We start from the raw sequence: 54,749 nt of genomic DNA on the forward strand, positions 1-54,749 counted from the left end.
CCGCGCACAGCGAGATCGTCGACAACCCGGCCCGCCTCGACGCCGCCCTGGCCCGCTTCGGCCCGACCTGGGTGGTCAAGGACGACGGCCTCGCCGCGGGCAAGGGCGTCGTCGTCACCACCGACCTCGCCGCGGCCCGCGCCCACGCCATGACCCTGCTCGACGACGGCCACCCGGTGCTGCTCGAGTCCTTCCTGGACGGCCCCGAGGTGTCCCTGTTCTGCCTGGTCGACGCCGAGGGCACCGTCGTCCCGCTGCTGCCTGCCCAGGACTTCAAGCGCGTCGGCGACGGGGACCACGGTCCGAACACCGGCGGCATGGGCGCCTACAGCCCCCTGCCGTGGGCCCCGGAGGGCCTCGTCGACGAGATCGTCCGCGACATCGTCAAACCGGTCGTGGACGAGATGGCCGCCCGCGGCGCGGCGTTCACCGGCCTGCTGTACGCGGGCCTGGCGCTGACCTCGACCGGCCCCCAGGTCATCGAGTTCAACTGCCGCTTCGGCGACCCGGAGACGCAGGCCGTGCTGGCCCTGCTGCGCACCCCGATGGCGGGCCTGCTGATGGCCGCCGCCACCGGAACCCTCGCCGCCCACCCACCCCTGGACTGGGCCGACGGCGCCGCCGTCACCGTCGTGATCGCCGCCGACGGCTACCCGGGCCGCCCCCGCACGGGCGACGTCATCGCGGGCGCGGAGACCCACGGCGTCCTCCACGCGGGCACCCGCCGCCGCGACGACGGCGCCATCGTCTCCGCGGGCGGCCGCGTCCTGTCCGTGGTCGGCATCGGCGACACCCTCACCACCGCCCGAGCCGAGGCGTACCGCCTGGTCGGCGCCGTCCACCTCGCAGGCTCCCACCACCGCACCGACATAGCCCTCCGCGCCGAACGCGGCGAGATCACCACCCCGGCCGTCAGCTAGCCGCCGCCCCGACCCCGGCTAGGACACCGCCCCGGTCGTCGGATCGATCACCCCACGGCCATCGGGTAGATCACCGGAACCCCCGCCCGCGATACTTCGTCAAAGTTCAGGTAGGCCCCACAACGCCATTGGTAGCCTGCGAACCGAGACGACACCGTCACGATGCGTACGGGGGTGCGTGGCATGAACATCGGTGATGTCGGCAAGATCGCGGGCGCGGTCGTCGCCGACCTCCAGAACCTGGCCACCGCCAAATCCGGCCAGTTCGTCGTCAACAGAGACAACGTCCTCGCGGCCACCAAGGTGATCCAGAACCAGGTGGACAGTCTGCGGGACCGCACGGTCGACGCGGCGGAGCTGCTCCGCGTCGTGCCACCCGGCCAGGACCAGGTGAGCGGCCTCGTCGCGGAGGAGTGGAACCGACGGCTCGTCTACGACGAGGGCAGCTACGTCGAGCGGGTCAAGGCCTACATCAAGGGCTTGGACAACCTGGTGGTCCAGCTTCGCGAGTCGGCCATCGCGTACGGCTTCAACGAGGACGAGATCGAGGCGGCGCTGGGGAAGTCTGGTGACTAAGCGCCTCATGGCCGCGATCGTCCTGCTCACCGTTGTCGCGGCCGGATGCAGCACCAACGAGCCGGGCACGCCTGCCCCGGGTCCGGGCGATGGCTCCAGTGCGGCGCCCCCGGCGACGACGACCTCGGCGAGCCGGCCGGGTGTCGACCTTCCGCCTCGTCCGCAGGACCTGCCGATCGACGGCATCGCCAAGCCCTGCGACCTGTTCACCGACGCCCAGCGCGAACAGCTCCGAGTGGACCGCGCGCGGGACACGGTCTCGCGCGGGGAGGTCTACGAGGGGCAGCAGCGCTGTGCGCTGACCCTTGAGGGCGGAGACCCGTACCTGGACGTCTCCGTCCTTCTCGTGACGAGTGAAGGCGCAGAGGCGTGGCTCGCGGGCGACCGGAACGTCACCGCCGAGCAGACGTCCATCGAGGGATTCGGGGCCGCGCACTACTGGCTGGCCGGTGGTGAAGGGGCCGAGTGCAACACCGCCGTGGATGTGGCGGACGGCCAGCACCTTCAGGTCGGCCTGCTCATGCCCGGCGAGGGCTGGGCGCAGGAGAAGCTTTGTGAGACCACCGATCAGGTCGCCGCGGCGGCGCTGAAGACGCTGCAGGCCGGGTGAGGGGCGGGAGATGACCAGCAGTCTGAGCGACATCCGGTTCGAGGGGTTCAGCAACGAGCAGCTGGCTGCCGAGATCGATGGTCTGCGCGGTGGGCAAGGGGCGGAGTCCCTGCACCGGGCCGTCGACGCGCTCGTCGATATCGCCAAGGCGTTGGCGGAGACCGACATGACGTTGCGGCGGGAGCTGGCGAAGATCGGGGTCGAGTGGCAGGGGGCCGCGTCCGACCAGGGGCATGAGGAGACGCAGAAGGCGAGCATCTACGCCGAGGACGCCGTGCCCAAGGTGGCGAAGTCGGCGGGTGGGGTGAACCAGCAGGGCGACACCTTCTCCCACACTCGCAACTCCGCGCCCGGGTCGGATCAGTTGCGGGGGCCCACACAGCTCAACGGGTGGGATCGGTTCGCGGGGGCGTTCGGGCATACGACGGACAACGCGCAGAAGGTGCAGGAGACGCAGGCCGCGCGCAATCAGGCCATCGGGTCCCTCAACGACTACCAGCGGGGCAGTCAGTCCGCGCTGGACAACCACGTGTCGCTGCCGGTGCCGCCCGGGATGGGGCTGGTGACGCAGCCGGTCGACCGGCACGGCATGACCTCCGCGCAGGGCTTCGACGGCGTGCAGAGCAGCTACACCCCGATCGGCGGGTCCGGGCCCGTGCAGGGCGGCACGTCGACCCCATTCGGCCCCGGTCCCGGCGAGCCCGGGTACAACGGCGCCAACCCGCCCGGCGGCGGAGGCGGCAACTCGCAGAACCCGCTGCCCGGCCGCAGCGCGGGCATCGGGCCCATCCCGCCGACGCCGAACGGCCTGCCCGCCAACCCGGGTCCCGGCCTGGCCCGGCCGGTGTTCCCGGTGGGCCTGATCGCCGACGCGAGCATGGTCACCGGGATCACGGGCGCGACGGCGGGCGGGGCGCTCGCGGGCGCGTCGCTGCCGAAGGACCGGGTGGTCCGCGGCGCCACCCCGGGCGGTCCGGGCGGCCGGGCGATGGGCGTCGCCGCGGACGTGCCCGACGAGCAGGCCAGGGCCGCGCGGGCGGCCGAGCGGCTCGGCGGCGGCGGGGCCAAGTCGGGGTCGTCGCTGATGTCGCCCGCCGCGGCGACCGCGCCCGGCGAGGACGACGAGGAGCACGTGCGCAAGTACGGCATCGACTCCGACGACGTGTTCGGCGACGACCGGCTGGTCATCGACAAGGTGCTCGGCGGCGAGGACGACGATTGAGCGGGACGCTGGTCCTCTCGGCGCTGGAGTTCGACGTGCTCTGGGAGGCCGAGCGCCTGCCCGCCAAGCACGTCGCGCTCGACGTGCCCAGCCCGGGCACGACGCACAGCGAGCGCGCGCGGCTGGTGGAGCAGGCCTTCGACGGCCTCGCGGCGCGCGGGCTGGCCAAGGGCGGCCGGGCCGTGCCCGAGCTGGCCGACCGGCTCGCGCTGCTGGCCTACCCGCAGGTCTGCGTCGACTCCTGGGTGTGGACCGACCGGGAGATCGCGGCGCTGGCCGCGGCCAACGGCAACCAGGCAATCCTGGGCGCGATCGACCGGGGCGAGGTCTGGCTGATCCCGGCCAGGGCCACCGCCCTGGCCGACGCGGCGGTGTCCATCGCGGGCGAGACGCCTGCCGGACCCGGTCGCTCGGTCAGCCTGCCGACGGACGTGCTGACGGACGCCGACGCGCGCAGCGGCGGTGACGCGCAGAAGCTGGTGACCATCCTGGCCGAGCGCGACCTGTCGTTCAGCGACGCGCAGTCGCTCGCCGCGATGGTGGGCGGCATGGGCGTGCGCGGCCAGTTCGGCGCCGAACGCGCGCAGCGGGACCAGCGCCGCGCCCGCGCCAAGCGGGTCGTCGCGTTCCATGACACTGTGGACGGTCGCTACCTGTACCTGGCGCGCCCGGCGAACGACGGTCGCATGTGGAGCACGATCACGCCAGCCGACAACGCGCGGATCATCGCCAGCGTCTGGGAACTGCTCGACGAGGTGTGATCACCGCTCGACCAGCACGACGGCGCGGTCCCCGGCCCGCCCGCCGAACACCGCCTGCGCCGATCCGCCGTTGACCGCCACAGCGACCCGCCCCGCGGAGTCCAGCAGCACTACGGCAGCGCCCGCGGCGACGTCGCCGAAGGTGCGCCCGACGACGGCCTCCACCGACCGCCCGCCGATCTCCACGTGCACGCCGGACCCCGGCGCCGCCCCGGCGGTGGCCAGGTCCGGCCCGACGGCCGCCAGCTGCACGTTGCCGAACCCGTCCGCGCCCAGCACCTCCGTGGTCAGCCGCCCCGGCACGGCGGAGGTCACCGGCGCGGGCAGCCGGACCAGCGCGCCCGGGTCGACCTCCGGCCCCAGCTCGCCCAGCGGCCGCCCGAGCGCCAGGTGCGCGGCCGCGGGCGCGAACACGTCCCGGCCGTGGAACGTCGGTGACACCGGCTCCAGCCGGTGCTCGGTCAGCTCGACGGCGGCCACCATCCCGCCCAGCGCCTCCGCCGCGGGCACCAGCAGACCGTTGTCCGGCCCGACCAGCACCCCGCCCAGCGTCGCCACCGCGACCGCCCGCCGCGCGGTCCCCACCCCGGGATCCACCACGGCCAGGTGCACCCCCGGCGGCAGGTAGGGCACCGCCTGCGCCAGCACCTCGGCCCCCCGCCGCACATCCTGCGCGGGCACATGGTGCGTCACGTGCAGCACGCGCGCGTTCGGCGCTATCCGGGCGATCACACCCTCGCAGATGGCCGGGAAGCCGTCCGCCAGGCCGTAGTCGGTGGTGAAGGAGATCCAGTCGTAGGCCATGCCGAGCAGTGTCCCGAAATGCGGACACCGGGAACAGCACCCCGAACCGGTGGTGTTCACTCCCCACGTGACGAAGCTGGTCAAGGTGCGGGCTCCGGAGCTCGTCGGACGCGGATGGCTGAACACCGGGGGCACGGACCTGCGCCTGGCCGATTTCCGCGGCAAGGTCCTGCTGCTCGACTTCTGGACGTTCTGCTGCATCAACTGCCTGCACGTCCTCGACGAGCTGCGGCCCGTCGAGGAGGAGTTCGGCGATGTCCTGGTGACGGTCGGGGTGCACTCGCCGAAGTTCGTGCATGAGGCGGATGAGGCGGCTCTGCGGGCGGCGGTCGAGCGGTATGACGTGCGGCATCCCGTGCTGGACGATCCCGAGTTGACCACCTGGCAGGCGTACGCGGTCAAGGCGTGGCCGACGTTGGTCGTGGTCGATCCCGAGGGGTACGTCGTGCACGTCGCCGCCGGGGAGGGGCATGCGGAGGCGTTGCGGCGGGTCATCCGGGAGGTCGTCGCCGAGCACGACGCCAAGGGCACGCTCCATCGCGGGGACGGGCCGTATGTGCCGCCGCCGCCCGCCGAGTCGGAGTTGCGGTTCCCGGCGAAGGCCGTCGCCCACGACGGGAAGCTGCTGGTCGCCGACACCGCCCATCACCGGATCGTGGAGTTGGTCGACGGCGCGCTCACCCGCGCGTTCGGCACTGGCGAGCGGGGGCGTCGGGACGGCGTCGAGCCCACCTTCTCCGAGCCCTCCGGCCTGACGGTCCTGCCCGCGCGCATCGCCGAGCAGGTGGGGTACGACGTGGTCGTCGCCGACACCGTCAACCACCTCCTGCGCGGACTCGACACCCGCACGGGCGTGGTGACCACGGTCGCGGGCACCGGCGAGCAGTGGCGGGACGGCGCCACCGACGGCCCGGCCACCGACATCGACCTCACCAGCCCGTGGGACGTCGCCTGGTGGGAGCCAGCCGGCGGGGTCGTCATCGCCATGGCGGGCAATCACACGATCGGCCTCTTCGACCCGGTGAACGGCCAGGTCAGCCGGTTCGCGGGCACGACGGTGGAGGGTCTGCTCGACGGACCGGCCGACGAGGCGTTCTTCGCCCAGACCTCTGGGCTGGCCGCCACCGCCGACCGGCTCTGGCTGGTCGACTCCGAGACCTCGGCGCTGCGCTGGATCGAGCCCGACCGGACCGTGCACACCGCCGTCGGCGCGGGGCTGTTCGACTTCGGCCACCGGGACGGCCCGGCGGGGCAGGCGCTGTTGCAGCACCCGCTGGGCGTGACCGCGCTGCCGGACGGCTCGGTCGCTGTCGCCGACACCTACAACGGCGCCATCCGCCGCTACGACCCCGCGACGGACGAGGTCAGCACGCTGGCCACCGGGTTGGCCGAGCCGTCCGGGGCGGTGCTGGTCGACGGCGAGCTCGTCGTGGTGTCCTCCGCCGCCCACCGCCTGGAGCGGCCGGTGCCCGCCGCGCGGCTGGTCTCCGGCGACGCCCACCAGGTGCGCAGGCCGACGTCCGACATCGCCGACGGCGAGGTCGAGCTGGTCGTGGTCTTCACCCCGCCACCGGGCCAGAAGCTCGACGACCGCTACGGCCCCAGCACCCGCCTCGAGGTCACCTCGTCCCCGCCTGAGCTGCTGAAAGAGGGCGCGGGCGTGGGCACGGACCTCACCCGCAGGCTGGTCGTCAGCGGCACGGAGGGCGTGCTGCACGTCGTGGCGCAGGCCGCGGCCTGTGACTCCGACGACGCCGAGCACGGCGCGTGCCACCTCATCCGACAGGATTGGGGAGTGCCCGTTCGGGTCACCCGTGAGGGTGTGGCCCGCCTTCCGCTCGTCATGGGCGGGCTGGACGAGGCGTCCCTGGAAAAGCACGATTCAGCAGGCGGTTAGGATTCGCCGGTGCCGGAACTGAAGCTCGAGATCCAGCTGCTGCACGACCGCGTGCTCGTGCAGCTCACCCCCGAGGAAGGCGAACGGCGCAGCAGCGGCGGCATCGTCATCCCGGCGACGGCCCAGATGGCCAAGCGGCTGTCCTGGGGCGACGTGCTCGGGGTGGGCACGAGCGTCCGCCACGTCAAGGTGTCCGACCGGGTGCTGTTCAACCCGGAGGACCAGATGGAAGTCGAGATCCAGGGGCGCACCTACCTGGTGATCCGCGAGCGGGACGTGCACGCCATCGCGAGCGAGCGCACCGAGCACGGGACCGGGCTGTACCTGTGATGAGAACCGCGGCTTGTTGAGGGGGAAGGGGTAGTCGTGCAGGACCGCCACCGGCCGGGCCACCACCAGTGGCCGGTGTCCCACGCGGAGCAGACCGATCTGCTGCCCGTCGTGGGCGCCGACGCGGCTACTCAACGCATCACCCCTGTGGGTGAGCCCAAGAAGCGCAACCTCCGCAAACCCGCCCTGATCGCGGGCGCGGTCTTCGGCGCTCTCGTCCTGCTCTACGGCATCGACCTGCTGGTGAGCGGCGGTTCCGTCCCGCGCGGGGTCACCGTCGCAGGCGTGGACGTGGGCGGCATGTCGCGCGAGGACGCCGAGGCGGCCCTGCGGCAGGAGATCGAGCCCCGGCTGTCCGAGCCGATCGCCCTGCAGGCGGGCACGGTCGAGCACAAGCTCGACCCGGCCGCCGCGGGCCTCACGCTGGACTGGACGGCCACCCTCGAGCAGGCGGGCGACCAGCCGCTCAACCCGTTCACCCGCATCGGCTCGTTCTTCAGCACCCGCGAGGTCGGCGTGGTGACCGCGACCGACGACGCCAAGCTCGACGCGGCCATGGAGAAGCTGGTCGCCGACACGGCGAAGGACCCGGTCGAGGGCGCCATCACCTTCAGCGGCGCCCAGCCGGTCCCGGTCGACCCGATCCCCGGCCAGGAGCTCAAGGTCGACGGCGCGCGCGAGACCATCGTCGACGGCTGGGCCAGCGGGCGGAAGCTGGACCTGCCGGTCGAGCACACCCCGGTCAAGACGACGCCGGAGGGCGTGGCCGCGGCGCTGGAGCAGGTCGCCAAGCCCGCGGTGTCCGGGCCGGTCGTGGTCAAGGGCGAGGGCAAGAACGCCACCATCAAGCCCGAGGTCATCGCGGGCGCGCTGACGTTCGCCCCGGCCGACGGCGGCGGGCTCACCCCCAAGCTGGACCTGAAGAAGATCACCGACGCGGTCAAGCCCCAGCTCGCCGAGACCGAGCAGGAGGGCAAGGACGCCGAGATCGTGTTCGAGGGCGGCAAGCCCACGGTCACGCCGTCGGTGGAGGGGCGGGGCATCAAGTACGACGTGGCCTTCGCCAAGCTGCTCGACGTGCTCAAGAAGACCGAGGGCCGCGAGATCACGGTCGAGTACGCCAAGACCCCGGCCAAGGTGACCACCGAGGAGGCCAAGAACCTCGGCATCAAGGAGGTCATCGGCGAGTTCACCACGCGCAACTTCGCCGCCGACTCCGGCGTCAACATCCGGGTGGTCGCGGGCGAGGTGGACGGCGCGATCGTCAAGCCGGGCGAGACGTTCAGCCTCAACGGCCACACCGGCCCGCGCACCGAGGCCCAGGGCTACGTCGGGGCGGGCATCATCCAGGACGGCGCGCCCGGCCGCGCGGTCGGCGGCGGCATCTCCCAGTTCGCCACGACGCTCTACAACGCCGCGTACTTCGCGGGCATGGTGGACGCCGGGCACCAGGAGCACAGCTACTACATCAGCCGCTACCCCGCCGCGCGCGAGGCGACGGTGTTCCAGAACGCCGACGGCAGCAGCGTCATCGACCTGCGGTTCACCAACGACGCGGAGACCGGCGTCGCCATCCAGACGATCTGGACGCCGTCGTCGATCACCGTCCGGCTGTGGGGGACCAAGCGCTACATCGTCGAGTCGGTCACCGGGCCGCGCACGAACGAGACCCCGCCGTCGGAGAAGGAGGGGCCGAAGGAGAACTGCAAGGCCTCCAACGGCGCGCCCGGGTTCACCGTCACCGACACCCGGATCATCAAGAGCCTCTCCGGCGCCGAGATCCGCCGCGACACCCGCACGGTCCGCTACAACCCGCAGCCGAAGATCGTCTGCCCGCCGCAGAACTGAGGACGGCCCCCGGTCGGAACCGGGGGCCGTGCGCTAGGCGCGGGACCTCATCTTCGCCCAGAGGCTCGCGACCAGGGTCACCGCGATCACGGCGACGATGACCTGGAGCACGATCTCCAGGAAGTCGATGCCCTTGGTGTCGTCCCAGCCGAACGGCTTGGCCAGCAGCGTGCCGATGAACGCGGCCGCGATACCGGTGAGGATGGTCAGCCACCAGGGGATCTTCTGCTCACCCCTGGCGATGGCCCGGCCGAGGATGCCCAGGATCGCGCCCACGATGATCGCGCTGATGATGCCGCCGATTCCCATACCGCTCCTCCTGTCTGTTGCCGATCACCAGACTGGCACCGGACGTTTGGGTGTGCCCGGTGAGGGACACGTCCTCACCAGCGGTGTCACCTGATCGAGTGAGCGGAGGGCGGCGGTGGACGCGGAGCGGGCGCACCGGTCCAGACCGGTGCAGTGGCTGGGCCGGGCGGGCATGGTCTGCTACGGCGCGATCTACGTGGTGCTGGCCTACCTGGCCGTCCGGGTCGTGGCCGGGGCCCGCAGCGGCGAGACCGACACCAGCGGCGCGCTGGCCGAGATCGCCTCGACCGGCGCGGGGCTGGCGCTGATGTGGGTGCTGGCCGCCGGGCTGTTCGCGTTCGCGCTCTGGCAGGCGATGGAGGCGGCGATGGGCTTCCGGTGGGTCGGCAAGGAGCTCAAGCGCACGCGCAAGCGCCTCGGCGCCGCCGTCCGCGCGGGCACCGGCGTCTCGCTGGGCATCGTCGCGGTGAAGCTCGCGACCGGCGGCGGCGCGGGCAGCGGCGACCAGAAGCAGCGCGAGTGGACGGCGGTGGTGCTGGACCTGCCCGCGGGCCCGGTCATCGTGGGCGCCGTGGCCGCGATCGTCATCGCCGTGGGGGTGGCGGGCGTGGTGACCGGCGTCCGCGGCTCGTTCATGCGCGACCTCGACGCGACCGACCTGCCGACCGGCACCCAGCGCTGGGTGCGGCGGATCGGCAGGGTCGGCCACATCGCCAAGGGCGTGGCCATCGCCATCGTCGGCGGCCTCATCGGGGCCGCGGCGCTGACGGCGAACCCGGGCGAGGCGGGCGGCTTCGACACCGCCCTGCGCACCCTGGCCGCCCAGCCCTACGGGATGGTCCTGCTGTCGGTCATGGCCGTCGGCTTCGCCGCGTTCGGCGCCTACTGCTTCGCCGCCGCGCGGGCCCACCGGACCTGACGGGTCAGAACCGGGCGAACCAGCCCAGCCGCAGGAAGACCGACTCGCCGGGCGCGTCGTCGAGGCCGTCGTTGTCCACCGCGCCGACCAGCCTGCGGACCGGGCCGGTGCCGACGAGCGCCAGGCCCTCCGGCTTGTCGTGCGCGGCCGCGCCGCCCGCGGTGAGGGCGGGCAGCAGGTCGCGGACCAGGCGCTTGCCGACCACGGGCTTGGGCTCGCCCGCCCGCACCGGGGCCAGGCGGCCGATGTCGACCCGGTAGACCTTCTTGACCGCAGCCGTGTCGCCGCGCTGGTTGTCTCGTTCGAGGACCAGGAGCGTGCGGTCGTCGGCGGCGGTCAGCTCGGACAGGCCGACCCAGCCGGTCGCCGCGGTGTCGAGCGGGTAGGCGGCGAAGGCCCACTCGCCGGTGGCGGGGGTGTAGCGGGCCAGCGTGGCCTCGCCCGGCCGGTCGGCCTTCCACTCGCGCTGCACGGCCAGCCAGACGTGCTCCCCGGCCACGGCGACGCCCTCGAAGCCGCTGCCGGTCGCGGTCGCCGCGACGGCGGCGGGCAGCGCGACCTCGCGGACGACCGCGCCGTCGGCGGCGACCTCGACCAGCAGGTTCGGCCGCTTCTTGCCGTCGCCCTCGGCGGCGATCCAGTAGCCGCCGCCTGCCCTGGCGGCGATGCCCTCGGCGTCGTAGCCGACGGGAGCGCCGTCGCGGGTGACGGTCAGCTCGGCGCGGACCTTCGCCGGGACGGCCAGGGTGTCGACGGTCAGCACGCGGGTCGGGCTGTAGGCGGAGTCGGTGACGGCGACGACGTCGCGGTGGTTGCCGGGGACGGCCGACAGGCCGGACAGCGCGCCGAAGCCGATGCCGTCGGAGACGATTGACGGGGCCGCCCGGTTCTGGGCGACCGCCACGGACATCGGCGAGCGGGTCAGCCGGTAGGCGCTGAGCGAGGAGCGCACGCCGTCTTCGGCCGAGTCCTCCTCCGCGGAGACGACCAGCGTGCGCGTCGCCGGGATGGGCAGCAGGCCCTCGGGGCCGACGCCGGTCGGCAGCGCCTGCACGAACCGCGGGCGGCGCGGGTCGGCGATGTCGTAGACGGCGACCAGGTTGGCCCGCTCCATGCCGACGAAGGCGTAGCGGTCGCGGCCGAAGGCGGCCACGGCCAGGCCCTCCGGCTCGACGCCCTTGTTGTCCGAGCGGCCGTCGGGGTACTGGCCCTGGTTGACGGCGATCCGCTGCAGCTCGTTGCCCGAGGAGTGCACGACCGCGCCGTCGCGGGAGTCGAACACCGTCCACGTCCGGGAGCCGCCGACGTAGTCGCCCTCGTCGGCGGTGCCCAGGTAGCGCTCGTCCAGCCAGGCGATGGCGTCCGGCTCGCGCGCGGCGGTGATCGTCCCCAACGGGTCGATCACGCCGTCGTCCTCGGTGTCCACGCCCGCGACGGTCACGCTGCCCGCCGAGAAGTGCCGGACGATCCGCCCGGTCGGCAGGTCGACGATGACGATGTGGTTGTTCTCCTGCAGCGTCACCGCGGCCTGGTTGCGCGCGTTGACGCTCACGTACTCCGGCTCCGGGTCCGACGGCGCGACCTCGGCGATCCCGGTCAGCCCGACCCGCCGGACCGTCCACGCCCGGGGCGCGCCGACGAGGTCCACGACGGCCAGGAAGCCCGCTGGGGCCTGCGGGAGCGCGCCGTCAGCGACGTCCTCGTCCCGCTCGTTCTCGACGGCGATGGCGGCGCGGCGCCCGTCCGGGGCGATGTCGATGGAGTCCGGCTGCCCGCCGAGCTCGTGCCGGGCCACCTCGGCGCGGGTGCGCAGGTCCACGACCACCAACAGCCCGGACGGCTCGGTGTATGACGCGGAGGTGTTGACCGCGACGAGCGCGTGCCCGCCCACGATGTCGACCGACGTCGGCTCGCCGGGCATGTCCAGCACGCCGTCGGGGCTCAGCCGCCCGCCGCGCAGCGAGGCGAAGCCGATCCGCCCGGCCGGGGAGTCGGTGTAGACGACGGTGCTGCCGTCCGGCGTGGCCGCGGCGATCTCGGCGGCGGTGTGCTCATCGGGCGAGCTGTTGAGGTACACGGGCATGGTGCCCACCCGCTGGAACCACTCGGGAGCCGCGGCGGCCGCCGGGCTCACCAGGGAGAACGTCGCCGCGCACGCGAGCGCGCCAGCGCATAACCGGACCGCCACTGGGCCTCCTACCTCGGGGTATGTGCCGCGCTTTGTAGCCGACGAACACGTCCCCGAGGTGAACGCCTAGCGACGCGTGTCCACCCGGTGGAAGTTGCGGTACGCCCGCGACGGCGTCGGCCCGCGCTGGCCCTGGTACCGCGAGCCCGCCTCCTTCGAGCCGTACGGGAACTCGGCGGCGGAGGAGAGCTGGAACAGGCACAGCTGGCCGATCTTCATGCCCGGCCAGAGCGTGATCGGCAGGTTCGCCACGTTGGACAGCTCCAGCGTGATGTGGCCGGTGAAGCCGGGGTCGATGAACCCGGCGGTCGAGTGCGTCAGCAGCCCGAGCCGCCCGAGCGAGGACTTGCCCTCCAGCCGCCCGGCCAGGTCGTCGGGCAGCGTGACCGCCTCGAACGTCGACCCGAGCACGAACTCGCCGGGGTGCAGCACGAAGGGCTCGTCACCCTCGGCCTCGACCAGCGAGGTCAGGTCGTCCTGCTGCTGCTGCGGATCGATGTGGGTGTAGCGGGTGTTGTTGAAGACCCGGAAGAACCGGTCGAGGCGCACGTCGATGCTGGACGGCTGCACCATCGCCGGGTCCAGCGGCTCCACCCGGAGCCTGCCGGAGTCGAGTTCCTTGCGGAGGTCGCGGTCGCTGAGCAGCACGCAGACACACTAACCCGGTCGCGAGCGCGGCCTTCGGGACGGTGTATGCTCTCATCGAGCTTGATCATGCGGATGTAGTTCAATGGTAGAACATCAGCTTCCCAAGCTGAGAACGCGGGTTCGATTCCCGTCATCCGCTCCAGAACGGTTTATGCAGGTCAGCAGGGGTGCCACCCGATCAGGGAGGCGCCCCTTTCCCGTGTCCGCCTCGTGCGGCTCCTCGACCAGGGGCGGCCATCCCCGCAGAGCGCAGTTCGCCACTGTGGCCGCTGGAAACTGCGAGGGGCCGGATGAGGCGTGTCGGAACTTCGCGGCCCGCGGGTGGGCGACGAAAGGTCGCGCGCGTTGTCCGTCCACAGACCGAAGGTGAACGTCCGAGGGCCGGGTCGCTCGGGTCGGGCGTTGGTCAGCCGCCGGTTGTCCGCGCTCGGATCTGGGCCTGCATGGCTGGCAGGGCGAATTCCTTGACCAGGTTCAGGATCTCCTGGGAGATCGAGCCGAACGGGCGGCCTGCGCGGACCTGCCACCACAGGTCGCCGATGGGGACGCCGGAGCCGACCAGGACCACCTGGCCGATCGGGACGCGCCAGCCGGGTTGGGAGTGGGCGAGGTACGGGCGGATGCGGCGCTGGGCCGTCCACTCGTCGGTCGGGGTGACGCCGAGGGAGAGGGTAAACCTGGTGGTGTCGGGTCGCGCAGGGGCCTGGACAATGGAGATCTCGGCGCGGTGGGTGTCGGTGACCATGCGGTAGTGGCGGTCGCTGCCGGACAAGCCCAGCGCGCGCAGACCGGGGGCGAGGTCGGTCTCGACCATGAGGCGGAACCACCCGTCGGCGTTGCGTACGGCGCCTGGTTCCACCGGCAGCCCCTCTCCTCGAACACTCCGCGTACGCACCGCAGTCGGACGGTCACTCCAGAGCTACCGCGACCCTATCCCGGACGGGCGGTCCTTCCTACCCAATCCCGCACCTACTGCTCGGTATTCCTCGTGCGGGTGACACGTGCCACCGTCCGCCCACGATGACACAGGCAAAGGATGTAATCCAGATCACAATCTTTGGGCTGTTCGGGTGACTTGGACCTCATCCCCGCCGAGCACGTCACGGCTTGCCGCTTGTCACGTCGCTCTAACAGGACGCGTAATTGAACGAAGGGTCACGTATGCCGCGCACCTCCATCCCGCGACCCGTCGGGCAGGCGGGCCTGGGCATCGCGCTGGTCGACGGCGTGCCCGTGTTCCGCGAGGGCCTGTCGGCGCTGGTCATGCGCACGCCGGGACTGCGCTGGCTCGGCGCGACCGACACCCCGCAGGGCGCGGTGGCCATGGTCGAGCGGTTCCGGCCGAACATCGCGATGATCGACTCCGGCCTCGACCCCCGGCACCACCTCAGCCACATGCTGACGGCGGGCCATCCCGAGTTAACCGTGCTGATCATGGTCAGAGACGCCCACCGCACCACGCATTACGTCGCCACGGCCCTGGCCTCCGGCGTGCACGGGGTCATCCTGCGCTCGGCGGAGCCCCCGCAGATCGTCGAGGCCATGCTCGGGCTGCACCGCGACCGCCGCTACGTCGACCCCGCCCTGGCCCAGACGGTGGCCGCGCCGAGGGCCAAGCTGGCCTGGCTGTCCGACACCACCCAGCCGCTGTCCCGGCGCGAGTTCCAGGTCCTGCAGCTCATCGCCGACGGCCTGGAGAACCAGGCGATCGCCAAGATCCTCTACGTGTCCGTCGAGACGGTCCGCACCCACGTCAAGAGCATCCTGCGCAAGCTCTCGGCGCGGGACCGCACCCACGCCGTCGCCGTCGCGTTCCGCTCGGGGGTCCTCACCATCGGCACGAACAAGCAGCCGGTGCAGCCGCGCACGGGCACGTGACGGCAGGCACGAAAATGCTCACCACTTGCTCGGGTTACCGCCTAGTAATATCCTGTTGTTACCGGTGAGTAGCACGCCCGCTCGTGAGGACACGGAGCAACAGACATGGGTCACTACAAGAGCAACGTCCGCGACCTCGAGTTCAACCTGTTCGAGGTGCTGAAGGTTCAAGAGCGCCTGGGCAAGGGTGTGCTGGCCGACGCCGACGAGGAGACCGCGCGCGGCGTGCTGGCCGAGCTGAACAAGCTGGCCGTCGGCCCGCTGGCCGACTCCTTCGCCGACGCCGACCGCAACCCCCCGGTGTACGACCCGAAGACCTTCTCGGCGACGCTGCCAGAGTCGTTCAAGAAGTCCTACCAGGCGCTGTGGGACGGCGAGTGGTGGCGGCTCGGCCTGACCAACGACCTCGGCGGCCTGGGCATGCCCCCCACCGTGCAGTGGGCGGCGGCCGAGCTGATCCTGGGCGCGAACCCGGCGCTGTTCATGTACCTGGCCGGCCCGAACTTCGCCATGATCCTGCACAAGAACGGCACCGAGGAGCAGAAGCGCTGGGCGCAGATCATGATCGATCGCGCCTGGGGCGCGACGATGGTGCTCACCGAGCCCGACGCGGGCTCCGACGTCGGCGCGGGCCGCACCAAGGCGGTCAAGCAGGACGACGGCTCCTGGCACATCGAGGGCGTGAAGCGGTTCATCACCTCGGCCGACCAGGACATGACCGAGAACATCATGCACCTGGTGCTGGCCCGCCCCGAGGGCGCCGGGCCGGGCACCAAGGGCCTGAGCCTGTTCCTGGTCCCCAAGTACCACTTCGACACCAACACCGGTGAGCTGGGCGAGCGCAACGGCGCCTTCGTCACCAACGTCGAGCACAAGATGGGCCTGAAGGTCTCCACGACCTGCGAGCTGTCCTTCGGCGTGCACGGCACCCCGGCCAAGGGCTGGCTGCTCGGCGAGGTGCACGACGGCATCGCGCAGATGTTCCAGGTCATCGAGTACGCCCGGATGATGGTGGGCACCAAGGCCATCGGCACGCTGTCGACCGGCTACCTCAACGCGCTGGAGTACGCCAAGGAGCGCGTGCAGGGCGCGGACCTGACCCAGATGCTGGACAAGACCGCCCCCCGGGTCACCATCACCCACCACCCCGAGGTGCGCCGCAGCCTGATGCTGCAGAAGGCGTACGCCGAGGGCCTGCGCGCGGTGTACCTCTACACGGCGTCCTTCCAGGACCAGGTGTGGACCGGCGACGGCGACCTGAAGCTCGCCGAGCGGGTCAACGACCTGCTGCTGCCGATCGTCAAGGGCGTCGGCTCCGAGCGGGCCACCGAGCAGCTGGTGCAGTCGCTGCAGATCCTGGGCGGCTCCGGCTTCCTGCAGGACTACCCGATCGAGCAGTACATCCGCGACGCGAAGATCGACTCGCTGTACGAGGGCACCACGGCGATCCAGTCGATGGACTTCTTCTTCCGCAAGATCGTCCGCGACAAGGGCCAGGCGCTGACCTACATCGCCGGGGAGATCACCAAGTTCCTGGAGGCCGAGGGCGGCAACGGCCGCTTCAAGCAGGAGCGCGAGCTGCTGAAGCAGGCCCTTGAGGACGTCCAGGCCATGCTGGGCTCGCTGATCGGCGCGCTGACCTCGGCGCAGGAGGACGTGCGCAACCTCTACAAGGTCGGCCAGCACACCGTGCGCCTGCTGATGGCCACCGGCGACCTGCTGGTGGGCTGGCAGCTGCAGCGCCAGGCCGAGATCGCCCTGGCCGCGCTGGACGCGGGCGCGTCCGGCAAGGACAAGGCGTTCTACGAGGGCAAGGTCGCCGTGGCGTCGTTCTTCGCCAAGAACGTCCTGCCGGAGCTGGCGGGCGCCCGCAAGATCGTCGAGGCTGCCGACAACGACATCATGGACGTCGACGAAGCCGCGTTCTGATTTGACGCCGAACGGCGGCGACTCCCTCCGGGGTCGCCGCCGTTTCGCTATGTCAGCGCCTGCCGGTAGCGCAGTTCGCGGATCTCCAGCCCGCCCACGACGTCGGGTTTGGCCGCGCCGTCGGGGGCGAAGCCGCAGCGGGCGTAGAACGCCATGGCGCGCTCGTTGCCCTCCTGCACCCAGAGGGTCGCGGTCGTGAAGCCCGCCTCCCGGAAGCAGGCCAGGGCGGCGGCCATCAGCAGGCTGCCGACGCCGCGCCGCCAGGTGTCCGGGCGGACGTAGAACGACGCGACCTCGCCGGTCGTCGCCGGGACGGCGTCCTCGTCGCCGGTCGGGCGGAGGTGGGCGAAGCCCGCGATCCCGTCGCCGTCGTCGGCGACGAGGGCGCCCCGGCGCGGCCAGTCCGCGTCCGCGACGGCCAGCGCCCACCGGGGAACCCGCTGCTCGGGCCGCAGGCCGTCGAGGACGGGCTGGGGCAGCAGCCCGACGTAGCCGTGCCGCCAGCCGAGCACGTGCGTCTCGGCGATGCCCTGGACGTCGTCGGGCGCCGCCCGGCGGATCAGCGTCACAGCGCGGCGAGGAGCTCGGCCTCGGCGTCGGCGGGCAGGCCCGCCTTGCGCTCGCGGTCGAGGCCGAGGGCCTTCTCGTGCTCCAGCGCCCGCACCGCCGACTCGGCCAGCGGCCGCGGCGTCAGGCCCGCGGCCAGCGCCGGGCCAGCGTCCCGGGCGCTCATCCCCCGGTGGGAGGCGGGCAGCCACAGCGGCAGCGAGCGCGGGCCCGCCCAGGGGGCGATGTCGTGCTCGGTCAGCACGGACTCCGGCACCCGGACCAGCTCGGCGTCCGAGCCGACCGCGTCCGCGACGGTGCGCAGCACGTCCAGCAGGGGCGCAGCGGGGCCGATGCCGTCGTAGACGCCCGTGGTGCCCCGCTCGGCCGCGTCCACGATCCACGCGGCCAGGTCGCCGACGTCGATGATCTGGGTGAGCTGGTCGACGTCGGGCACGGCGACGCGGCCGCCGCGGTGCAGGCGCATGGGCCAGTAGCCGAAGCGGTCGAACGGGTCGCCGGGTCCGGTGATCAGACCCGCCCGGACGATGAACGCGCGGTCGCCCATGGTCTCCAGGACCGCGTTCTCGCTGGCGACCTTGATCGAGCCGTACGCCTCCGGGTCCTGCAGCACCTTGGAGCGGTCGAAGTGCTCCTGGCGCGGGGGCAGCAGGACGTCGTCGACGCGGTCGGGGTGGGCGTAGACGCTGATGGACGAGACGAAGGTCCAGTGCCCGACGGACCCGAAGGCGTCCAGCGCCCGCCGGACCCAGGTGTGGGAGATCGGGGCGACGTCGACCACCGCGTCGAACGACTCGCCCGCCAGCGGGGCGAGGCCGTCGGGCTGGTCGCGGTCGACCTTGACGAGGCGGGCGCCGTCGGGGACCGCGCCCGACTCGCCGCGCGCGGCGCAGACGACGTCGTGGCCGCCCGCCACGGCCGCGGCGGCCGTCGTGTGGCCGACGAAGCGGGTTCCGCCCAGGATGAGGATTCGCATGCGCCCACCCAACTCCGCGGCCCGCCCGGCCGCCAGCCCTGCTCGCCGCGGGCGAACAAGGTGGCCGGGCTCACCGGCCGAGTTGATGAATACGCAGGTCAGGTACGATTTGACAGTACCGGCCCCCGCACCCCAGGAGTAGCCTGCCGTGGCCCGAGTCGTCGTCGACGTCATGCCCAAGCCGGAAATCCTCGACCCCCAGGGACAGGCGGTGGCCCGCGCCCTGCCCCGCCTCGGGTTCTCCGGCGTGTCCGATGTCCGCCAGGGCAAGCACTTCGAGCTGGAGGTCGACGACTCCGTCGACGACGCCACGCTCGCCAAGATCGCCGAGGGTTTCCTGTCGAACCCGGTGGTGGAGGACTTCGTCGTGCGGCGGGTGGAGTCGTGAGGATCGGCGCGGTCACCTTCCCCGGAACCCTCGACGACAGCGACACGCTGCGCGCCATCACCGCCGCGGGCGGTGAGGCCGTCGCGCTCTGGCACGGCGACGCCGACCTGCGCGGGGTCGACGCGGTGATCCTGCCCGGCGGCTTCTCCTACGGCGACTACCTGCGCGCGGGCGCGATCGCCCGGTTCGCGCCGGTCATGGGCGAGGTCGTCGACGCAGCCCGCAAGGGCATGCCGGTGCTGGGCATCTGCAACGGCTTCCAGGTGCTCTGCGAGGCCGGTCTGCTGCCGGGCGCGCTGCTGCGCAACGCCGGGCTGCACTTCGTCTGCCGCGACCAGTGGCTGCGCGTGGAGAACAACACCACCGCGTGGTCGTCGCGCTACGAGCAGGGCGCGGAGATCATCATCCCGATCAAGAACATGGACGGCCGCTACACCGCCGACGCCGAGACCGTCGCCGAGCTGGAGGGCGAGGGCCGCGTGGTGTTCCGCTACGTCGGCGCCAACCCCAACGGCTCGCTGGACGACATCGCGGGCATCAGCGACCCGAGCGGCCGCATCGTGGGCCTCATGCCGCACCCCGAGCACGCCATCGACGCGCTCACCGGCCCCTCCGACGACGGCCTGGGCATCTTCCTGTCCCTGCTCGACGCGGTGGTGACGGCGTGACCGACACCGTCGAGCAGGCCGCGAGCACCCCGGACCAGAGCCAGCCCTACCGCGAGCTGGGCCTCAAGGACGACGAGTACGCCCGCATCCGGGAGATCCTCGGCCGCCGTCCCACCGACGCCGAGCTGGCGATGTACTCGGTGATGTGGAGCGAGCACTGCTCCTACAAGTCCTCCAAGATCCACTGGAAGCACTGGAAGGACAACACCACCCCGGAGATGCAGGCCAAGATGCTGGCGGGCATCGGCGAGAACGCGGGCGTGGTCGACATCGGCGACGGCTGGGCGGTCACCTTCAAGCTGGAGTCGCACAACCACCCGTCCTATGTGGAGCCCTACCAGGGCGCGGCCACCGGCGTGGGCGGCATCGTGCGCGACATCATGGCGATGGGCGCGCGCCCGCTGGCCGTGATGGACCCGCTGCGCTTCGGCGCGCCCGACCACCCCGACACCAAGCGCGTGCTCCCCGGTGTCGTGGCGGGCATCGGCGGCTACGGCAACAGCCTCGGCCTGCCCAACATCGGCGGCGAGGTCGTGTTCGACGCAAGCTACCAGGGCAACCCGCTGGTCAACGCGCTGTGCGTGGGCGCGATGCGCACCGAGGACCTGCACTTGGCGCACGCCTCCGGCGTGGGCAACAAGGTCATCCTGTTCGGCGCGCGCACCGGCCTCGACGGCATCGGCGGCGTGTCGGTGCTGGCGAGCGAGACGTTCTCCGGCGAGGAGGGCGGCACGGGGCGCAAGAAGCTCCCCGCCGTCCAGGTCGGCGACCCCTTCACCGAGAAGGTGCTGATCGAGTGCTGCCTTGAGCTGTTCCAGGCGGGCATCGTCGTCGGCATCCAGGACCTCGGCGGCGCTGGCCTGTCCTGCGCGACCAGCGAGCTGGCCAGCGCCGGTGACGGCGGCATGCGCGTCGAGCTGGACAAGGTGCCGCTGCGCGCCACCGGCATGACGCCCGCGGAGGTGCTCTCCAGCGAGTCGCAGGAGCGCATGTGCGCGGTCGTCGAGCCCGCCAACGTGGACGCGTTCATGGCCGTCTGCGCCAAGTGGGACGTCATCGCCACGGTGATCGGCGAGGTCACCGACGGCGACCGGCTGGTCATCACCTGGCACGGCGAGACCGTGGTCGACGTGCCGCCGCGCACCGTGGCGCACGAGGGCCCGATGTACGCCCGGCCGATCGCCCGCCCGGACTTCCAGGACGCGCTGCAGGCCGACACCAGCGACCGGCTCCCCCGCCCGTCCACCCCGGACGAGCTGCGCGAGCTGGTCCTGCGCATGGCGGGCGCGCCCAACCTGGCGTCGCGGCGCTGGGTCACCGAGCAGTACGACCGCTACGTGCGCGGCGGCACCGTGCTCGCCCAGCCCTCCGACGGCGGCATGATCCGCATCGACGAGCGGACGGGCCGCGGCGTGGCCCTGGCCACCGACTGCAACGGCCGCTTCGTCAAGCTCGACCCGTACACCGGCACGCAGCTCGCGCTGGCCGAGGCGTACCGCAACGTCGCGGTCACCGGCGCGATGCCGCTGGCGGTCACCAACTGCCTGAACTTCGGCTCGCCGGAGGACCCCGCGGTCATGTGGCAGTTCGAACAGGCGGTGAAGGGCCTGGCCGAGGGCTGCAAGGAGCTGGGCATCCCGGTGACGGGCGGCAACGTCAGCTTCTACAACCAGACCGGCACCACGGCGATCCTGCCGACCCCGGTCGTCGGCGTGCTCGGCGTGATCGACGACGTCCGCCGCCGCATCCCCACCGGCATCGGCGCGGAGGCAGGCGAGACGCTGCTGCTGCTCGGCGAGACCCGCGACGAGTTCAACGGCTCGGAGTGGGCGCACGAGATCCACGGCCACCTCGGCGGCCTGCCGCCGAAGGTGGACCTGGCCAGGGAGAAGCTGCTGGCCGAGGTCCTGGTCGCGGGCTCGCGCGACGGCATGGTCTCCGCGGCGCACGACCTGTCCGACGGCGGCCTCGCGCAGGCGCTGGTGGAGGCCTGCCTGATCGGCGAGACCGGCGCGCGGGTCTTCCTCGACCCGGACGCCGACCCGTTCGTCCAGCTGTTCAGCGAGTCGGCCGGGCGCGTGCTGGTCGCGGTGCCGCGCACCGAGGAGCTGCGGTTCACCGACATGTGCACCGCGCGCGGGCTGCCGTGGCGCAAGACCGGCGTGGTGGACCCGGAGTCCGGCGCGCTGGAGATCCAGGGCGTCGGCGTGCTGCCGCTGCCCGAGCTGCGGTCGGCGTGGGAGGCCACGCTCCCGGCCCTGTTCGGCTGAGCCCCGGTCACCGGGTCGTGGCGCGCGCTACGACCCGGTGACGGGCACGCACTCGCCGGGCCGGATCTCCAGCAGGAACGGGCTCGGGTCGCCCTCGATCGAGGAGTGCCGCGCGGTGATCGTCGCGGTGAGGCCGTCGCCGGTCGCCGTCATGCCGTCCGGTGTGGACTGTGTCGTCCAGCCTGCCGACCGCAGCTCCTCGTCCATTTGGGACAGAACCGCGGGGAGATTGGTCCTGGCGGGCAGTTTCGCGGTGTCCCGCATGGTCCAGGTGACGCCGCGCGGCCCCGCGCCGCCGCAGTTGGCCAGCGCGGGCTCGTCCGCCGCCCGTCCGCCCAGCCCGATGATCCCCCTGATCGCCGCCGCGGTCCGCGCGGCCCGCTCCTGACCGTCGGCCACCGCCCGCGCCTGGGCCTCGGTCGGGTCCGGCCGGGTGAAGTCGTTGTGGTCGAGCCGCCGCGAGTCCCCGGACTTGGTGCAGTTGGGCCGTTCCGCGCGCACGGTCTCCCCGGTCAGCGCGAGCAGCACGTCGTGCGGTCCGACCAGGGCGAGGTCGACGCCGTCGGCGGTCTGGGGCTGCCAGCCCGCGGCGACCGCCGCCGCGCGCAGCCGCTCGGGGGCGACGCCGGTCAGCGTCGCGTCGGCCCAGGTGATGACCTGGTCGGGCGTGGCGGGCCACGCGCCGCACGTCTCCGCGCCGAAACTCGGCGTCGCGCCGCCGTCGACCGCGCGCAGCAGGCTGGTCACGGTGTCGCTGAAGTCCTCGGCGACGGGCACCGGCTCGGGCTCGTCCGAGCAGCCCGCGGCCGCCAGCAGCACCGCGAGACCGGCGGCGACGCGGCGGATCACTTGCGGGACACCGTGTACTCGTAGGTCGTGACCTCCTGGCCGCCGAAGAAGCCGCCCGCGCTGTCGATGAACCGCCGCACCGAGGGGTCGTCGCTCTGGTCGAGCTGGCGCGCGGCGTCGGTGTAGTTCCCGCCGATGCCGTGGTTGCCGCCCGCGGTCCCGGTCTGGTTGTCGAAGGTGACGGTCGTGCGGTTGTCGCTGGCCGGGTTGTCCCTGGCGTCGAGGTGGGGCACGATGTCGCCGCTGTTCTCCAGGGAGAGCACCTGCACGTTGTCGGGCACGTCGATGTTGCCCACCGGCGAGCCCGCCGTCACCACGTGCGTGACGTTGTAGGGGGCGCCGGTCTCCGGGTTGGCGAGGTTGCCCGCCGCCTGCGCGGCGACGATGCCGCCCTGGCTGTGCCCGACCAGCATGATCGGCGCGTCCGACGGCACGCCCGCCGCGCGCAGGGCCTCCTCGATGCCCTCCTGCAGCACGGTCTCGTTGCCCGCCATGGCGTCGACGTTGGTGCCGAAGTCGTTGGCGCTGCCCTGGTCCCCGCCCGGCAGGTTCCACACCTTGGTGCCGGGGATGTCGACGATGTAGGAGACCGTGCCGTCCGGTCCGACGACCTTCTTGACGTCGATGTTGGCGTCGGTCTCGTTGCGGTGGTCGAGGCCGTCCAGCAGGTCGCCGAGCCCGTCCGGCGGGGTGGTGCCGTGCACGCTCTGGTCGATGACCGGCGGCTGCCCGTAGGGCGGGTCCAGCGCGGGGTCGCCGTCGGGGTAGGCCGCCGCGGCCAGGTCGGTCAGCGTGGCCATGTCGGTGGGCAGGCCGAGCGCGCTCAGCGTGCCCGGGGCCATGCCCAGCACGGTGTCGATCATGCCGGGGTGCTCGACCAGCCAGCGCTGGGCGTCGCCGTCGTAGTTCAGCATGATGTCGGCGGCGATCAGGGCGGCCGTCCCGCCGGTGACCGCGAGGCCGGGCAGCGTCGTCGCCGCCGCGCCCATCAGCCAGCGGCTGGCCTCCAGCGCCTTGGCGTTGATGTCGTCGGCGAGCTGGTAGGCCTGGTTGGTCGCCTGCAGGGTCAGCCCGCGCAGGCCGATCGCGGCCGAGGTCGCCGTCAGCCCGCTCGGCCCGTCGAGCGCGCCGAGCATCGCGGCCTCGAACCGGGCCACCCCGCCCGGGTTGAGCAGGGCGGAGGCGACGACGTTCGGGTCCACCAGGTGGCCGTGGGAGGCCATCGCGATGGTCAGCGTCTCGCCAGCGACGTCGTCGGTCAGGTCGCCGAGCGCGGCGAGGTCCTCGTACTGCGCCTCGGTGCCGCCCGCGCCGCCCTCGACGGTCAGGTTGGTCACCCCGGGTCCGGTCATGACAGCGCCTCCGACACGAAGGGGGCCAGCCAGACCCCGAAATCCTCCCGGGCGACGGGCTCCAGGTCCACCAGCTCGCGGTCGGCGCCCGTGGGGGCCGGGCGGATGCCCACCCAGCCGGTGTCGCTGTGCAGCCACGTCAGCCGCGCGGTCCGCACGCCCTCGCCGATCAGCGCGGTCACCAGGCAGTGCAGGACGCCGTCGGCGCGCCGCAGCACGGCGGTGGCGAACCGGGCCTCATCGGCGGGCAGGTTCAGCTCGGAGAGCACGTGGCCGGGGGCCTCCGGGTCGGCCTCGCGCAGCAGTTCGGCGACGCCCAGCTCGTGCAGGGCCCGCAGCGGCACACGTCCGCGCAGCGGCTCGGCCTCCTCGGCGTCGAGCGCGGAGCCGATGCCGCCGCGCTCCTCGGCGGGCACCGCGCGGACGAGCTCGCGGCCGAGGTCGGTCGCCTGGAACATCGACAGCTCGACGGCGGCGTCGGGCAGCAGGAACAGCGACGCGCCCAGCCGACCGGCGATGGCGTGCAGGCTGCGCGACCCCCGGGTGCTGATCGTCGCCGTGGTGTCGAACATGATCTGCGGCCCGCTGAGCACCCGCAGGTTCGCCGCGACGGAGGGGTGCACCCGGCCGTCGACGACGATGTCGCGCGCGGCCAGCGCCTCGGCCTCGGCCCCGGTGGTGACGTCCGGCGCGGGCGCCCAGTCCGGCGGCATGCTCATGCCCAGCTCGCCCACGAGGTGGGCGTACTCGGCGGCCGTCAGCACCAGCCGGTGCGCGGCGGTCAACGCGGCCATCACGCCACTCCCTGCGCCTGCATGAACCTGCCGACCTCCAGCCACTCCTTGTCGCCCGGCGGCGGCAGGTTGTCCGGCTGGTAGCGCCAACCCTCCCACGGCGGCCGCGGCGGGGACGGCGCGTCGCCGCCGAAGCCCAGCGCGTCGCCGATGCCGTCGGCGATGTCCTTGACCGCGTTCTTGAAGGCGTCGACCGCCTGGTTGAACCGCTCGATCGCGCCGTTGAACCAGTTCACGACGCTCTCGGCGATCCGCTTGATGGCCGCGATCAGCTCGCGGACCTCCTGGGCGTGCTGGCGCAGGATCGCCGCGGCGGCGTCGAACTTCTCCGCGGTGCCGTCGAGGGCGGCGCGGTCGTTGGCGACGGTCTCCCGGCACCGGTCGGCGGCGATGGACTTCCAGCGCATCGCCTCGGCCTGGGTCAGCATCGAGGTGCCGTGGTCGCGGATCTCGGTCGCGCGCTGCTCGATGCGCGTGGCGATGCGGTCGAGCTCATCCGGGTCGCCGTAGAACGCCATGTCCTTACCCCCAGCGGGCGGGCCGTCGGTACGCACGGTAGACGCGGCCCGTGAGGGTTCGGTTCCCGCTCGTGACAGGGTCTTGTGACTGGGGTCTCGCGACAGGGCCGCGTGACAGACCGACGGCGGGGCTGCCCCGGCCCCGCCGTCGGTCCGCCGGTCCAGCGGTCAGCCGCCGTTGGCCAGCACCTGCAGCCGGTCGTAGGCGCCGTTGAAGTAGTTCTGATCGATCGGGGACGAGGTGTACTGCCAGAACGTCCACACCGTCCAGTTGTAGGGAAGCGTGCCCACCGACGAGGAGTAGCGCGCGATCCACAGCGGGTTGGAGTGGGCGAACCGCGCCGCCGTCCCGACGCACTGCGACCACCAGCTGGTGCTGGTGTAGAAGACGGCGTCGCGGCCCGTGCGGGCGCGGTAGGTGTTGCTGAAGTCGGCGATCCACGCCGCCATCTGCGCCTGCGTCTTGCCGTAGCAGGTCGCGCCGTACGGGTTGTACTCCAGATCGGCCACGCCCGGCAGGGTCTTGCCGTCGCGGGACCAGCCGCCGCCGTTGTCGACGAAGAAGTGCGCCTGGGTGGCGCCGGACGACCGGTCGGGCAGCGCGAAGTGGTACGCGCCCCGGATCATCCCGATGTTGTAGGAGCCGTTGTACTGCTGCGCGAAGTACGGGTTGCGGTACGTCGTGCCCTCGGTTGCCTTCACGTAAGCGAATCGCTTGCCCTGGTTCCACCAGTACGCCCAGTCGACGTTGCCCTGCCAGCCGGAGACGTCGATGCCCGCGACCGTCGCCTGCACGCCCGGGTCCGGCGGCGCCTTGCGCGCGTTGCGGTCGCCGCCTTCGTGCTTGCGGATCTGGGAGCCCATCGGGTGGTCCTGGGCCAGGACGCTCTCGGCCGCGGCAGGGGACGCGACCAGGGTGGACAGCACTAGTGCGGACGTCACTAACAAGGACTTCATCGTTGATGCCCCTTCCGAGTGCCCTCACGCGGGCGGCTAACCGGAGGTAGCCGCCCGAGTACCCAGTGTGCTTGATTAACCACCCAAAAGTCACGCTTTCGCGTGAATTGATAACCGGACGGCCGAGGGGCGCGCGGACCTCGTCCGGTCGGCGGTGGAGACTTGACCATGGCCACCTCGTTCCCGGACGCTTTCGGTAGTCACCCGGAAGCCTCATGTGAACAGAGGTGGTGACACTCCGCAAATGCGCAACCGCTCTGGTGACAAGGCGTTGTTCAGGTGAAACTGTCCGTGGAGTGGCGGAAGGGGTGAGAAGTGGACACCGCACCGGTCGGACCGGACGCGTTCGCCGAAAGGTGGACGGGCGTACTCGTCTCCACCGGATACGTGGCCCTCGACCGGGCCACGCTCGTCGGCCGCGTGCGCGGACTGACCGATGTCGTCTACGCCGCGCTCGCCGCGCCCGAGCCCGACACGGCGGCGGTCGAGAAGGTCGGCACCGCGCTCGTCGAGCTCAGCCTGACCGGCGCCGCGACCCTGGCCGCCAGCGTCCGACTGTTCGGGGAGTTGTTGTCCGGCCCGCACCTGCCCGCCCTGCAGGGGGCCCTGACCAGCGGGTTCGTCGCCGCCCAGCAGGAGCGGATCTTCCGCGACCAGGAGGCCATCCGCCGCGCGGCGCTGGAGGCCAGGCGCGGCGTGGAGGCCGCCCTGCTGGCCAGCGAGGCCCGGTTCCGGGCGATGTTCACCCAGGCCGCGATCGGGATCGTGATCACCGACGCCGTGGGCACGCTGCTGGAGGTCAACGCCGCCTTCGCCGCGATGTTCGGGTACCCGGAGGCCGAGCTGGTCGGGATGTCCGCGGCGGACCTGCGCTTCCCGGACGAGCCCGCCGCGATGCGCGAGCCGTTCGCCGAGATGGTCGCGGGCGAGCGCGACCACTACCGCATGGAGCGCCTGCTGAAGCGCGCCGACGGCACCGGCCTGTGGGTCGACCAGTCGGTCTCCCTGGTCCGCGACGAGAACGGCGCCCCGCGGTTCATGGTCGGGATGATGGAGGACATCACCGAGCGGCACAGCCTGGAGGAGCGGCTGCGCCACCAGGCCAACCACGACCCGCTCACCGGGCTGGGCAACCGCGCGCTGTTCTCCGAGCGGCTCGCCGCCGCGTTCGCCCTCGGCGAGGAGAACCGCGTCGGCGTCTGCTACCTCGACCTCGACGGCTTCAAGGTCATCAACGACAGCCTCGGCCACGACGTCGGCGACGAGCTGCTGGTCGCCGTCGCCGCCCGCCTCGACGCCCTGGTCACCGCCCCGAACCGGCTGGTCGCGCGGATGGGCGGCGACGAGTTCGTGGTGCTGGTCGAGCAGAGCACGGGCCGCGACGAGCTGGTCGACCTCGCCGAGCGCATCCTCGCCGCGCTGGCCGAGCCGGTCAGCATCGGCGGCCACCGGCTGTCGGTGTCGGCCAGCATCGGCGTCGTCGAGCGCCCGGTCGCGGGCACCAGCCCCGCCGAGACCATGCGCGACGCCGACGTGACGCTGTACTGGGCCAAGGCCGACGGCAAGAACAGGTGGGCCGACTACGACCCCGACCGCAACGCCCGCGAGGTCGCCCGGTTCACCTTGTCGGCGCGGATGCCCGCCGCCGTGGAGAGCGAGGAGTTCTACGTCGACTACCAGCCGATCGTGCGGCTCGCGGACGGGTCGCTGGTCGGCGTCGAGGCCCTGGTGCGCTGGGCGCACCCGGAGTTCGGGCGGCTCGGGCCCGACCAGTTCATCGGCCTGGCCGAGGAGACGGGGCTGATCGTCCCGATCGGCCGCTGGGTCCTGCGCGAGGCCGCTGGCCAGGCCCGCCGCTGGCGCGACGCGTACGGCTGCCGCGCGCCGAGGGTCAGCGTCAACCTCGCCGCCCGCCAGACCGAGGAGCCGACCCTGGTCGCCGACGTCGGCACGATCCTGGCCGCGGCGGACATCCCGGCGAACGCGATCCAGTTGGAGCTCACCGAGTCGGCGATCATGGAGACGACGGGCAAGCCGCTGGCCGCGCTGCACGGGCTGGCGGACCTGGGCGTGCGCATAGCGATCGACGACTTCGGCACGGGGTACTCGAACCTGGCCTACCTGCGGCACCTGCCGGTCCACGCGATCAAGCTGGCGGGGTCGTTCATGGAGGGCCTGCGCGGCATCCCCGCCGCCGACCCCGCCGACAGCCAGATCGTGACGAGCCTGGTGTCGCTGGCCCACGTGCTGGGCCTGGAGGTCATCGCGGAGGGCGTCGAGGAGCCGCAGCAGGCCGACCGCCTGGGCGCCATCGGCTGCGACAGCGCCCAGGGCTGGCTCTACGCCAAACCGGGCCCGCCGGAGGAGATCGAGCGCTGGCTGGACGCGACCGCGGACGTCACAGCCGGTCGATGACCGCGGCGATGGCCGTGCGCGTCTCGGCCACGGTGCACGCAGCCCGCGCGAGTTCGGTGCGCGCGGCGAGGTAGAGCCCGATCTCGGGCTCGTGGAGGAACACCTCGCTGCGCTGGAGTCCGACGTGGACGACGGCGGGGTCCCTCGGGAACTCCCACAGCAGCCACGGGTGGACGAGCGCGCCCAGCGGCTCGCCGATGCGCAGCAGGCGCACGCCGATGCCCCGGTCCACGGAAGCGAGCAGGTGGTGGAGCTGCTCTTTCAGGGCCGCCCGGCCGCCGAACGGGGTGTGCAGGGCCAGTTCGTGGACGAAGGCGGTGATGTCGGCCCTGGCGAAGACCTGGTCCCGCCGCCGCGCGCGGGTTTCCCAGAGGGTGTCGATCTCGCGCTGCTCCGTGCCGTTCATGCGCAGGAAGGCGGAGGCGTAGGCGCGGGTCTGGAGCAGCTCGGGCAGGACCGCGATCGACCAGCTGGTGAGCGCGGTCGCGGTGCACTCGTGGCTGGCCACGCCGATGTCCGGCGGCAGGCCGGGCAGCCGCCCCTGCCACCAGCCGCTCGGCACCTCGGCCCGGGCGGCGTCGACCAGCAGGGCGCGCTGGCGCGCGGGCACGCGGTAGATGGTGAGGAGGAGGGCGACGTCCTCGCTGGTGATGTGCCGCTTGCCGTTCTCGATGCGGCTCAGCGTGGACAGGGAGATCATGGACACCTCGGCCGCCTGTTCCAGGGAGAGGTCTGTTCGCTCCATGCGGATGGTCCGCAGCTGTGCTCCGAGAATCCGATCCCGCGCCTGTGGTGACCTGCGCCGTCCCGACATGTCTGCCCTCTTCCTGCCCTGGTGTCCCGCTCGGTGAGTCGGGCCGACGGGACCGCGGCCGCGGAGTCCACGGCGGGGATGGAGGCGTCGACCCGCCATGGCAGTCCGCGATCCCGTCGACAGGGAAACGATAAAGGGCGAAAAATCTCCCCAACATCCTTCGTTCGAGTGACTATCGCCCCTCGGTCTAGCGACCTAGGGTGTTGCCCATGCCGAGCATGCAGACAAGGCGGAAGCGCAAGGTGGGTCAGACCCTGGCCCGTCTCCGCGAACGGTCCGGCCACACCATCGAGCAGGTCGCCGCGTTGCTGCGTCGATCAGCGGGACAGGTCTCCAAGTACGAGAACGGTTACAACCTCTGCGCCTTCGCCGAGTTGTCGACGATGCTCGTGCTCTACAACGCCACCGCGGAGGAACGTGCGGAGGTGGAAAGTCTCTGGGAGGACGCCAAACAGGACAGCACACGGATTGCCTTCTCCTCTGCTGTCCCACCGAAGTTCCGGGCGTTCCTGCGGACCGAGGCGGACGCGACAACGATCAGCGAGGTTCAACCGTGTTGCGTGCCCGGTCTGCTTCAGACCGCTGAATACGCGGCAGCGATCCAGCAGTCCTCCTACCGGATCGTCGACACCTCTGTTGAACAAGATCGGCTGGTCAATGCGCGCCTGGCACGCCAGCGACTCCTCGAAGGCGATCAGCCTCTTCGGCTGCACGCCGTCCTCGACGTGGCCGTGATCAAGCGCCGCGTCGGCGGGCCCTCCGTCATGGCCGACCAACTCAGGCACCTGCTTGCCGCCGGTCAGCGCGACAACATCGAGATCCAGGTCATCGACTATGGAGCCGGTGCGTACGGCACGATGTCCGGCCCGGTGACGATCTTCGGCTTCGAAGACGAAGATCCGAACACGGTGTACCTGGAGTACCCCGGCGGAGGAGAATGGGTAGACGACGCGGCCGACACCGCCAAGTTCGTGGCGATGTTCCAGGACGTGTCCGCCCTAGCGCTGTCCGGTGCGGAGTCGGCGGCGTTGATCAGGGCGCAGGCCGAGGCGATGGAGGAACTATGAGCACTGAGTGGCGTACCAGCAGCTTCAGCGGAGGAAGCAACAACTGTGTGGAGCTGGCGCGTGGTGTCGAGGTCGCTGGTGTGCGGGACTCCAAGCACCGGGACGGTGGGGCGCTCCGGCTCCCCTCGTTCGCGTTCGACGCGTTCCTGGCTCACGTGAAGAAGTAGCTATGGAGTGGCGTGTCAGCAGTTTCAGCGGTGGCGACAACAACTGTGTGGAGTTGGCGCGTGATGCCGATATCGCTGGCGTGCGCGACTCCAAGTGCCGGGACGGTGGGGTGCTCTGGTTCCCGCCGCGCTCGGTCGACGCGCTTCTCGCCGAGGTGAAGCGCTAGCCGGGTCCCGGCAGCGGTGATCCAGCTCGACGGCGGCAGGACAGCCCTCACCCGGGCGTCCTGCCGCCGTTTCACTTCCCCGCGTCCACCTACGGCATCCGGGGACCGGTGGCTGCGGGGCCGCCGTCGGCAGCCACCGCCGTGGAGCGGCCGAGGAGCGCCGGGTCGCCTTCGTCGTCCGGCGCTCCTCGGCGAGAACATAGGCTCCAGCCCATGCAGTTCCACAAGGTCGCGGAGCGGGCCGACATCCCGCCCTTCCACGTCATGGATGTCGTCTCGGCGGCCAACGCCCGCCAGCGCAGCCACGGCGACGTCATCTCCCTCGCCGCGGGCCAGCCGTCCACCGGCGCGCCCGCCGCCGTCCGGCGCGCCGCCGCCGAGGCGATCGACGCCGGTCCCCTCGGCTACACCGAGCAGGTCGGCATCCCCGAGCTGCGGCAGGCGATCGCCGCCCACTACCGCCGCTACGACCTCGACATCGCCGAGTCCGACGTCATCGTCACCACCGGCTCCTCCGGCGGCTTCCTGCTCGCCTTCCTCGCCGCCTTCGACGCGGGCGACCGCGTCGCCCTCGCCCGGCCGGGTTACCCCGCCTACCGCAACATCCTGTCCGCGCTGGGCTGCGAGGTCGTCGACCTCCCCTGCGGCGCCGACGTCCGCTTCCAGCCCACCGTCGCGATGCTGGAGGAGGCGGGCCCGCTCGACGGCGTGATCGTCGCCAGCCCCGCCAACCCGACCGGCACCGTCCTCGACGCCGCCGAACTCGCCGCCATCGCCACCTGGTGCGCCGAGCGCGGCGTCCGGCTGATCAGCGACGAGATCTACCACGGCATCTCCTACGGCGTCCCGACCGCGTGCGCGTGGGAGTCCTCCCGCGAGGCCGTCGTGGTCAACTCCTTCTCCAAGTACTTCGGCATGACCGGCTGGCGCCTCGGCTGGCTGCTGGTCCCGCCCGGCCTGCACCGCGCGGTCGACCGGCTGACCGGCAACTTCCACCTCTGCGCCCCGGCGATCGCCCAGCACGCCGCCGTGGCCGCCTTCACCCCCGCGACCTACGCCGAACTCGACACCCACGTCACCCGCTACCGGACCAACCGCGACATCCTCATCGCGGGACTGGCCGACCTGGGCGTCACCGAGGTCGCCCCCGCCGACGGCGCGTTCTACGCCTACGCCGACGTGTCCCACCTCACCGACGACTCCATGGACTTCTGCAAGCGGCTGCTCGCCGACACCGGCGTGGCGATCGTGCCGGGGATCGACTTCGACCCCGTGGCCGGGCGCCGGTTCGTCCGGCTGTCGTTCGCAGGCTCCACCGAGGACGTGCGCGAGGCGCTGGCGCGGATCGGCGGCTGGCTGCGCTGACATCCGGACCGGGGTGCCCCTGCGCGGAACCCTCGACCGTCGCGAAGCGTTGACCTGGGTAAACCGGGAGGCGCAGATGCTGATCAAGATCATCGGCGCGATCATCGTCATCTGGATCGCGTTCAGTGTGCTCGGCTTCGTGTTCGAGGTGCTCGGCACGCTGCTGATCGTCGCCGCCGTGGCGACCGTCGGCGTGGCGGCCTACGGCGCGATCAAGGGCAGGGGCGCGCGCAAGCAGATCCGCGGCTGAGGTTTGCCCGATCGCGGTCGGGGGGTTCAGCATGTCCGCGTGTCCAAGCAGACCGATGAGACCGAACCCGCGGTCAGCGCGTGGGAAGCGCGCACCGACCTCGCGCTGACCACGCTGGCCCTGCTGTTCCTGGGCGTCTACGCCTGGCAGGTGCTCGACGAGGGCATGGACCGGGGCCTGCACTCCGTGCTGGAAGGCACGCTCTGGGTGATCTGGGTGCTGTTCGCCGCCGATTACGTCATCCGGCTGTCCCTGGCCCGGCGCAAACTGCGGTTCGTCGGCAGGCACATTCTCGACCTGCTCGCGGTGGCCCTGCCGATGGTGCGCCAGCTCCGCGCGCTGCGGCTGCTGACCGTCCTGCGGGTGCTCAACCGCCGGTTCGGCTCCGGACTGCGCGGCCGGGTCGGCATCTACGTCGCGGGCACGACGCTCCTGATCGGACTGGCCGCCGCCCTGGCCGTCCTCGACGCCGAGCGCCGCGATCCGGAGGCCAACATCACCACCTTCGGCGACGCGCTCTGGTGGACGCTGACCACGATCACCACCGTCGGCTACGGCGACCGCTACCCGGTGACCACCGAGGGCAGGCTGATCGCGGCCACCCTGATGATCGGCGGCATCGCGCTCATCGGTGTGGCCACGGGCACGATCGCGTCCTGGTTCCTGGAGAAGATCGCGGGCGCCGAGGACAAGGACGAGTCCACCTACGCCGAGGTCGTCGCCATGCGCGGGGAACTCGCCGCGCTGCGCGCCGAGCTCGCCGGGGTCAACCGGTCCGGGTCGAGTCCGCCCTGATCCTGGCCAGCGCCTCGTCGATGTCGGCCGTCGTCACGTCGCGGTGCGTGACGAACCGGACCCCGCCGGGCACGGCGACCGCGGCCACCCCGAGCCGGTCGAGGGTGGCCAGGGCGTGCCGGGTGTCCGGGACGGCGGCGATGACGATGTTGGTCTCCGGTTTGGCCACCTGCCAGCCCAGCGCGGCCAGGCCGTCGGCGAGGCGGGCGGCGTTGGCGTGGTCGGCGGCCAGCTCCGGGACCCGGTCGAGGGCGAGCAGGCCCGCCGCGGCCAGCACGCCGCCCTGCCGGACGCCGCCGCCGAGCATCTTGCGCAGCCGCCGGGCCTCGGCGACGAACTCCGCCGACCCGCACACCAGCGACCCGACCGGCGCGCCCAGGCCCTTGCTCAGGCACACCTGCACCGTGTCCACGCCCACGGTCAGCGCGGCGGGCGGCACGCCGAGGGCGACCGCGGCGTTCCAGATCCGGGCCCCGTCGAGGTGCACGCGCACGCCCGCGTCGGCGGCCAGCGCGACCAGCTTGGCGTGCTCGTCGGGCGGGGTGACCGCGCCGCCTGCGAAGTTGTGGGTGTTCTCCAGGCACAGCAACCGGGTGCGCAGCGTGTAGTACGGGCCGTCCCCGCCCAGGTGGACCCGCAGGTCCTCGGGCGCGATCCGGCCCGGCCCCGCCGACCAGTCCAGCGGCTGCGGCATGCCGCCCGCCAGCCACGCGCCGCTGCCCAGTTCGGCCTCCAGCACGTGCGCGGCGCGCGGGGCCAGGTAGCGGTCGCCGCGCTCCAGGTGGTGCATGAGCGCGATCAGGTTGCCCATCGTGCCGCTCGGCACCCACAGGGCCGCGGCCATGCCGAGCAGGTCGGCGGCGCGCTCCTCCAGCTCGCGCATGGTGGGGTCGTGGTCGAGGACGTCGTCGCCGACCTCGGCGGCGGCCATGGCGGCCCGCATGCCGTCATCGGGCTGGGTGACGGTGTCCGAGCGCAGGTCGATGCGGGGGAAGGTCACGAACAGATCACACCACAGCCACGCGCGCGCGGCTGCTGCCGGGGGTGGCGTGCGTCTCCCACCCGGTCCGTGCAACCGTTGGGCACCACAGATCCGTCCCCAGTCCGGAACAACAGGAGCGTCCGCGTGGACCAGAGCGAGGAGCGGGAGTTCGCGGAGTACTTCGCCGCCCGGCGCGACGCCGTGCGGCGGACCGCGTACCTGCTCTGCGGCGACTGGCACCGGGCGGACGACCTGGCGCAGACCGCGTTCGTCGCACTGCACCGCAGGTGGCGCAAGGTCCGGGACAAAGGGGCCCTGGACGCCTACGTCCGCCGCAGCGTGGTGCGGGCGGCGATCGACGAGTCGCGGCGGCCGTGGCGGCGGGAGCGCCATGTCGACGCCGTCCCGGAGCGGCCTGCCCGCGACGGGGCCGGTGGTGACATGAGCGACACCGTGGCCACCCGGTCGGCGCTGCTCGACGGCCTGGCCGGGGTGCCGCCGAGGCAGCGGGCGGTGCTGGTCCTGCGGTTCCTGGAAGGCTTGGACGTGGCCGCCACGGCTGCCGTGCTCAAGTGCTCGGAGGGCAACGTCAAGAGCCAGACCGCGCGCGGACTGGCAACCTTGCGGACAGTGCTCGGCGACGCGTTGGACGACCTGAGGTCAGCCCAGTAGGGGAGGTGGGAGTCGATGGACGAGAAGCGCATTTCCTCGTTGTTCCAGGACGCCGTCCGGGACGTGCCCGCGCCCACCTTCGACGAGGGCGACGTCACGGCGGAGTCGGCGAGGTTGACCCGAAAGAGGAACGGACTTCTGGCCGGATCGGCGCTAGGCTTCGCCCTGTTGGTCGGCGGCGCCGCGACCGGCGTCGCGTTGTGGACTGGGCCGAACGGTGGTTCCGGTAACGATTCGGCGGCGGCGGCCTCTCCGTCCGTACTCGAAGGTAACGAAACCGCTGCTCCATACGAGGTACCTCGTGACGGCGCAGAGGATCGCGCCACCCCAGACCTCTCGGTGACAACGCCCAAGCAGGGGGGCGAAGTCGCAGGGAGCGCCGGGTCTGAACCCGGCGGCACCCCCACGGGGTGTGGAACGGCGGCCGGGGAGTTCGCTGCTGCCCTCGCGGGCGAACTCCCGGCCGCCACTTCCGCCGGTGCGCCGGTGGCCTCCCCGCTGGTCTGCCCCCCGGGCGCGAAGTCCGTCGCCCTCCCTGTGGCCGACGGCCCGCGCAAGGGCCTCCTCTCGCTGATGGTCGTGCCCGAGGGCACCCCGTTCACCCTCCAGCCGCCCTGGCAGGACCGCCCGTCCGGGACCGCGGGCGCGGTGGCCGTCGCGGAGTCCGGCGGCACGCTGGTCGTGGTGATCGAGCCGGTGCCCGGCTCGGCCGCCCCGCCGCTGGACGCCGCCGACGCGCGCGCGATCGCCGACGGGCTCGCCGACGAGTTGTGACTTGACCACCGCGAGCACCCCGAAGGGCGAGCGTCGCCGCCAGGCGCTGGTCGAGGCGGCCGCCGAGCTGCTGATCGAGGGCGGCTTCGACGCGCTGCGCCACCGGGCCGTCGCCGAGCGGGCCGGGCTGCCGCTGGCCTCCACGACCTACTACTTCCAGTCGCTGGACGAGCTGGTGATGGCCGCGCTGGAGTACCACGGGCGCGCCGAGCTGGCCAAGGGCTACGAGCTGCTGGACTCGCTGGCGGAGCGGCCGCCGGAGACGCTGGTCGAGCTGGTGCTCGACCAGCTGCTCGGGCCGCCTGCGCCCGACGGCGACTTCGAGGCCGTCCTGCTGCGCTACGAGCGGCTGGTGGCGACCGGCCGCAGGCCCTACCTGCGGCCGCTGATGCTGGAACTCGGCGGCGAGCTGCGCAAGCTCCTGCTGGCCACGTTCGCCGCCATGGGCGTGCCCATCGACGCCGATCGGCTGGAGCAGCTGATCGCCCTGGTCGACGGGGCCGTGGTGAACGCCCTGATCGAGGTCGACCCCGATCCCCGGGAGAACGCGCGGCGGATGCTGCGCCGGGCCCTCGGCTAGAGTGGCCCAACGTGCAGAAGCCGCGTATCCCCAATGTCCTCGCAGGCCGCTACGCCTCGGTCGAGCTGGCCACCCTGTGGTCGCCCGAGGCGAAGGTCCGGATGGAGCGGGAGCTGTGGCTCGCCGTCCTCGCCGCGCAGGCCGACCTCGGCGTCGACGTGCCCGCCGCCGCCATCGACGACTACCGCCGGGTGCTGGACCAGGTCGACCTGGAGTCCATCGCCGCGCGCGAGCGGGTGACCCGCCACGACGTCAAGGCGCGGATCGAGGAGTTCAACGCCCTCGCCGGGCACGAGCACGTGCACAAGGGGATGACCTCCCGCGACCTGACCGAGAACGTCGAGCAGCTGCAGGTGCTGCGCTCGATGGAGCTGATCCGCGCGCGCGTCGCCGCCGTGCTCGCCCGGCTGGCCCGGCTCGCCGCCGAGCACGCCGACCTGGTGATGGCAGGCCGCTCGCACAACGTCGCCGCCCAGGCCACGACGCTGGGCAAGCGCTTCGCCACGGCGGCCGACGAGCTGCTGGTCGCGTTCTCCCGGCTCGACGGGCTGATCGCGCGCTACCCGCTGCGCGGCGTCAAGGGACCGGTCGGGACCGCGCAGGACATGCTCGACCTGCTGGGCGGTCCGTCCGAGCTGACCGAGCTGGAGTCGCGGGTGGCCGCGCACCTGGGCTTCGCGTCGGTGTTCACCAGCGTCGGGCAGGTGTACCCGAGGTCGCTGGACTACGACGTGGTGTCCGCGCTGGTGCAGGTGGCCGCCGCGCCGTCGTCGCTGGCGAAGACGATCCGGCTGATGGCCGGGCACGAGCTGGCCACCGAGGGCTTCCAGCCGGGCCAGGTCGGCTCGTCGGCCATGCCGCACAAGATGAACACGCGCTCTTGTGAGCGGGTCAACGGCTTCGCCGTGATCCTGCGCGGATACGCGTCCATGGTGGGCGAACTCGCGGGCGACCAGTGGAACGAGGGCGACGTGTCGTGCTCGGTGGTGCGCCGGGTCGCGCTGCCGGACGCGTTCTTCGCCGTAGACGGTCTCCTTGAGACGTTCCTGACCGTGCTCGGCGAGTTCGGCGCGTACCCGGCGGTGATCGAGCGCGAACTCGACCGGTACCTGCCGTTCCTGGCCACCACCAAGGTCCTCATGGCGTCGGTCCGCGCGGGCGTCGGCAGGGAGACCGCGCACGAGGCGATCAAGGAGCACGCGGTCGCCGTCGCGCTGGCCATGCGCGAGGAGGGCGTCGAGTGCAACGACCTGCTCGACCGGCTCGCCGCCGACGCGCGGATCCCGCTCGACCGCGCCGAACTCGACGCGCTGCTGGCCGACCGGCTGCCGTTCACCGGGGTCGCGGGCGCGCAGGTCGCCGAGGTCGTCAAGCGCGTCGAGACGGTGCTGGAGCGCTTCCCGGAAGCGGCCGGGTACGCGCCCGCCGCGATTCTCTGAGGCCGACATGATGAGCGCGGCGTTCGGCTGAATCAAGCTGCCGCGTTCCCCAATTGCCAGAGTGGACTGAGGACTTCTCAAATCTCGCGCGGGATGGCAGCATCCCGCCCGGCGCACAGGTCCCTTGTGGACGCGGGCCCTCGATCCCGCACCCTGCCGCTGTGCGCTCCCTGCGAGATTTAGGAATCGGCATGAAGCTCACCACCCTGCGTGGCGCGGCGACCAGAGCGGCAGTGCTGCTCGGCGCCGCGGCCACCGGAATCGCCGTGCTGTCCGTCCCCGCCGCCGCCGAGGGAACCATCCTCGGCGCGGGCGCGCCCGGCGCGGCGAAGGACCGCTACATCGTCAAGCTCAAGGACAACCCCGGCGCGCTCCAGACCACCTCGGCCGACAAGGCCCGCCGCTACGGCGGCGCGGTCCGGCACCGGCTCGACGTGATCAACGGCTTCTCGGTCACCATGACCGAGCAGCAGGCGCGCAGACTCGCCGCGGACCCGGACGTCGAGTACGTCCAGCAGGCGGTCCAGATGGCCGCCGTCGACACCCAGACCAACCCGCCGAACTGGGGCGACGACCGCATCGACCAGCGCGACCTGCCGCTGAACGGCGCCTACACCTACCCGACCAACGCGGGCCAGGGCGCCCACGTCTACGTGCTCGACACGGGCATCAACGCAGGCCACTCCGACTTCACCGGCCGCATCGCCGCCGGGTACGACTTCGTCGACGGCGACAGCAACCCGAGCGACTGCCAGGGCCACGGCACCCACGTCGCCGGGTCCGCGGCGGGCACCCGCTACGGCGTGGCCAAGAAGGCCACCATCCACGCCGTCCGCGTGCTCGACTGCCAGGGCTCCGGCTCCAGCGACGACATCATCGCGGGCATCAACTGGGTCAAGAACAACGCGGTGAAGCCCGCCGTGGTCAACTACAGCATCGGCTGCCGCCAGCGCTGCACCGACCCGGCGACCGACAACGCCGTCAAGGCGCTCATCGCCAGCGGCGTGCAGTTCGTCATGGCCGCGGGCAACTCCACCGACGACGCCTGCGGCTACAGCCCGCAGTACGTCACCGAGGGCGTGACGGTCGGCAACAGCACCCGCACCGACGCGCGGTCGAGCTCCAGCAACTACGGCTCCTGCCTCGACATCTGGGCGCCGGGCACGGACATCGTCTCCGCGTCGCACACCAGCAGCACCGGCACCGCGACGATGACCGGCACGTCGATGGCGTCCCCGCACGTCGCGGGCGCGGCGGCGGTCTACCTGGCGCAGAACCCCGGCGCCACCCCGGCCCAGGTCCGCGACGCGCTGGTGACCAACGCCAGCACCAACAAGCTCAGCGGCATCGGCACGGGCTCCCCGAACCGCCTGCTCTACACCGCGTTCATGAACGGCGGCTCGCCCGACCCCGACCCGGACCCGGAGCCGACCGGCTGCTCGGGCACCAACGGCGCCAACCACACGATCAACGACAACGCGACCGTGGAGAGCTCCATCGCCATCGCGTCGACCTGCGGCACCGCCTCGTCCAGCGCGACGGTGACGGTCGGGATCGTGCACACCTACATCGGCGACCTGGTCGTCTCCCTGATCGCGCCGGACGGCAGCGCGTACACGCTGCACAACCGGACCGGGTCGTCGGCGGACAACATCAACCAGACGTACACGGTGAACCTGTCGAGCGAGACCGCCGCCGGGACGTGGAAGCTGCGCGTGCAGGACGTCGCGACGAACGACACCGGCTACCTCGACACCTGGACGCTGGACACCAAGGCGACCACCGGTGGCGGCACGCCGGGGACCTGCGCCCCGGCCACCAACGGCACCAACGTGACGATCTACGACAACGCCACCGCGGAGAGCCCGATCAGCCTGTCCTGCTCGGGGACCGCTTCGGCCACCAGCAAGGTCGACGTCTCCATCCAGCACACGTTCCGGGGCGACCTGGTGATCGACCTGGTGGCGCCGGACGGGACCGCCTACCGGTTGAAGAACTCCAGCACCAGTGACAGCGCGGACAACGTCATCGGGACGGCCACCGTGAACCTGTCCTCCGAGTCCCGCGCCGGGACGTGGAAGCTGCGGGTTCAGGACATCGCGACGAACGACACCGGCTACATCGACTCGTGGACGCTGACCACGTAGTGACTGATGGTTCCGCCGCTGGCGTCCCTAGTTCCCGGGGCGTCAGCGGCGGCGGCGATCAGGTCAGCTGATCCACTCGCCTCGGCGCAGGACGGCCGTCGGGTGGAAGCCGCGATCCAGCAGCACCACGTCGGCCCGCAGGCCCTTCGCCAGCTTGCCCGTGACCTCGCCCAGCCCCAGCAGGGCCGCGGGCCGGGTGGCGGTCGCGGCCACGGCGTCCTGGACCGACAGGCCGCACGTCTCCACCAGGTTCCGGAAAGCGGCGTCCATCGTCAGCGTGCTGCCCGCCAGCGAGGTCCCGCCCGCCAGGGTCGGCACGCCGTCCTTGACGACCACCTCCAGGCCGCCGATGTCGTACGTCCCGTCCCCGACACCGGCCGCGGCGATGGCGTCGGTGACCAGGACGGTCCGCTCGGGGCCCGCGTGCCGGGCGGCCAGGCGGACGATCGTGGGGCTCAGGTGGACCAGGTCGCAGATCAGCTCCACCGTCACCCTCGGGTCCGACAGGAGGGCGCCGATCGGGCCGGGTTCGCGGTGGTGGAGGGGGCGCATGCCGTTGAACAGGTGGGTGGCGACCGTGGCTCCCGCGTCCACGGCGGGCATGACCTGGGACTCGATGGCGTCGGTGTGGCCGATGGCCGCCAGCGCGCCGCCGTCCACCAGCTGGCGGACGGCGCGGACCGAGCCCTCCAGCTCGGGGGCGATGGTCACCATGCGGACCGCGCCCCGGCCCGCGCGGAGGACCGCGGCCACCGAGTCGGAGTCCGGGGGGCAGAGGATCGCGGGGTCGTGGGCGCCGCAGCGCACGGCGGAGAGGAACGGGCCCTCCAGGTGGACGCCCGCCAGCAGGCCGTCCTCGGTCAGCTCGCGCAGGGCCGCGATCTGGGAGACCAGCTCCGGGATCGGGCGGGACACCAGGCTCGCCAGCAGCGTCGTGGTGCCGTGCCGGGCGTGGGTGGCCACGGCCGAGGCGATGCGGTCGGCGTTTCCGCTGGTGAACGGCTCGCCCCCGCCACCGTGGCAGTGGATGTCGACGAAGCCGGGCACGACCCACGCGCCCTCGGCGTCGACCACGCGGTCCGCGCGCGGCGGCTCGCCCGCGCCCAGCGCGGCGATCTCGCCCTCCTCGACCAGCAGCCAGCCGTCGTCCAGCAGGCCGTCGGGGGTGACCAGCCTGCCGCCTGCGATGAGCTGTCCTGCCATGTGTCCTCCGAGCCGTTCCGCCGCGCACCCGCGATCGGTGTGCACAGTGGCAGTCTATTGGTCTATACCGCAATGGTCTAAACCAACTTGAGCCCGGCTGGAGTATCGCTAGGGCGCGTTCATGATCTTCTGGAGGGCTTCGAGCGCACGCGACGCCGTCGACTTCACCGTACCCCGGGAGATGCCCGCCGCCTCGGCGATCTCGGCCTCGGAGAGGTTGCCGTAGTAGCGCAGCACCAGCACCTCGCGCTGGCGGGGCGGGAGCTGCTGGAGGGCCTTGACCACGTGCTGGTGCTCGGCGGTCAGCATCGCCAGGCTCTCGGCCGAGCGGGCGTTGGGCGCGTGCGGCGGCGTGTACTCGCGGGCGGTCTTGCGCCTGCGCAGCACGCTGCGCGAGCCGTTGACGACCGCCGTCCGCAGGTAGCCGACCGCGGCCGCTGAGTCGCGCAGGTTGCCCCAGTGCCGGTGCAGCCCGGTGAACGCCTCCTGGACGACGTCCTCCGCGGTCGCGGGCTCGTCGACCAGCAGCAGCGCCAGCCGGATCAGCCGCATGCGGTGGGTCCGGTAGAGGTCCTCCAGGGTCAGCGGGGCGTCCGGCCGGGCGGCCGGTGAACTCTTCAGATCGATGGCGCGCAGCCGGGTCAGCGTCTGCTCGACGCTCTTCTCGGCCTGCCCCTCGGCGCTCGCATCCCCTGCCACGGGCAAACCTTACCCGCAAGCACCCGGGGAACAGGTCGCATCGCGTGTCAAGATTCAGCCATGGCCTGGTTCACCGTGGACACCACGTACACCGACGACCGCGCGCTCCTCGACTCCGTGCGCCCCGCCCACCGCGAGTGGCTGGCCGGATACGTCGAGTCCGGCCGCGTGCTGGCCGCGGGCCCGTGGGCCGACGACTCCGGCGGCTTCTTCGTCGTCTCCGCCGAGGACCGGGCCGCCCTCGACGAGCTGATCGCCAAGGACCCGTACACGACCGAGAACGTGGCCGCCCGCCGGGAGATCCGGGAGTGGAAGATCCTGATGGGCCCCTGGGCTCAGTAGGTCCCGGCCAGCTTGCGGTGGTCCCAGGACGTCACCCGGGTCGGGGTGAACACCAGCCCGACCCGCTTGGCGGCCTGGGCCCTGACGAACTGCGCGGCCGCCGTCGCGGCCTCCTCGCTGCCGCTGTAGCGGTGCAGCAGCGCCGAGCCGATCCGCACGACCCCGGCCTCGTCCTCGACGAGCGCGACGTCGCACTCCATGCTGACCCCGCGCAGCTCCTCGTACGACTCGCCCGCCTCGACCAGCACCGTCGCCCTCGGGTCCCGGCGCAGGTTGGCGACCTTCTGCGAGCTGCCGTACGTCCAGGTCGACAGGGTCGACCCGGGCACGAACCAGAGCGGGACCAGGTGCGGGCGCCCGCCGGGGCCGAGCGTGGCGACGGACATCGTGCGCTCGGCGGCCAGGAAGCCGGCCACCTCCGCGCCGGTCATCCTGATCAGCTCCCGGCGGGACGCCATCGCGCCTACCTGCCCTTCATCGCGGCCGCGCCGCCCGGGCCGACCGGGCGCGACGACGCCGCCGCGCCGCGCGCGGCCACGTCGGCCAGCGCCTCCTTGTCGGCGCGGGCGACCATGTTGCCGCGCAGCCTGCCGCCGATCTCGATGATCGGCGGGAGGAACGCGCGGATCAGCTTCAGCGCGCCGACCCAGCCGGGCACGTGGATCGTCCGGTCGCGGCGCAGCACGCCCTTCTCCATCGCGTCCAGCGCGACCGACACCGGGTGCGTCTTGCCCATCGGGCCGGGCATGGCCGCGCGCAGCTTGCCGAACACCGGGTGCTCGTCCGCGCCGTGCACCAGGTCCGTGGCGATCCACGACGGGTGCGCGACGCCGACGGCCACGCCCAGGTGCCGGACCTCGGCGCGCAGGCAGTTGCCGAACGCCTCGACGCCCGCCTTGGCAGCGGCGTACGGGGCCATCGCGGGGGCGTGCGTGATCGCCGCCAGCGACGACACGATCTGGATGTAGCCGCGGCGCTCGATGACGTGCGGCAGCGCCACCCGGACCGTGCGCCAGACGCCGAGCAGGTCGACCTCGATGGTGCGCTCGAACGCGGCCGGGTCGACCGAGCGGACGAAGCCCGCCGCCGAGATGCCCGCGTTGGCGACGACGATGTCGATGCCGCCGAACCGCTCGACGACGCCCTGGACGGCGGACTCCATCGCGGCCCAGTCGGTGACGTCGGCCTCGAAGACCGCCGCGTCCGGCCCGCACTCGACGGCGACCTTGGCCATCTCGTCGGGTTCGAGGCCGACGAGCGCGATCTTCGCGCCGCGCGCCCCCAGCCGCTTCGCCAGCCCCGCGCCGAGCCCCCGGGCCGCCCCGGTGATCATCACGACCTTGCCATCGACGCCGTGCTCGCGGGCGAACAGGTTCGTCGCACCCATCCGATGCCTCCTCGCAGTCGGTCAGTGGGGCGACGGTACCGCACCTTACCGCCGGTAAGCTACCGGCGGTAACAGTTAATTTCGGTAACGGGTCAGCCCTGGACCTCGACCCCGCGCCAGAACGCGACCCGGCCGCGGATCTGCTCGGCAGCCTCCATGGGCTCGGGGTAGTACCAGGCGGCGTCGGGGTTGTCCTCGCCGTTGACGTGCAGCGTGTAGTAGCTGGCGTCGCCCTTCCACGGGCAGTGCGTCGTGGTCTCCGACGGCCGCAGGAAGTGCTGGTGGACCGAATCGATCGGGAAGTAGTGGTTCCCCTCGACGATGACCGTGTCGTCGCTCTCGGCGATGACCTCGCCGTTCCAGGTAGCGGTCGCCATTGCGCCAGTGTGCCCGACGCGCAGGCGCCCCGCTTTTCGTAGGATGCGGCAGAACGGCGCATGGCCATCCCGAGGAGGAGCCCCCGATGCCCATTGCCACGCCCGAGGTCTACGCGGAGATGCTCGACCGGGCCAAGGCGAACGAGTTCGCCTACCCCGCGATCAACGTGACCTCGTCGGAAACGCTGAACGCCGCCCTGCGGGGCTTCGCCGAGGCGGAGAGCGACGGCATCATCCAGTTCTCCACCGGCGGCGCCGAGTTCGCCTCCGGCACCAAGGTGAAGGACATGGTGACCGGCGCGACCGCGCTGGCCGAGTTCGCCCACGTCGTCGCCGCGAAGTACCCGGTGAACGTCGCCCTGCACACCGACCACTGCCCCAAGGACAAGCTCGACGGCTTCGTCCGGCCGCTGATCGCCATCAGCGCCGAGCGCGTCGCCGCGGGCGGCAACCCGCTGTTCCAGTCGCACATGTGGGACGGCTCCGCCGTGCCGATGGACGAGAACCTGCAGATCGCCGCCGAGCTGCTCGACGCGGCGGCCAAGGCCAGGATCGTGCTGGAGATCGAGGTCGGCGTGGTCGGCGGCGAGGAGGACGGCGTCGACAACGAGATCAACGAGAAGCTCTACACCTCTTCCGAGGACTACCTGAAGACCGTCGAGGCGCTGGGCGCGGGTGAGCGCGGCCGGTACCTGCTGGCGGCCACCTTCGGCAACGTCCACGGCGTCTACAAGCCGGGCAACGTCAAGCTGCGCCCGGAGATCCTCAAGCAGGGCCAGGACGTGGTGGCCGAGAAGCTGGGCCTGCCCGCCGGGTCCAAGCCGTTCGACCTCGTCTTCCACGGCGGCTCCGGCTCGCTGCTGGAGGAGATCCACGAGGCCGTCTCCTACGGCGTGGTGAAGATGAACATCGACACCGACACCCAGTACGCCTTCACCCGCCCGATCGCCGCGCACATGTTCACCAACTACGACGGTGTGCTGAAGATCGACGGCGAGGTCGGCAACAAGAAGACCTACGACCCGCGCAGCTACCTCAAGGCCGCCGAGCAGGCCATGGCCACGCGGGTGACCCAGGCGTGCGAGCACCTCAAGTCCGCTGGCCGCATGATCGCGGGCTGAGCGCGACCGGCGAAGGGCCCGTCCGGGTGTTCCCGGGCGGGCCCTTCCGCGTCCGCGGTGGCGGGCCCCTCGTTGCCCGGTCGAGCGGGTTCCGGGAAGCTCGACGCATGAGTGTCGAGGTAGCCGACGCGCCTGACCGGCGCCGGTTCGAGGCCACTGTGGACGGCGCGCCCGCCGGTCACGCCGAGTACCTGCTCGGCGCCGACGTGATCGTCTTCCCGCACACCGAGGTCGACCCGGCCTTCGAGGGGCGGGGCGTGGGCAGCGCGCTGGCCAGGGCCGCGCTGGACGAGGCGCGCAGGCGCGGGCTGTCCGTGCTGGCCACCTGCCCGTTCATCGCCGGGTGGATGCGCAGGCACCCGGAGTACCTGGACCTGGCGTACCAGAACCGCGCGCCCGCCGATGACTGACCTCGCTGAGCTCTACCGCGACCTGCACCGCCATCCCGAGCTGGCCTTCGCCGAGACCCGCACGGCCGCCGTCGCCGCCAGGGAGCTGCGCGCCGCGGGGTTCGCGGTGGCCGAGAACGTGGGCGGGACCGGCGTGGTGGGCGCGCTGCGCTCCGGCGACGGCCCGACGGTGCTGCTGCGCGCCGACATGGACGCGCTGCCCATGGCCGAGCGGACCGGGCTGCCGTACGCCAGCGCCGTCGACGGCGTGATGCACGCCTGCGGGCACGACATGCACGTCACCTGCCTGATCGGCGCGGCGGCGCGGCTGGCCGAGCGCCGGGACTGGTCGGGCACCGTGCTGGCCGTCTTCCAGCCTGCCGAGGAGGTCGGCGGCGGCGCGCACGCCATGATCGACGACGGCCTCTTCGACCGGTTCGGCACGCCAGACGTGGTCCTCGGCCAGCACGTCGCGCCGATCCCCGCCGGGGTCGTCGGGCTGCGCGCGGGCCCGTCGTTCGCCGCGGCGGACACGCTGAAGATCACCTTGCACGGCCGGGGCGGGCACGGGTCGCGGCCGGAGGTCGCCGTCGACCCGGTGGTGCTGGCCGCGGCGACGGTCATGCGGCTGCAGACGATCGTGTCCCGGGAGACCGCGGGCGGCGACACCGCCGTGGTCACCGTCGGCGCGATCCGGGCGGGCACGGTCGCCAACATCATCCCGGACACCGCGGAGCTGCACGTCAGCGTCCGCACGTACGAGGCGCGGGTCCGCGAGCGCGTGCTCTCGGCGATCGAGCGGGTCGTCCGCGCCGAGGCGCAGGCGTCCGGGGCTGACCGGGACCCGGAGATCGTGCTGGAGACCAGCTTCCCGACCGTGGTCAACGACGCCGACGCCGTCGAGCGCACCCGCCCGGCGTTCGACGGCGTGGCCGCCGTGGTCGACCCCGGGCCGGTGACCGGCAGCGAGGACGTCGGCGTCTTCGCCACCGCGGCGGGCGCCCCGCTGGTGTACTGGCTGCTCGGCGGCGCCGACCCGGCCGCATTCGCCGGGGCGGGCACCTTCGACGAGCTGCGCGAGGTGGTCATGACCCTGCCCGCGAACCACTCGCCGCTGTTCGCCCCCGTCATCGACCCGACGATCGATTTGGGCGTGTCGTGCCTGACGAACACGGCCCGCGCCTGGCTCCGGCAGGATTGACCGCATGCATGGCAACCTTCTGGGTCCCGAGCCGACCCGTCTGCCCGAGCGCGCCGAGCCGCAGGCGGCGCTGGAGCGCGGTGACGACCCCACGGCCGTCGCCCGCCAGTGGCCCGACTTCAGCGAGGCCTGGGCCGCCCTGGCCGAGCGCGCCCTCGACGCGGGCGAGGACGTCGCCGCCTACGCCTACGCCCGCACCGGCTACCACCGCGGCCTCGACCAGCTCCGCCGCGCAGGCTGGAAGGGCGCGGGCCCCGTCCCCTGGTCGCACCGCCCCAACCAGGGCTTCCTCCGCGCCCTGGCCGCGCTGGCCCGCGCCGCCGAGGCCATCGGCGACACCGAGGAGCACCAGCGCTGCGCCCAGTTCCTCGCCGACTCCGACCCGGACGCGCCCCTGTCCCCCTGACGGGGAGTCCGGAACCGACGAGTAGCCCCCGGGTGCTGGCCACGGTCAGCCCCGGGAGGGCGGTGGGGGCTGTTCGGTCGGGCCCCCGATCGGCGAACGGAGCAGAAAACTTCGGGCGCGGCGCACCCCCGTGATCTTGAACGACGCGCCGCGGCGACTACGCTGGCGGTGTGGGCGTTCCCGCGTGGGTCTGGTTCGTGGTGGCGTTCGTGGCTCTGGTCGCGGGCGCTCTGTTCCTCATGCGCGATCGCGCGCGTCTGACCTCGCGCAACCGCGAGCGCAGGCGCTGGGCGGCGCTGCGGGGGTGGCAGTTCGCCGAGTCCGACCCGGTGTTGCCCGGCCAGTGGAACGGCGGGGCGATCGCCTACTACGGCGACGGCGTGGCCCGCGACGTGGTCGCCGGGTCGACGTTCACCGCCGACGGCAGGCGCAAGGTGTACGTGTTCGACCTGGAGGCGGGCGGGCGGGTCAACACCGTCATCTCCGCCGTGCAGTGCAAGCGCGTGCACCCGGTCGTCGTGGAGCTGTGGGTGCCGAGCACGCCGTTCCAGCGCGAGCACATGCCCGAGCTGCTGGGCCCGGTCGGCCAGCGGTACGCGTTCGTCTCCGACATCGCCGCCGCCCGCGCGCTGATCACCCCCGACCTGGTCGACGCGACCGAGGACATCGGGCAGGACGTCGCCGTCGCCTGGATCGAGAACGGGTGGGTGCTGGCCGCGTCCGCGCCGAACTCCTCGCCGTCGCGGCTGGAGCGGCTGCTGCGCGGGCTCGGCGAGATCGCCGACGTGGTCGACCCGTTCGACGCCGAGATCGACCCGGCCGGGGAGGTCGAGGTCCGCGGCGGCCACGAGGAGTGAGCTACCGGCCCGGGCGTACCGCTGGGTAGCGTGCCCCGTATGCCCACCGCACTGATCACCGGCGCCACCGCGGGAATCGGCGCGGCCTTCGCCCGCAGGCTGGCCGCAGACGGATACGACCTGGTCATCGTCGCCCGCACCGCGGACCGGCTGAAGGCCGTGGCCGCCGAGCTGTCCGAGGCGCACGGCGTCGCGGTGCAGACCATGACCGCCGACCTGACCACCACCCGGGCGCGCAAGCGCGTCGAGGACCGGCTTGCCGACCCGGAGCGCCCGGTCGACCTGCTGGTGAACAACGCGGGCTTCGGCACCCGGGGCGCGTTCGCCGACGCCGACCCGGCGTGGCTGCAGTCGCAGGTCGACCTCAACGTCACCGCCGTGATGCGGCTGACCAGGGCCGCGCTGCCCGGGATGATCGAGCGCGGGCACGGCGGGATCGTCAACGTCTCCAGCATCGCGGGGTTCTTCCCGGCGAGCGGGCCGTCCTACGGGGCCAGCAAGGCGTACGTGACGGCGCTGTCGGAGGGCCTGGCCGCGCACTTGGCCGGAACGGGCGTGCGGGTCGTGGCGCTGTGCCCCGGCTTCACCCACACCGAGTTCCACGAGCGCGCGGGCGACGACATGAGCGAGCTGCCCGACTTCCTGTGGCTGGACGCCGACCGGGTCGTGGCCGACTGCCTGGACGACCTCGTCCACGGCCGGTCCCGCTCGGTCCCCGGGCCGCAGTACAAGGCGCTGGTCGCGCTGACCAGGCTCCTGCCCCGCGGCCTGCAGCGGTCGCTGGAGCGGCGCGTCGCGGGGGGCCGCAACCGGGGCTGAGTCCGTAGGCTCGCGGGCATGACGAATCCGCAGCCCGGCTGGTATCCGGAGGCCCCAGGCTCGTCGACGCTGCGCTACTGGGACGGCGCGCGGTGGACGCAGCAGACGCGCGCCGCCAGCGACGCCAGCGCGTGGGAGCTGTCCTTCGACGGCCCGGTCGACCCGAACCGGATCAGGGAGCAGCAGCGCAAGGCGGGCGTCGGCCAGGCAGGGCAGGGCGGAGGGACGCTGTTCACCGAGCCCGTGCTGGTGGTGAACCAGCGGGTGAAGCTGATCGAGCTGGCCAACGAGTACGCCGTGTACGACCAGCACGCCCGCCAGATCGGCGCGGTCGTGCAGGTCGGGCAGAGCGCGCTGAAGAAGGCCGCCCGGTTCCTCGGCAGCTACGACCAGTTCTTCACCCACCGCTTGGAGGTCCGCGACGCCCACGGCCAGACCGTGCTGCGGCTGACCAGGCCCGCGAAGTTCGTGAAGTCGCGGATGATCGTCGAGCGCGGCGACGGCGCGCCGGTCGGGGAGATCCGGCAGGAGAACGCCATCGGCAAGATCCGCTTCGCCTTCGAGGTCGGCGGGCAGCGCGTCGGCGGCATCCAGGCGGAGAACTGGCGGGCGTGGAACTTCGCGGTCACCGACCACGCGGGCGGCGAGGTCGCGCGGATCACCAAGACGTGGGAGGGCTTCGCCAAGACGATGTTCACCACGGCCGACAACTACGTGCTCCAGATCCACCGACCGCTGGCCGACCCGCTGCTGAGCCTGGTGATCGCCTCCGCGCTCACCGTCGACACCGCGCTCAAGCAGGACAACCGGGGCTGGGGCTGAGCCCGTCGATCCGGCCGGACACCGCGACCAGCTCGCGCACGGTCCGGAAGCCGAGCTGGTGGTTGACCCTGGCCATGTGGACGTTCTGCGCGCCCGTGCCGGTGTAGGCCAGCCGGTAGTCCGGCCGGGTCGCCACCAGCCAGCGCAGCATGTGCGCCTTCATCGCCCGCCCGAGACCCCGGCCGCGGTGCGCGGCGACGACCGAGGTGTCGCGCTGGAACGACCAGGTCGGCCGGTGCGGGTGCAGCTCGACCTCGGTCAGGCCGACGACAGCGCCGTCGCGCACGGCCACGACCACCCGCTGCTCGACGCCCCGGGCGCGCAACCCGGCCTCGTGCTCGCGCTGCCGCTCGGCCGACCATGCGGGGACGGCGTAGTCCATGTCGCCCAGCGGCGCGTCGACCATGGCGGCGCGGGCGGCGGCGTAGGAGTCGACCAGCTCGTCCGGCGCCTCGCCGGACCACTGGTGCAGGCGGTAGCCCTCGGGCACGGGCACGTCCCAGAGCGCGGGGTCGGTGTCGGCGACCACCAGCTTCTGGATGATCGCCGCGTGCACGACGCGCAGTCCGACGCCGAGCGCCCAGCGTTCGCCGTCGCTGCCCGCGGTGACCTGGTCCTCTTCGATCGTGGTCCGGCCCTCGGCGCGCAGGGTCGGCAGCATCGCCCGCAGGACGCCGGTGCCGATGCCGCGGTTGCGGAAGCGCGGGTGCACGACGATGTCGACCAGGGCGAGGTGGCTGTTCTCGTGCTCGGGGAAGTAGACGACGGCAAGGCCGACGATCGTGCCGCGCACGCGCGCGACCCAGTACCGGACCGGGCCCAAACCGGGGAACGGCGTGCGGAGCCTGCCGACGACGTCGTCGACGCTCAGGGGCGGCTCGTCCGGACGGTCCGTTTCCTGCCGGGCGAGCATGACGGCGTGGTAGCCCGCCAGGTCCGCGTCGGTGGCGTGGTCGAACTCGGCGATCTCCGGGCGCAGGCGCTCGAGCAGGTCGGCCCGGTCGCCGCGGACGGCGAGCCACGTGCGCAGGGTGGTGAAGCCGAGCCGCTCGTTGACTTGTCGCATGTGGACGTTCTCGATCCCGGTGGCGGTGGCGATCCGCGTCCCGGGCAGTCGGCGCAGCATCGCGGCCTTCATCCACACGCCCAGCCCCTTGCCCCGGTGCGCGGGGACGACCGCGGTGTCCCGCTGGTGGGCGGGCCCGTCGGTATCCGGGTAGACCAGCACCACGGTCAGGCCCACGACCTCGTCACCGTGCAGGGCGACGACGACGTGGAGCGTGACACCGCTCGCGCGCAGCTCCGCCTCCTCCGCGCGGATGCGCTCGGCGGTCCAGTCCGGTTCGCGGTAGGCCAGCTCGCCCAGTGGCGCGTCCTGGATGGCCGTGCGGGCGGAGGCGTAGGAGTGCAGGAGGTCGTCGGGCGCGGCGTCCGACCAGGCGCGCAGGTGGTAGCCGTCCGGCGCGGGGAAGTCGGTGCGGGCATCACCCGGTTCGAGGCGCTGTTCGACGATGCCGTGGACCCGGCGCAGGCCGAGGGACTCCGCCCAGAGCGCGCCGTCGCCGCCGTCGAGCAGCGGGCCCTCGATCACCGGGCGGTCCACGGCGCGCAGGATGGTGGAAAGCAGGGCGGTGCCCACGCCAAGCCGCCGGGCTTGCGGGTGCACCACCATGTCGGTCATCGCGACGTGGCTGTTCCCGTCCGGTGGGAGGTAGACCCGGGCCCAGCCGACGGCGCGCCCGTCCAGCCGGGCCAGCCACATCCGGCGCGGCCCGAACCCCGCGGCGGGCACGCGGACCCGGGCGATGCTCTCGGCCGGGGTGGGCTCGGGCTGCTCGGGCAGCTCGGCCCGCAGCCGGGCGAGCGACAGCTCGTGGAAACCGGCGAGGTCGGCCTCAGTGGCGTGGTCGGGCTCGAAGTCGATGATCTCCACCTGACCGGTCTAGAGGGTCGGGGCGCGCGCCGCAACGGGATTGATGGTGTGTCCGGGGGGCGGACATGAGAGGCTGACGTTCCGTGCGAACCGCTGTTGATGAGACCGCCAAGGCCGAGCTCGCCCGCCTGGTGACCGAGCTGGCCGTCGTGCACGGCCGCGTGACCCTCGCCTCGGGCCGGGAGGCCGACTACTACGTCGACCTGCGCCGGGCCACCCTGCACCACGCCGCGGCCCCGCTGATCGGGCGGCTCATGCGCGGGCTGACCGCCGACTGGGACTACGTGGCCGTCGGCGGGCTGACCCTCGGCGCGGACCCCGTCGCCCTGGCGATGATGCACGCGGCGGCCCACGCCGGTGAGGTGCTGGACGCCTTCGTCGTGCGCAAGGAGACCAAGGCGCACGGGATGCAGCGGCGCGTCGAGGGCATCGAGGTAGCCGGGCAGCGGGTGCTCGCCGTCGAGGACACGTCCACCACCGGGGGCAGCGTGCTCACCGCGGTGGACGCGCTCGTCGAGGCCGGGGCGACCGTCGTCGGGGTGGCGACGGTGGTGAACCGGGGCGAGACGGCGCGGCGGGCGGTCGAGGAGCGCGGGCTGCCGTGGCGCTCGCTGCTGGACCTCACCGATCTCGGACTTCCTGACCAGGGCTGATCGGAGCCGAATCGGACACTTCCCCGGTACCGTGAGGTGACCGGGGAGGTGGTCGCCGATGGCGGGGGTGTTTGCCGCAGCGACGGTCGTGGTGCATTTCATCGCGCTGGGCTATATCGGGCTGGGCGGGTTCCTGGCGTGGCGGTGGCCGCGCACGATCTACGTCCACGTGTTCTTCGCGGCGTGGGGCGTGCTGGTCAACGTCACGTCCATCCCGTGCCCGCTGACGGAGCTGGAGAACCACTTCCGGCGGCAGCAGGGGTTGGGGGACCTGCCGGGCGGGTTCAACGAGCACTACATCTACGGTGAGCTGTTCCCGAGGGAGCTGCTGCCCGCGGTGGGCGTGCTGGCCGTGGTGCTGCTGGTCGTGTCGTATGTCGGCGTGTGGACGCGCAGGCGTGGGGGTGTGCGGGTGTGAGCGAGGGGCCCACCGAGTGGGTGTTCGGCGAGCCCGTCGGCGTGGGTCCGTGGCCCGGTGAGTGGCCGACCGGGGCGCACTACGACCCGGACCTGCTGGCCGAGGGCGACCGCCGCAACGTCGTCGACGCCTACCGGTACTGGCGGCGCGAGGCGGTGGTCGCCGACCTCGACCGGCGCCGCCACGGCTTCCACGTGGCCATCGAGAACTTCCAGCACGACCACAACATCGGGACCGTGGTCCGCACCGCCAACGCCTTCGCGGCCTGCGCCGTGCACATCGTCGGGCGCAAGCGCTGGAACCGCAGGGGGGCGATGGTGACCGACCGGTACCAGCATGTGACGCACCACGCGGAGGTGTCCTCGCTGGTGTCGTTCGCCCGGTCGTCGGGGCTGGCGGTGGTCGGCGTCGACAACACGCCCGGCTCGGTGCGCCTGGAGACCGCCGACCTGCCCAGGGAGTGCGTGCTGGTGTTCGGCCAGGAGGGGCCGGGGCTGACCGAGGAGACCCGCGCCGCCGCCGACCTGCTGGTCTCCATCGCCCAGTTCGGCTCGACCCGCTCCATCAACGCGGGCGTCGCCGCTGGCATCGTCATGCACGCCTGGATCCGCGCCCACGCCGACCTGGACACGGCATGGTGACCCGCCCCCCGACCCGCGCCGACGACCTGGTCCGCGCCATCGAGTTCGACCCGGTCACCGTCCAGCGGCTGGTCGCCGACGCCCAGCCGCACCTGGCCCCCTGGATGGCGTGGGCGGCCGGTGAGTACACAGTGGAGTCGGCCAGCTCGTTCCTGCTGGACGCCGCCACCGGCTGGGCAGCGGGCACGTCGTTCTGCTACCTGATCGCCCCCGGCGGCGTCCCCATCGGCGCCTGCGGCCTCGAACGCCGCATCGGCCCCCGCGGCCTGGAGATCGGCTACTGGCTGCACCCCGCCCACACCGGCAAGGGCCGCGCCACCGCCACCCTCCTGACCCTCGCCAGAACCCTCGACGACATCGACCACGTCGAAATCCACCACGACGCCGCCAACCACGCCAGCGGCGCCATCCCCCGCCGCCTCGGCTTCACCCTGGTGGAAACCGCCGAACCCCGCCCCATCACCGCCCCAGCCGAGACCGGCGTCGGCATGATCTGGCGCATCGGGCTTTAGTGATCGGAAGAAGCCGCTTTCCAGGCGACAAAACTGTCACTGGCTATTGTGGTTAACAGTTCAACCTTCAACTGCGATGGAGTCTGTATGGCCCCATGAATCTGCAGGAAGGGATCCATCATGTTCGTCGCACGATCGCTGGCTGTCGTCTCGTTCGCAGCACTCGCCCTGGTCAGCGCTGGGTGCGCAGAAGGCGGCAGCCCTGTGCCCGCGGCGGGCAGCGGCTCGCACCTGGACCTTCCCGAGACGACCACCACCACGACCACGACACCGACGACGACCAAGCCAGCCACCAGTGAGCGGGGCAATGTGCCGAAGAAGCTCGGTGAGGAGGCCGGTGTGACCAACGAGGACGGGGCCACCATGTTGACTTTCACCCTCGACAGCATCGACAAATCCGGCCGCTGCACCGGTGAATTCGCCGAGAAGCCCGAGAACGGCCACTTCCTCATTCTGCACTTGCGGGTGACCACGGCGGCCGAGTTCGATGAGATGGTAGCGGCCGGGATGTTCAACCCGTACGACTTCGCTGTGGTCGGACCGGACGGGGTGACCGAAACCAACCTGTCCACTGTGGCCACCTACTCCTGCCTCAACGAATCCGCGCCGCTGGCGCTGGCCCCTGGGTCCAAGTACAGGTTCTCCATCGTGCTCGATTCTCGTAGCACCAAGGGTGTTCTCACGTACCGGCCGGGGTTCATGGCTTCGGGCTGGGAATGGCCGCTATAGCGGCGTCAGCGCCTGGCGCTCGCGCCTACGCCCGGGTGACCTCCACCGGGATGCCGTTCAGCACCGCTGTTCCCGATGGGGCGTCGATCAGGAGTTCGTCGGCGAGGATGTTGGAGTTCACGCCCGGGTGTTCGGCGGCGACCGTCGTGTGGGTGTCGGGGTGGGTGTGGCCCCAGCCGTGGGGGATGCTGACCACGCCGGGGCGGATGGCGTCGGTGATTTCGATGGGGACGGTCACCTTGCCGGTTCGGGAGCGGACCACGCAGGGGTCGCCGGGGGTGAGGCCGAGGCGCTCGGCGTCGGTCGGGTTGAGTTGGGCCGTGCAACGGTTGGCGCCGCCCATCAGCGGGGCGATGTTGTGCATCCACGAGTTGTTCGAGCGCAGCTGCCGTCGTCCGATGAGGACCATCGGGGGGACCGGCGCGGTG

At 72.2% G+C, this 54,749-nt stretch carries 60 protein-coding genes and 1 tRNA gene (2 of these 61 running past the window's edge); 40 read left to right on the top strand and 21 right to left on the bottom strand.

Annotated features, from left to right (window positions below; translation table 11 throughout):
- From purD to IEY98_RS05360, 5 genes are all read left to right on the top strand, one after another.
- Positions 1–920: the 3' portion of a phosphoribosylamine--glycine ligase gene (gene purD, locus IEY98_RS05340; protein ID WP_189209118.1), read on the top strand. Its footprint begins 349 nt before the window's first position; only the last 920 of its 1,269 coding nucleotides appear in the window; the start codon falls outside the window, past its left edge; the stop codon is at positions 918–920.
- A gap of 183 nt (positions 921–1,103) precedes the next feature.
- Positions 1,104–1,496 (top strand): PE domain-containing protein, encoded by a 393-nt coding sequence (locus tag IEY98_RS05345; RefSeq protein WP_189209119.1) that lies wholly within the window; start codon positions 1,104–1,106, stop codon positions 1,494–1,496.
- A gap of 7 nt (positions 1,497–1,503) precedes the next feature.
- Positions 1,504–2,106, top strand: coding sequence for a DUF3558 domain-containing protein (locus IEY98_RS05350; protein WP_189209120.1), 603 nt, complete (start codon positions 1,504–1,506; stop codon positions 2,104–2,106).
- A 10-nt stretch (positions 2,107–2,116) separates the two neighbouring features.
- Entirely contained in the window at positions 2,117–3,328 is a 1,212-nt protein-coding gene (locus IEY98_RS05355) for a hypothetical protein (protein ID WP_189209121.1), read from the top strand.
- The gene (locus IEY98_RS05360; RefSeq protein WP_189209122.1) at positions 3,325–4,089 is read left to right on the top strand and encodes an ESX secretion-associated protein EspG; all 765 of its coding nucleotides are present in this window, start codon (positions 3,325–3,327) and stop codon (positions 4,087–4,089) included. The genes IEY98_RS05355 and IEY98_RS05360 overlap by 4 nt, the downstream gene beginning before the upstream one ends.
- Here IEY98_RS05360 and IEY98_RS05365 read toward each other — a convergent pair whose 3' ends face one another.
- Positions 4,090–4,893 carry an SAM hydrolase/SAM-dependent halogenase family protein gene (locus IEY98_RS05365; protein WP_189209123.1) on the bottom strand — a complete coding sequence of 268 codons (804 nt, stop codon included), beginning with the start codon at positions 4,891–4,893 and terminating at the stop codon, positions 4,090–4,092. It abuts the gene before it with no gap.
- A gap of 85 nt (positions 4,894–4,978) precedes the next feature.
- Here IEY98_RS05365 and IEY98_RS05370 point away from each other — a divergent pair, with 85 nt between their 5' ends.
- Genes IEY98_RS05370 through IEY98_RS05380 form a run of 3 tightly spaced genes read left to right on the top strand, consistent with a single transcriptional unit; the run spans position 4,979 to position 8,968 of the window.
- Positions 4,979–6,790 (top strand): NHL domain-containing thioredoxin family protein, encoded by a 1,812-nt coding sequence (locus tag IEY98_RS05370; RefSeq protein WP_229786757.1) that lies wholly within the window; start codon positions 4,979–4,981, stop codon positions 6,788–6,790.
- 9 nt (positions 6,791–6,799) lie between these two features.
- Positions 6,800–7,120 carry a GroES family chaperonin gene (locus IEY98_RS05375; RefSeq protein WP_189209125.1) on the top strand — a complete coding sequence of 107 codons (321 nt, stop codon included), beginning with the start codon at positions 6,800–6,802 and terminating at the stop codon, positions 7,118–7,120.
- Between the two features lie 36 nt (positions 7,121–7,156).
- The gene (locus tag IEY98_RS05380; RefSeq protein ID WP_189209126.1) at positions 7,157–8,968 is read left to right on the top strand and encodes a VanW family protein; all 1,812 of its coding nucleotides are present in this window, start codon (positions 7,157–7,159) and stop codon (positions 8,966–8,968) included.
- Between the two features lie 33 nt (positions 8,969–9,001).
- On the opposite strand, the gene IEY98_RS05385 is transcribed toward IEY98_RS05380, so the two are convergent.
- Positions 9,002–9,277 (bottom strand): GlsB/YeaQ/YmgE family stress response membrane protein, encoded by a 276-nt coding sequence (locus IEY98_RS05385; RefSeq protein WP_189209127.1) that lies wholly within the window; start codon positions 9,275–9,277, stop codon positions 9,002–9,004.
- A 115-nt stretch (positions 9,278–9,392) separates the two neighbouring features.
- Between IEY98_RS05385 and IEY98_RS05390 the strand changes: the two genes are divergently transcribed.
- Complete coding sequence (locus tag IEY98_RS05390) at positions 9,393–10,196, top strand: DUF1206 domain-containing protein (RefSeq protein ID WP_229786604.1); 804 nt, start codon at positions 9,393–9,395, stop codon at positions 10,194–10,196.
- 4 nt (positions 10,197–10,200) lie between these two features.
- Here IEY98_RS05390 and IEY98_RS05395 read toward each other — a convergent pair whose 3' ends face one another.
- Both IEY98_RS05395 and dcd read right to left on the bottom strand, forming a co-directional pair.
- Positions 10,201–12,384 (bottom strand): esterase-like activity of phytase family protein, encoded by a 2,184-nt coding sequence (locus IEY98_RS05395; RefSeq protein WP_229786606.1) that lies wholly within the window; start codon positions 12,382–12,384, stop codon positions 10,201–10,203.
- Between the two features lie 66 nt (positions 12,385–12,450).
- Positions 12,451–13,032: a dCTP deaminase gene (gene dcd, locus IEY98_RS05400; RefSeq protein WP_189209128.1), complete on the bottom strand. Its 582-nt coding sequence runs from the start codon at positions 13,030–13,032 to the stop codon at positions 12,451–12,453.
- Positions 13,033–13,100: 68 nt separating this feature from the next.
- Between dcd and IEY98_RS05405 the strand changes: the two genes are divergently transcribed.
- Positions 13,101–13,174, top strand: a tRNA-Gly gene (locus IEY98_RS05405).
- A 264-nt stretch (positions 13,175–13,438) separates the two neighbouring features.
- Here IEY98_RS05405 and IEY98_RS05410 read toward each other — a convergent pair.
- A complete protein-coding gene (locus tag IEY98_RS05410) occupies positions 13,439–13,891 on the bottom strand; it encodes a hypothetical protein (RefSeq protein WP_189209129.1) in 453 nt (150 codons plus the stop codon).
- A gap of 302 nt (positions 13,892–14,193) precedes the next feature.
- Between IEY98_RS05410 and IEY98_RS05415 the strand changes: the two genes are divergently transcribed.
- Together IEY98_RS05415 and IEY98_RS05420 are read left to right on the top strand one after the other, a co-directional pair.
- The gene (locus tag IEY98_RS05415; protein ID WP_189209130.1) at positions 14,194–14,910 is read left to right on the top strand and encodes a response regulator transcription factor; all 717 of its coding nucleotides are present in this window, start codon (positions 14,194–14,196) and stop codon (positions 14,908–14,910) included.
- Between the two features lie 105 nt (positions 14,911–15,015).
- Complete coding sequence (locus IEY98_RS05420; RefSeq protein ID WP_189209131.1) at positions 15,016–16,839, top strand: acyl-CoA dehydrogenase; 1,824 nt, start codon at positions 15,016–15,018, stop codon at positions 16,837–16,839.
- A 47-nt stretch (positions 16,840–16,886) separates the two neighbouring features.
- Here IEY98_RS05420 and IEY98_RS05425 read toward each other — a convergent pair whose 3' ends face one another.
- Together IEY98_RS05425 and IEY98_RS05430 are read right to left on the bottom strand one after the other, a co-directional pair.
- Complete coding sequence (locus tag IEY98_RS05425; protein WP_229786608.1) at positions 16,887–17,408, bottom strand: GNAT family N-acetyltransferase; 522 nt, start codon at positions 17,406–17,408, stop codon at positions 16,887–16,889.
- Positions 17,405–18,382, bottom strand: a complete 978-nt coding sequence (locus IEY98_RS05430; RefSeq protein WP_189209132.1) for an NAD-dependent epimerase/dehydratase family protein — start codon at positions 18,380–18,382, stop codon at positions 17,405–17,407. The genes IEY98_RS05425 and IEY98_RS05430 overlap by 4 nt, the downstream gene beginning before the upstream one ends.
- A 148-nt stretch (positions 18,383–18,530) precedes the next feature.
- On the opposite strand from IEY98_RS05430, the gene purS reads away from it, so the two are divergent.
- From purS to purL, 3 genes are read left to right on the top strand one after another with little or no spacing between them, the layout of a single operon-like run.
- On the top strand, positions 18,531–18,770 hold the full coding sequence (purS, locus tag IEY98_RS05435) for a phosphoribosylformylglycinamidine synthase subunit PurS (RefSeq protein ID WP_189209133.1): 240 nt from the start codon (positions 18,531–18,533) through the stop codon (positions 18,768–18,770).
- The gene (gene purQ, locus IEY98_RS05440; protein WP_189209134.1) at positions 18,767–19,438 is read left to right on the top strand and encodes a phosphoribosylformylglycinamidine synthase subunit PurQ; all 672 of its coding nucleotides are present in this window, start codon (positions 18,767–18,769) and stop codon (positions 19,436–19,438) included. Before purS ends, purQ begins: the two co-directional genes overlap by 4 nt.
- Positions 19,435–21,708 carry a phosphoribosylformylglycinamidine synthase subunit PurL gene (purL, locus tag IEY98_RS05445; protein WP_189209135.1) on the top strand — a complete coding sequence of 758 codons (2,274 nt, stop codon included), beginning with the start codon at positions 19,435–19,437 and terminating at the stop codon, positions 21,706–21,708. Before purQ ends, purL begins: the two co-directional genes overlap by 4 nt.
- Positions 21,709–21,735: 27 nt before the next feature.
- Here purL and IEY98_RS05450 read toward each other — a convergent pair whose 3' ends face one another.
- The 5 genes from IEY98_RS05450 to IEY98_RS05470 form a co-directional block, all read right to left on the bottom strand.
- Positions 21,736–22,557 (bottom strand): hypothetical protein, encoded by an 822-nt coding sequence (locus IEY98_RS05450; RefSeq protein ID WP_189209136.1) that lies wholly within the window; start codon positions 22,555–22,557, stop codon positions 21,736–21,738.
- Positions 22,554–23,909: an esterase/lipase family protein gene (locus IEY98_RS05455; protein ID WP_189209137.1), complete on the bottom strand. Its 1,356-nt coding sequence runs from the start codon at positions 23,907–23,909 to the stop codon at positions 22,554–22,556. The genes IEY98_RS05450 and IEY98_RS05455 overlap by 4 nt, the downstream gene beginning before the upstream one ends.
- The gene (locus tag IEY98_RS05460) at positions 23,906–24,703 is read right to left on the bottom strand and encodes an ESX secretion-associated protein EspG (protein ID WP_189209138.1); all 798 of its coding nucleotides are present in this window, start codon (positions 24,701–24,703) and stop codon (positions 23,906–23,908) included. The genes IEY98_RS05455 and IEY98_RS05460 overlap by 4 nt, the downstream gene beginning before the upstream one ends.
- Positions 24,703–25,221: a WXG100 family type VII secretion target gene (locus IEY98_RS05465; protein WP_189209139.1), complete on the bottom strand. Its 519-nt coding sequence runs from the start codon at positions 25,219–25,221 to the stop codon at positions 24,703–24,705. Before IEY98_RS05465 ends, IEY98_RS05460 begins: the two co-directional genes overlap by 1 nt.
- Positions 25,222–25,389: 168 nt before the next feature.
- Positions 25,390–26,178 carry a lysozyme gene (locus IEY98_RS05470; protein WP_189209140.1) on the bottom strand — a complete coding sequence of 263 codons (789 nt, stop codon included), beginning with the start codon at positions 26,176–26,178 and terminating at the stop codon, positions 25,390–25,392.
- Positions 26,179–26,493: 315 nt separating this feature from the next.
- On the opposite strand from IEY98_RS05470, the gene IEY98_RS05475 reads away from it, so the two are divergent.
- Positions 26,494–28,593 carry a putative bifunctional diguanylate cyclase/phosphodiesterase gene (locus IEY98_RS05475; protein ID WP_189209141.1) on the top strand — a complete coding sequence of 700 codons (2,100 nt, stop codon included), beginning with the start codon at positions 26,494–26,496 and terminating at the stop codon, positions 28,591–28,593.
- On the opposite strand, the gene IEY98_RS05480 is transcribed toward IEY98_RS05475, so the two are convergent.
- Positions 28,577–29,506, bottom strand: coding sequence for a Scr1 family TA system antitoxin-like transcriptional regulator (locus tag IEY98_RS05480; protein WP_308425843.1), 930 nt, complete (start codon positions 29,504–29,506; stop codon positions 28,577–28,579). The genes IEY98_RS05475 and IEY98_RS05480 overlap by 17 nt on opposite strands.
- A 110-nt stretch (positions 29,507–29,616) precedes the next feature.
- On the opposite strand from IEY98_RS05480, the gene IEY98_RS05485 reads away from it, so the two are divergent.
- The 6 genes from IEY98_RS05485 to IEY98_RS05510 all read left to right on the top strand — a co-directional run bounded on the left by IEY98_RS05485 (position 29,617) and on the right by IEY98_RS05510 (position 33,218).
- Positions 29,617–30,474 carry a helix-turn-helix domain-containing protein gene (locus IEY98_RS05485; RefSeq protein ID WP_189209143.1) on the top strand — a complete coding sequence of 286 codons (858 nt, stop codon included), beginning with the start codon at positions 29,617–29,619 and terminating at the stop codon, positions 30,472–30,474.
- Positions 30,471–30,641, top strand: coding sequence for a DUF397 domain-containing protein (locus tag IEY98_RS05490; RefSeq protein WP_189209144.1), 171 nt, complete (start codon positions 30,471–30,473; stop codon positions 30,639–30,641). The genes IEY98_RS05485 and IEY98_RS05490 overlap by 4 nt, the downstream gene beginning before the upstream one ends.
- 2 nt (positions 30,642–30,643) lie before the next feature.
- Positions 30,644–30,808 carry a DUF397 domain-containing protein gene (locus tag IEY98_RS05495; protein WP_189209145.1) on the top strand — a complete coding sequence of 55 codons (165 nt, stop codon included), beginning with the start codon at positions 30,644–30,646 and terminating at the stop codon, positions 30,806–30,808.
- A 213-nt stretch (positions 30,809–31,021) separates the two neighbouring features.
- Positions 31,022–32,173, top strand: coding sequence for a pyridoxal phosphate-dependent aminotransferase (locus IEY98_RS05500; RefSeq protein ID WP_189209146.1), 1,152 nt, complete (start codon positions 31,022–31,024; stop codon positions 32,171–32,173).
- Between the two features lie 76 nt (positions 32,174–32,249).
- A complete protein-coding gene (locus tag IEY98_RS05505; protein WP_189209147.1) occupies positions 32,250–32,423 on the top strand; it encodes a hypothetical protein in 174 nt (57 codons plus the stop codon).
- Positions 32,424–32,462: 39 nt separating this feature from the next.
- Positions 32,463–33,218 (top strand): potassium channel family protein, encoded by a 756-nt coding sequence (locus tag IEY98_RS05510; RefSeq protein ID WP_189209148.1) that lies wholly within the window; start codon positions 32,463–32,465, stop codon positions 33,216–33,218.
- Here the strand turns inward: IEY98_RS05510 and IEY98_RS05515 are convergent.
- A complete protein-coding gene (locus IEY98_RS05515; protein ID WP_373292325.1) occupies positions 33,190–34,218 on the bottom strand; it encodes a threonine aldolase family protein in 1,029 nt (342 codons plus the stop codon). The genes IEY98_RS05510 and IEY98_RS05515 overlap by 29 nt on opposite strands.
- A 126-nt stretch (positions 34,219–34,344) precedes the next feature.
- On the opposite strand from IEY98_RS05515, the gene IEY98_RS05520 reads away from it, so the two are divergent.
- The 5 genes from IEY98_RS05520 to IEY98_RS05540 all read left to right on the top strand — a co-directional run bounded on the left by IEY98_RS05520 (position 34,345) and on the right by IEY98_RS05540 (position 39,812).
- Positions 34,345–34,872 (top strand): SigE family RNA polymerase sigma factor, encoded by a 528-nt coding sequence (locus tag IEY98_RS05520; protein WP_189209149.1) that lies wholly within the window; start codon positions 34,345–34,347, stop codon positions 34,870–34,872.
- A gap of 486 nt (positions 34,873–35,358) precedes the next feature.
- A complete protein-coding gene (locus IEY98_RS05525) occupies positions 35,359–35,646 on the top strand; it encodes a hypothetical protein (RefSeq protein ID WP_189209150.1) in 288 nt (95 codons plus the stop codon).
- 1 nt (position 35,647) lies between these two features.
- Complete coding sequence (locus tag IEY98_RS05530; protein WP_189209151.1) at positions 35,648–36,226, top strand: TetR/AcrR family transcriptional regulator; 579 nt, start codon at positions 35,648–35,650, stop codon at positions 36,224–36,226.
- 11 nt (positions 36,227–36,237) lie between these two features.
- A complete protein-coding gene (gene purB, locus IEY98_RS05535; RefSeq protein ID WP_189209152.1) occupies positions 36,238–37,665 on the top strand; it encodes an adenylosuccinate lyase in 1,428 nt (475 codons plus the stop codon).
- A 191-nt stretch (positions 37,666–37,856) separates the two neighbouring features.
- Entirely contained in the window at positions 37,857–39,812 is a 1,956-nt protein-coding gene (locus IEY98_RS05540; protein ID WP_189209153.1) for a S8 family peptidase, read from the top strand.
- Between the two features lie 63 nt (positions 39,813–39,875).
- Here the strand turns inward: IEY98_RS05540 and nagA are convergent, their stop codons facing one another.
- Together nagA and IEY98_RS05550 are read right to left on the bottom strand one after the other, a co-directional pair.
- Positions 39,876–41,015 carry an N-acetylglucosamine-6-phosphate deacetylase gene (gene nagA, locus IEY98_RS05545; RefSeq protein ID WP_189209154.1) on the bottom strand — a complete coding sequence of 380 codons (1,140 nt, stop codon included), beginning with the start codon at positions 41,013–41,015 and terminating at the stop codon, positions 39,876–39,878.
- 108 nt (positions 41,016–41,123) lie between these two features.
- A complete protein-coding gene (locus tag IEY98_RS05550) occupies positions 41,124–41,714 on the bottom strand; it encodes a SigE family RNA polymerase sigma factor (protein WP_189209155.1) in 591 nt (196 codons plus the stop codon).
- 60 nt (positions 41,715–41,774) lie between these two features.
- On the opposite strand from IEY98_RS05550, the gene IEY98_RS05555 reads away from it, so the two are divergent.
- Positions 41,775–42,056 carry a YciI family protein gene (locus tag IEY98_RS05555; protein ID WP_189209156.1) on the top strand — a complete coding sequence of 94 codons (282 nt, stop codon included), beginning with the start codon at positions 41,775–41,777 and terminating at the stop codon, positions 42,054–42,056.
- On the opposite strand, the gene IEY98_RS05560 is transcribed toward IEY98_RS05555, so the two are convergent.
- From IEY98_RS05560 to IEY98_RS05570, 3 genes are all read right to left on the bottom strand, one after another.
- Positions 42,050–42,514, bottom strand: a complete 465-nt coding sequence (locus tag IEY98_RS05560) for a pyridoxamine 5'-phosphate oxidase family protein (protein WP_189209157.1) — start codon at positions 42,512–42,514, stop codon at positions 42,050–42,052. The genes IEY98_RS05555 and IEY98_RS05560 overlap by 7 nt on opposite strands.
- 5 nt (positions 42,515–42,519) lie before the next feature.
- Entirely contained in the window at positions 42,520–43,443 is a 924-nt protein-coding gene (locus IEY98_RS05565) for an SDR family oxidoreductase (protein WP_189209158.1), read from the bottom strand.
- 92 nt (positions 43,444–43,535) lie between these two features.
- The gene (locus tag IEY98_RS05570; protein WP_189209159.1) at positions 43,536–43,820 is read right to left on the bottom strand and encodes a DUF427 domain-containing protein; all 285 of its coding nucleotides are present in this window, start codon (positions 43,818–43,820) and stop codon (positions 43,536–43,538) included.
- 86 nt (positions 43,821–43,906) lie between these two features.
- Here IEY98_RS05570 and fbaA point away from each other — a divergent pair, with 86 nt between their 5' ends.
- The 7 genes from fbaA to IEY98_RS05605 all read left to right on the top strand — a co-directional run bounded on the left by fbaA (position 43,907) and on the right by IEY98_RS05605 (position 49,435).
- The gene (gene fbaA, locus IEY98_RS05575; protein WP_189209160.1) at positions 43,907–44,941 is read left to right on the top strand and encodes a class II fructose-bisphosphate aldolase; all 1,035 of its coding nucleotides are present in this window, start codon (positions 43,907–43,909) and stop codon (positions 44,939–44,941) included.
- A gap of 107 nt (positions 44,942–45,048) precedes the next feature.
- Positions 45,049–45,351 carry a GNAT family N-acetyltransferase gene (locus IEY98_RS05580; RefSeq protein WP_189209161.1) on the top strand — a complete coding sequence of 101 codons (303 nt, stop codon included), beginning with the start codon at positions 45,049–45,051 and terminating at the stop codon, positions 45,349–45,351.
- The gene (locus IEY98_RS05585) at positions 45,344–46,531 is read left to right on the top strand and encodes an amidohydrolase (RefSeq protein ID WP_189209162.1); all 1,188 of its coding nucleotides are present in this window, start codon (positions 45,344–45,346) and stop codon (positions 46,529–46,531) included. The genes IEY98_RS05580 and IEY98_RS05585 overlap by 8 nt, the downstream gene beginning before the upstream one ends.
- A gap of 4 nt (positions 46,532–46,535) precedes the next feature.
- Complete coding sequence (locus IEY98_RS05590) at positions 46,536–46,937, top strand: DUF3151 domain-containing protein (protein WP_189209163.1); 402 nt, start codon at positions 46,536–46,538, stop codon at positions 46,935–46,937.
- A gap of 170 nt (positions 46,938–47,107) precedes the next feature.
- Positions 47,108–47,794 carry a TtfA family protein gene (locus IEY98_RS05595; RefSeq protein WP_189209164.1) on the top strand — a complete coding sequence of 229 codons (687 nt, stop codon included), beginning with the start codon at positions 47,108–47,110 and terminating at the stop codon, positions 47,792–47,794.
- A 39-nt stretch (positions 47,795–47,833) separates the two neighbouring features.
- Complete coding sequence (locus IEY98_RS05600; protein ID WP_189209165.1) at positions 47,834–48,613, top strand: SDR family NAD(P)-dependent oxidoreductase; 780 nt, start codon at positions 47,834–47,836, stop codon at positions 48,611–48,613.
- Positions 48,614–48,631: 18 nt separating this feature from the next.
- On the top strand, positions 48,632–49,435 hold the full coding sequence (locus IEY98_RS05605) for an LURP-one-related family protein (protein WP_189209166.1): 804 nt from the start codon (positions 48,632–48,634) through the stop codon (positions 49,433–49,435).
- On the opposite strand, the gene IEY98_RS05610 is transcribed toward IEY98_RS05605, so the two are convergent.
- Entirely contained in the window at positions 49,407–51,368 is a 1,962-nt protein-coding gene (locus IEY98_RS05610; protein WP_189209167.1) for a GNAT family N-acetyltransferase, read from the bottom strand. The two genes, IEY98_RS05605 and IEY98_RS05610, sit on opposite strands and share 29 nt — an antisense overlap.
- 83 nt (positions 51,369–51,451) lie before the next feature.
- Here IEY98_RS05610 and pyrE point away from each other — a divergent pair, with 83 nt between their 5' ends.
- The 5 genes from pyrE to IEY98_RS05635 all read left to right on the top strand — a co-directional run bounded on the left by pyrE (position 51,452) and on the right by IEY98_RS05635 (position 54,321).
- Positions 51,452–52,021: an orotate phosphoribosyltransferase gene (gene pyrE, locus IEY98_RS05615; RefSeq protein WP_189209168.1), complete on the top strand. Its 570-nt coding sequence runs from the start codon at positions 51,452–51,454 to the stop codon at positions 52,019–52,021.
- A 58-nt stretch (positions 52,022–52,079) separates the two neighbouring features.
- The gene (locus IEY98_RS05620; RefSeq protein WP_189209169.1) at positions 52,080–52,439 is read left to right on the top strand and encodes a DUF2784 domain-containing protein; all 360 of its coding nucleotides are present in this window, start codon (positions 52,080–52,082) and stop codon (positions 52,437–52,439) included.
- Positions 52,436–53,080 carry a TrmH family RNA methyltransferase gene (locus IEY98_RS05625; protein WP_189209170.1) on the top strand — a complete coding sequence of 215 codons (645 nt, stop codon included), beginning with the start codon at positions 52,436–52,438 and terminating at the stop codon, positions 53,078–53,080. Before IEY98_RS05620 ends, IEY98_RS05625 begins: the two co-directional genes overlap by 4 nt.
- The gene (locus tag IEY98_RS05630) at positions 53,074–53,592 is read left to right on the top strand and encodes a GNAT family N-acetyltransferase (protein WP_189209171.1); all 519 of its coding nucleotides are present in this window, start codon (positions 53,074–53,076) and stop codon (positions 53,590–53,592) included. Before IEY98_RS05625 ends, IEY98_RS05630 begins: the two co-directional genes overlap by 7 nt.
- Positions 53,593–53,712: 120 nt before the next feature.
- Positions 53,713–54,321: a hypothetical protein gene (locus IEY98_RS05635; protein ID WP_189209172.1), complete on the top strand. Its 609-nt coding sequence runs from the start codon at positions 53,713–53,715 to the stop codon at positions 54,319–54,321.
- Between the two features lie 25 nt (positions 54,322–54,346).
- On the opposite strand, the gene IEY98_RS05640 is transcribed toward IEY98_RS05635, so the two are convergent.
- A protein-coding gene (locus IEY98_RS05640) for a molybdopterin-dependent oxidoreductase (RefSeq protein WP_189209173.1) crosses the window boundary here: on the bottom strand, positions 54,347–54,749 show its 3' portion. It continues 1,700 nt past the right edge of the window; the window shows 403 of its 2,103 coding nt (coding positions 1,701–2,103); the start codon falls outside the window, past its right edge; its stop codon occupies positions 54,347–54,349.

Source organism: Actinokineospora fastidiosa, assembly GCF_014648415.1.
Classification (GTDB): Bacteria; Actinomycetota; Actinomycetes; order Mycobacteriales; family Pseudonocardiaceae; genus Actinokineospora; species Actinokineospora fastidiosa.

What these genes read in the sequence shown, in the direction of transcription:
- IEY98_RS05540 (WP_189209153.1), top strand. Translation starts at nt 37,857, where the DNA reads ATGAAGCTCACCACCCTGCGTGGCGCGGCGACCAGAGCGGCAGTGCTG.
- IEY98_RS05585 (WP_189209162.1), top strand. Translation starts at nt 45,344, where the DNA reads ATGACTGACCTCGCTGAGCTCTACCGCGACCTGCACCGCCATCCCGAG.
- IEY98_RS05355 (WP_189209121.1), top strand. Translation starts at nt 2,117, where the DNA reads ATGACCAGCAGTCTGAGCGACATCCGGTTCGAGGGGTTCAGCAACGAG.
- IEY98_RS05385 (WP_189209127.1), bottom strand. Translation starts at nt 9,277, where the DNA reads ATGGGAATCGGCGGCATCATCAGCGCGATCATCGTGGGCGCGATCCTG.
- IEY98_RS05420 (WP_189209131.1), top strand. Translation starts at nt 15,016, where the DNA reads ATGGGTCACTACAAGAGCAACGTCCGCGACCTCGAGTTCAACCTGTTC.
- IEY98_RS05635 (WP_189209172.1), top strand. Translation starts at nt 53,713, where the DNA reads ATGTTCGTCGCACGATCGCTGGCTGTCGTCTCGTTCGCAGCACTCGCC.
- IEY98_RS05345 (WP_189209119.1), top strand. Translation starts at nt 1,104, where the DNA reads ATGAACATCGGTGATGTCGGCAAGATCGCGGGCGCGGTCGTCGCCGAC.
- IEY98_RS05350 (WP_189209120.1), top strand. Translation starts at nt 1,504, where the DNA reads ATGGCCGCGATCGTCCTGCTCACCGTTGTCGCGGCCGGATGCAGCACC.
- IEY98_RS05470 (WP_189209140.1), bottom strand. Translation starts at nt 26,178, where the DNA reads ATGAAGTCCTTGTTAGTGACGTCCGCACTAGTGCTGTCCACCCTGGTC.
- IEY98_RS05460 (WP_189209138.1), bottom strand. Translation starts at nt 24,703, where the DNA reads ATGGCCGCGTTGACCGCCGCGCACCGGCTGGTGCTGACGGCCGCCGAG.
- IEY98_RS05415 (WP_189209130.1), top strand. Translation starts at nt 14,194, where the DNA reads ATGCCGCGCACCTCCATCCCGCGACCCGTCGGGCAGGCGGGCCTGGGC.
- fbaA (WP_189209160.1), top strand. Translation starts at nt 43,907, where the DNA reads ATGCCCATTGCCACGCCCGAGGTCTACGCGGAGATGCTCGACCGGGCC.
- IEY98_RS05505 (WP_189209147.1), top strand. Translation starts at nt 32,250, where the DNA reads ATGCTGATCAAGATCATCGGCGCGATCATCGTCATCTGGATCGCGTTC.
- IEY98_RS05600 (WP_189209165.1), top strand. Translation starts at nt 47,834, where the DNA reads ATGCCCACCGCACTGATCACCGGCGCCACCGCGGGAATCGGCGCGGCC.
- IEY98_RS05455 (WP_189209137.1), bottom strand. Translation starts at nt 23,909, where the DNA reads ATGACCGGACCCGGGGTGACCAACCTGACCGTCGAGGGCGGCGCGGGC.
- IEY98_RS05495 (WP_189209145.1), top strand. Translation starts at nt 30,644, where the DNA reads ATGGAGTGGCGTGTCAGCAGTTTCAGCGGTGGCGACAACAACTGTGTG.
- IEY98_RS05565 (WP_189209158.1), bottom strand. Translation starts at nt 43,443, where the DNA reads ATGGGTGCGACGAACCTGTTCGCCCGCGAGCACGGCGTCGATGGCAAG.
- IEY98_RS05605 (WP_189209166.1), top strand. Translation starts at nt 48,632, where the DNA reads ATGACGAATCCGCAGCCCGGCTGGTATCCGGAGGCCCCAGGCTCGTCG.
- IEY98_RS05630 (WP_189209171.1), top strand. Translation starts at nt 53,074, where the DNA reads ATGGTGACCCGCCCCCCGACCCGCGCCGACGACCTGGTCCGCGCCATC.
- IEY98_RS05490 (WP_189209144.1), top strand. Translation starts at nt 30,471, where the DNA reads ATGAGCACTGAGTGGCGTACCAGCAGCTTCAGCGGAGGAAGCAACAAC.
- nagA (WP_189209154.1), bottom strand. Translation starts at nt 41,015, where the DNA reads ATGGCAGGACAGCTCATCGCAGGCGGCAGGCTGGTCACCCCCGACGGC.
- IEY98_RS05560 (WP_189209157.1), bottom strand. Translation starts at nt 42,514, where the DNA reads ATGGCGTCCCGCCGGGAGCTGATCAGGATGACCGGCGCGGAGGTGGCC.
- IEY98_RS05365 (WP_189209123.1), bottom strand. Translation starts at nt 4,893, where the DNA reads ATGGCCTACGACTGGATCTCCTTCACCACCGACTACGGCCTGGCGGAC.
- IEY98_RS05590 (WP_189209163.1), top strand. Translation starts at nt 46,536, where the DNA reads ATGCATGGCAACCTTCTGGGTCCCGAGCCGACCCGTCTGCCCGAGCGC.
- IEY98_RS05430 (WP_189209132.1), bottom strand. Translation starts at nt 18,382, where the DNA reads ATGCGAATCCTCATCCTGGGCGGAACCCGCTTCGTCGGCCACACGACG.
- IEY98_RS05580 (WP_189209161.1), top strand. Translation starts at nt 45,049, where the DNA reads ATGAGTGTCGAGGTAGCCGACGCGCCTGACCGGCGCCGGTTCGAGGCC.
- IEY98_RS05480 (WP_308425843.1), bottom strand. Translation starts at nt 29,506, where the DNA reads ATGGCGGGTCGACGCCTCCATCCCCGCCGTGGACTCCGCGGCCGCGGT.
- IEY98_RS05555 (WP_189209156.1), top strand. Translation starts at nt 41,775, where the DNA reads ATGGCCTGGTTCACCGTGGACACCACGTACACCGACGACCGCGCGCTC.
- IEY98_RS05570 (WP_189209159.1), bottom strand. Translation starts at nt 43,820, where the DNA reads ATGGCGACCGCTACCTGGAACGGCGAGGTCATCGCCGAGAGCGACGAC.
- IEY98_RS05620 (WP_189209169.1), top strand. Translation starts at nt 52,080, where the DNA reads ATGGCGGGGGTGTTTGCCGCAGCGACGGTCGTGGTGCATTTCATCGCG.
- IEY98_RS05500 (WP_189209146.1), top strand. Translation starts at nt 31,022, where the DNA reads ATGCAGTTCCACAAGGTCGCGGAGCGGGCCGACATCCCGCCCTTCCAC.
- IEY98_RS05485 (WP_189209143.1), top strand. Translation starts at nt 29,617, where the DNA reads ATGCCGAGCATGCAGACAAGGCGGAAGCGCAAGGTGGGTCAGACCCTG.
- IEY98_RS05465 (WP_189209139.1), bottom strand. Translation starts at nt 25,221, where the DNA reads ATGGCGTTCTACGGCGACCCGGATGAGCTCGACCGCATCGCCACGCGC.